Source organism: Streptomyces sp. NPDC127098, from assembly GCF_042722465.1.
In the GTDB taxonomy this organism is placed as follows: domain Bacteria; phylum Actinomycetota; class Actinomycetes; order Streptomycetales; family Streptomycetaceae; genus Streptomyces; species Streptomyces millisiae.
Map to the genome: position 1 here is coordinate 1 of NZ_JBHXFJ010000007.1, position 54,979 is coordinate 54,979.

Below are 54,979 nucleotides of genomic sequence, written 5' to 3' on the forward strand. Positions count from 1 at the left end.
ACCTGCTGCTGCTCGCCACGGCGGAACGCCCCGACTTCGTCCGCGCCGCCCCGGTCGAACTCGCCGAGCTCACCGCCGACGTCTTCGTCAAGGCCAGGGCGCTCGGCGACCGCCGCTGGGAGCTGCCCGAGGTCGCCGAGCACGAGGTGGCATTGGACGCCCAGCGCGTCACCCAGGCCATGGTGCAGCTCGCGCAGAACGCGGTCCAGCACACCGGCCCCGGCCAGACCGTCAAAATCGGCTCGCGGCTCGTGGCCGGCGACGTCGAGCTGTACGTGGCCGACACCGGGCCCGGCGTCGCGCCGCGGGACGCCGAGGTCATCTTCGAACGCTTCCGGCGCGGCACCACCCGGCGCGGCGGCGAGCGCGGCGGCGCCGGACTCGGCCTGTCCATCGTCCGGGCCATCGCCCGGGGCCACCACGGCCGGGTCGAGCACCGGCCAACGCCGGGCGGCGGCGCCACCTTCGTCCTCGTCCTGCCGGTCCAGCAGAGCCAGCACGCCCAGCGTCTTCAGGAGTCGGAGTGAACCGCATCCTCATCGCCGAGGACGAGGAACGCATCGCGTCCTTCGTCGAGAAGGGCCTGCGGGCCAACGGCTTCGTCACCACCGTCGCCTCCGACGGCGACACCGCGCTCGGCCAGGCCCGCGGCGGCGGATTCGACCTGGTCGTCCTCGACATCGGCCTGCCGGGCAGGGACGGCTTCACGGTGCTGCGCGAGCTGCGGGAGGCCAGGGTGACCCTCCCCGTGATCGTGCTGACCGCCCGCGACTCGGTGCGGGACACCGTGGCCGGGCTCGAAGGCGGGGCCGACGACTGGATGACCAAACCCTTCCGCTTCGAGGAACTGCTGGCCCGGGTGCGGCTGCGCCTGCGCACCGCGGCCCGCGCCCCGGAGGTGACGGTGCTGCGCTGCGGCGACCTCAGCCTTGACCTGCGCACCCGCCGGGCCCGCGCCGGGGAGTCCCTGGTCGACCTGTCGGCGCGGGAGTTCGTGCTCCTCGAACTCTTCCTCCGCCACCCCGGGCAGGTGCTGTCGAGGGAACAGATCCTCTCCCACGTCTGGGGGTACGACTTCGACCCCGGCTCCAACATCGTCGACGTGTACGTGCGGGCGCTCCGCAAGAAGCTGGGCGCCCACCGGGTGGAGACCATCCGCGGCATGGGATACCGGCTGCCGCAGCCGGACAGGACCTAGATGAAGTGTCTCTCATGAACGGTTCATCCACGGCTCACCGCCGGTTCGAACACTGGTCGGGTGACCCTCACCAACCGGCAGGCCGCCACCCTCTGCGTGGCGCTGAGCGTGTGCGGACTGCTGCTCGTCCCGACCAACTTCCCCGGCCTGAGCGGTGACGCCCGCCTCACGCTCGTGGTGTTCGCCCTGGCCACCTGTGCCTGGATCGGCACGCCCATCGACGACACCTACGTGGCGCTGGGCGCCGGCCTCGCCCTGACCATCACCGGCGTGGTCAGCGCCGACACCCTGTTCGCCACCCTCGGCGACCAGACCGTCTGGCTGCTGATCTGCGCCTTCGTGCTGGCCGCCGCGGTGGCCCGCAGCGGCCTTGCCGCCCGCGCCGCCGCGTTCCTCGTCACCGGGGCGCGCACCGTGCGGCAGCTGACGCACCTCACCACGGCGGCCCTCGTCGTCACGGCCTTCGCGATCCCCGCGACCTCCGGGCGGGCCGCCCTCGCGCTGCCCGTCTTCCTCGCCCTCGCCCGGGCGCTGGCCGGCCGCCCCCGGCTCGTCGTCGCCCTCGCGCTGCTCTTCCCCACCGTCATCCTGCTGTCCGCCGTCGCCACCCTGATCGGCGCCGGCGCCCACCTCATCACCGTCTCGGTGCTCTGGGAGAGCACCGGCGAACGCATCGGTTTCCACGAGTGGTTGCTGCTCGGGCTGCCGCTGGCCGTGGTCTCCTCCCACCTCGCCGCCGAGGTCGTCCTGTTGACCACCACCCGGCGCGCCGACCGTCGCGGCCCGGTCCACCTCGCCGTCGAGGACATCCAACGCCACACCGAGCAGCGGGTGACCGGACCGTTGAGCCAGGCCGAGACCCGCTGCGCGGGGCTGCTGGCCAGCGTCGTCCTGCTGTGGTGCAGCGAGCCCCTGCACGGGGTGCCGCCCGCGCTGGTCGCGCTCATCGGGGCCGTCGTCATCACCGCGCCCGCCCTCGGCACCATCAGGCTGAAGGACGCGCTGGCCACCGTGCCCTGGTCGCTGCTGCTGTTCATGGCGGCCACCATGGCGATGGGCGTCGCGCTGGCCGACTCCGGCGCCGCCGGCTGGCTGACGTCGGGACTGCCGGGCGACGCCACGGTCCCCGCCTGGCTCTTCCTGGCCGTCGTCGTCACGGTCAGCACCGCCGCCCACCTGGTGCTCCAGTCGCGCTCCGCGCGCTCCAGCGTCCTCGTGCCCCTGGTGGTCGCCTCCGCCGCCGCCTGCGGCGTGGACCCGGTCGCCGCCGCCCTGGCCTCCACGGCGGCGGCTGGCTTCTGCCACACGCTGCCCGCCTCCGCCAAGCCGGTGGCGCTCTTCGCCGACGTGCCGGACACCCCCACCTACACGCCCCGTGACCTGCTGCGCCTGTCCGCCGTCCTGGGACCGCTGACCGCCGCCCTGGTCCTGGCGTTCGCGCTCGCCGTGTGGCCGTTGCTCGGCGTCGCGCCCTGAGAGACAACCGAGGACAACGAGGAGACAACCGTGTACCGATTCGTCGTGGCGCCCAGCGGCATGAAGGAGTCGCTGTCCGCCGCCGAGGCCGCCGAGGCCATCGCCGAGGGCCTGTTGCGCGCCGTGCCCGACGCCGTCGTCGACCTGCTGCCGCTGGTCGACGGCGGCGAGGGCACGGCCCGGGCGCTGGCCGCCGCGGCCGGCGGCCGGCTCGTCCCGCGGCTCGCCACCGGACCGGTCGGCGATCCGGTGGACACCCACTTCGCGCTCCTGCCTGACGCCCCGGGCGCGCCGGGCACCGCGGTCGTGGAGATGGCCGCCGTGGCCGGCCTGGCGCTGGTCCCGGCCGGCCGCCGCGACCCGACCGCCACCACCACCCGTGGCGTGGGCGAACTGCTCCGCGCCGCCCTCGACACGGGGGCCCGACGCGTCCTGGTCGGCTGCGGCGACTCGGGCACCTCCGACGGCGGGGCCGGCGCCCTGCAGGCGCTCGGCGCCCGGCTGTTGGACGCCCGAGGCCGTGAACTGCCCCCGGGCGGCGGGGCCTTGCGCCGCCTGGCGCGGATCGACGCCACGGGCCTCGACCCCCGCCTGAAGGACACCGAGATCACCGTCGCGGTCAACCCGCACAACGTGCTGTGCGGACCGCGCGGCGTGGCCCGCGTCTTCGGCCCGCAGAAGGGCGCCACCCCGGCCCAGACCGAGGAACTCTCGGCGGCCCTCGACCACTGGGCGGAGATCCTTGAACGCGACCTCGGTCCGCTGGACGTGGACCTCCGCGGCGGCGCGGGCACCGGCGCGTCCGGCGGCCTCGGGGCGGGCCTGGCCGCGCTCGGCGCCCGACTGCAGCCACGGTTCCGGGTGTTCCTCGACCACCTGGACCTCGACGCCACGCTCGCCGGCGCCGACCTCGTCGTCACCGCGGAGGGCGCGCTCGACGCGCAGACGCCGTTCGGCAAGATCCCCGGCGAGGTGGCGCGCCGCGCCAGGGCGCACGGCGTGCCCGTGCTGGCGCTCGCCGGCACCATCGGGGAGGGCGCCAGGGAGCTCCACCTGACCGGCGTGGACGCCTACAGCGGCATCCTGCCCGCACCCGTCGGCCTGCCGGAGGCACTGGCCCGCGGCGGGGAGTTCCTCGCGGACGCCGCCGAACGCGCCCTGCGCATGGTCCTGATCGGCAGCCGGCTCGCGGCGCGCGCCTGATCAGGGGGTGAGCAGCCCGTCGAGGAACGCGTTGCCGAACACGCCGTGCGGGTCGAGGCGGCGCAGCGTCTCGACGCCCTCGGCCCACTGGCCTTCGCCGTAGGACGCCGGCACCACCGTGCCGATGACCTCCGGGTCCGCCCAGGCCGCGGTGTCGGTGTAGCCCCAGCCCTTCGACCACTCGACGCGGGTCAGCGCGTGGCCGCCGTCGAAGGTCGTCAGGCAGAACCGTTCCAGCTCCCGGTAGAACTCGGCCGCCCCGGGCGTGCTCGGCAGGGTCAGCACGTCGACCCAGACCGCGCAGTCGAACTCGGGGTGGTCCGGGTGCGGGCGGACCACCGAGAGCAGCGGGGGCCTGGCCCCGGGCGCCGCGACGTCCGCGGCCTGGTCGAGACCGCCGACCCGGATCTCCACCTGCCCGTTCACCGGGAACCGCCCCTCCCGCGCCCACGCCTCGAGGCGCTCCCGGTAGAAGCCGGCGAACTCCGAGATCACCCGCTGCACGTCCGCGCGCCGGGTGAGGATGGCGTAGCCGTTGGCGGTCTCCCGCAGCGTGGTCGGCCGCAGGTAGAACATCAGGTGGTGCGAGGCACCCCACAGATCGCCGGCGAGCGTCGCCGTGAGACCGGTCGCCGCGACGGTGTACTGCAACGCCCCCAGCGTCGGCGCGAGATACCAGGCGGCGTCGGCCACCAGCTGCCCGGCGAGCCGGGACACGGCGGTGGGCACCGAGTCGCTGAACGGGTAGTTGTACGGCCCGAGCACCGGGCGCGAGGTGGCCGGCTTCTCGGGGCTCAGGCTCCACACCTTGAGCCAGGGCCGGTCGGTGAAGGCGAACCAGATGGTCTCCACCCGCCCGCCGGCGGCCAGGAAGTCGGCGAACGTCCGCCCGCCGGCGGCCGCCGCGCTCCCGGGCGCGGCGAACAGCTCGTCGACCGGCACGTCGACCCGGCTGACGCAGCGCATCGCGCTCTCCTCGCCCGCCTGGAGCACGGCTTCCACGACGAAGCTCCGCCCCAGGTGCGCGGCGAGCGCGTCGCACTCCGGGTCCCTGCCTCGCTCGAAGGTGCGCAGCACGTACGCGCCGCTCGCCTCGTCCCACACCACGGCGGTCACCGCCAGCACCAGGTTGCTGAGGGTGCCGTAGGTGTGGCCGGGGCGCGCGGTCTCGCCGTCGGCGGGGACGCTGGTGCCGTGGGCGTCGATGGCGAGGGTGCCGCCGAGCGTCAGCTCACCCGGCGCGGGGGTGTTGGTCACGCCGAGCCCGTGCTCGGCGAGGAACCCCATCAGCGTCTCCAGCGTCACGCCGGTCTGGGCCCGGACCGCGCCGGGCGCCCCGGCGGGCGGTGGCACGAGCTCGGTCGCCGTCAGGTGCGCCGTCGTGTCGACCAGCAGCACCCGGGCGTCGGGGGCGGTGTCGGGGGTGATGGTCAGCGGCGACCAGGTGTGGGCCTTGCCGCGGGGCCGGAGTCGCCAGCCCTCGGCGTGGGCCCAGTTGGCGAGGTCGACGATCTCGGCCGCGGTGCGTGGCGCGCAGGTCCACAGGCCGGGGTGGGCGATCTCGCCCGCCCAGTTGAGGTAGGGGGAGCGGTGGGCCGTCAGGCCGCCCGGCAGGCTCGGCGCCGCGCCGTCCGCGGCGGCCGACCCGGTGGGTATCCGGGCCGCGAGTCCCATCGCCCCGGCGGCGGCAGCGGTGCGCAGCACGCCGCGCCGGGAAGGTAATCCTGGTTTGGTCGACATGACACAGAAAGGTAGGGGCCCGCGCCGCCCGCACGGAACCCCGCGACACCGCCCGGCCGGCGGGGCCGAGGCTCACGGTGTGGCCGGGAGGTGCGGGAACAGGGCGCGGAGACGCGCCGGATCGGGGGCGACGAACACGGCCTCGGCGGTCACCAGCGCGGTGTCCGGGGTGGCCTCGGTGGCGATCGAGCCGTCGACATGGAGCTTGCGGCCCTCGGTCCGCGCGATCCGGGCGGCGATCCGCAGCGGCGTGCCCACCGGGACGGGGCCCTGGTAACGCAGTCGGAGGGAGATGGTCATGGCGGGCGTACCGGCCGCCGCGCAGGCGTGGCCCATGAGCTCGTCCAGGAGCATGGCGCTCATGCCACCGTGCGCGTAGCCGGGCGGGCCCTCGTGGGCGATGCCGAGGACGCACCGGCCGACGAGGCCGGCGGCGGCCGGGACGACCTCCACGGGCGGGGCGAGCGGGCTGCCGGGGCCGGTGACCGGGCTGTACATCCGCGGCCCGCCGGGGAACTCGTCCACGGTCGGGATCTCCGCCCGCACCCGCTGGCCGCCGCCCGTCAACTCCGCGGTGAGGCGGCGGACGTGGTCCGCGACGTGCCGCAGCGTCTCGTCCGGCGCGGTGGTGCGCACGGCGGCGTCCACCAGGGCCCGGAGCTCGTGGCCGAGTTCGCCGACCGCCGCGCGCCGGCGCGCCAGCTCCTCGTCCTTCGGGCGCGGGGTGCCGCCGCTCGTCGCCGGCGGTTCTGCCAGGGGTGGGTTCATCGCTCTTCTCTGTGCGGTCGGGGTCGGGTTGGCGTGCGGGGAGTTCCTACCCGCGCCCGGCCGGCCTCCCCCCCCGGTCACCGGGCCCGGCGCGTGGGCCGTGGCCGCTCGGGGGCGGGGTCCGCCGGGGCGATGACCCGGGACTGGACGTGCTCGTAGGCCAGGATCGTCTGCACGTCGGCCACCTCCCGCCGCTCCGTCAGGCGGTCGATGACGAAGGCGTACACGCCGTTCACGTCCGGCACCGCGATGTGCAGGAGGAAGTCGTAGGCGCCGGAGGTGACGAACATGGCGATGACCTCCGGCAGCCGCTGCGCCCACTCCCGGAAGCCCTCGATGACGGGCCGGGCCGGGGGCCGGATCCGCACCGAGATCAGCGCCTGCACGGGGCGCCCGACCGCCGTCAGGTCGAGCGCCGCGTGGTAGCCGGTGATGAGGCCCCGCTCCCGCAGCAGCCGCACCCGCTCCAGCGACGTCGAGGGCGAGACCCCCGTCTTCGCCGCCAGGTCGCGGTTGGTCTGCCGTGCGTCGTTCTGCAGCTCCCGCAGCAGGGCGAGGTCCACCGCATCAAGTTCCATGTTTCCGTTCACCTGCCTGAGGAAGTTCGCTGTACGACTCGCTGGCTCGCACGAATATCTAACCTATGGGCCCTGTGGCGACGGAACCACGGACCCGCGGGGACGGTCGCCGTCGCACGCCAGTCCGCCCCTACGAACCGGGAGAGCCAGCCATGTCCGCACCCGAACTGACCAGCGAGGACATCCGCACCGACCGTTCCACCCGGCAGGCGAGGCTCAAGTGGGTCCTGGTGGTCGACGAGGCCCTCCCGCCGGGGCGGCAGGCCAACGCCGCGGCCTGCGTCGCCGCCTATGTCGGCCGGCGCATGCCCGCGCTCCTGGGAGCCGACGGCGAGGACGCCGACGGGCACCACCACACCGGGCTGCCCTGGGGCGGTTGCTCGGTCCTGGCCGCCGACTCCGCGACGCTGAGCGCCCTGCGCGACAAGGCGGTCGGGAAGGACGACGTGCTCGTCGTCGACATGCCCGTCTTCGCCCAGCAGGTGCGGGTCTACGACCAGTACCTGGAGCGGCTCTCCGGTACCAAGGCCGCTGATCTGACCTACTGCGCGGTCGGTCTGATCGGCCCGCGCAACCGCGTCGACAGGTTGGTCGGAAGGCTTCCGCTGCTTCCCTGACCCCGGATCGGTTTTCGCCGAGCCGGCCATGGGCACCTGCACACGACGGCGGGCACTGACGTCCCGGAACCCTCGACGCGGACTCTGGAACGATCTCCGATGATGCAGTAGGGTCGCGAAAATTCGCCACGGCGACCGGCCGCGAGCCGCAAGAACTCGGGGGTAACTGATGGACGCGGGCTCGATATTCCTGTGGGAGCTGCTGGGGACGTCGGTGCTGATACTGCTGGGCACCGGTGTCGTCGCGAACCACGTGTTACGGAGGACCAACGGCAACGGCGGCGGCCCGCTCTTCATCAACATCGGGTGGGGTTTCGCCGTCTTCGCGGGTGCGAGCGTCGCCGCGCCGAGCGGCGCCCACCTCAACCCGGCGCTCACGCTCAGCCTGGCCGTCGCGGACCGGACCGAGTGGGCGGACGTGCCCGTCTACCTGGTCGCCCAGCTGCTCGGCGGCGTCCTCGGCGCGCTGCTCTGCTGGGCCACCTACAAGCTCCAGTTCGACGACCACCCGGAGCCCGGCGGCACCCTGGGCATCTTCGCCACCGCCCCGCAGATCCCGGACCGGCTCTGGAACGTGGTCTCCGAGGCCGTCGGCACCTTCGTGCTGGTGGCGTTCGTGCTGTTCTCGCCCGTCTTCAGGGCCACCGAGGACGGCATCCCGGACTTCGGCAACTCCGCGCTGGGCTACGCCGGGGTGGCCTTCGTCGTGATCGTGATCGGCACCTCGCTGGGCGGTCCCACCGGGTACGCCATCAACCCGGCCCGTGACCTGGGTCCCCGGATCGCCTACGCGTTCCTGATGCCCATCAAGGGCAAGGGCGCCGCGCAGTGGGGTTACTCCTGGGTCCCCGTCGTCGGCCCGATCGCCGGCGGCTTGCTCGCCGCGCTGCTCTTCCTGGCCTATCCGGCCGCGTGATCCCGTCCTGGCCCGATGGCGAACGTGCTCGACATGCCGAATGCCCGGGCGTTCAGGCGGTGTTCGCGGTCCCGGCGGCGGAGGGGAGCGCGCTCGCCTGGGTCAGGCGGTAGCGGGAGGGTGGGATGCCGTAGTGGTCGACGAACGCCTGACGAAGGGTCTCCGCGGAGCCGAAACCGCAGCGGGTGGCGATGGCGGACATGGGCAGGGACGTGGCGGCCAGCAGCTGGGCCGCGGCCTCGGCGCGGGTCCGGCGTACGAAGCGGCCAGGGGTCTCGCCCAGCTCCTTCAGGAACAGCCGCGTCAGGTGTCGCTCGCTCACCCCCGCGCCCGCCGCGAGGGTGGCCGTGGCCAGGTCGGCCCCCAGGTGGCCGGTGACGTACTCGACGACCCGTCTGACCAGCCCGTCACCGAGCGGCGGGCTTTCGGTGAACATGCTCATCTGCGCCTGGTTGCCCGGCCGTTGCAGGTAGGTCACCAGGTAGCGGGCCACCGTCCTGGCGAGGGCGGCCCCGTGGTCCTCCTCGATGAAGGCGAGGGTCAGGTCGAGCGCGCTGGTGACGCCGGCGGCCGTGGCGACGTTCCCGTCCCGGACGAAGATCGGACGGGCGTCGACGGTCACCGCCGGATGGCGGGCCGCGAGCTCGGGCGCGTACTCCCAGTGGGTGGTGGCACGTCGGCCGTCGAGCAGTCCGGCGGCGGCGAGGATCTCCGCGCCCGTGCACACCGAGGCGACCCGGCGGCTCTCGCGCGCCAGGCGCCGCACATGGCCGACGACCACCCTGCTGGCGGCCGCCTCCTCATGGCCGATCCCCCCGGAGACGACCAGCGTGTCCAGCGGCCCGGTGACGCGTTCGATGGCCTGTTGGCCCTGCAACGTCAGCCCCGTCGCGCAGGTGACGGGCAGCCCCGAGGGCGTCGCCAGCGACACGTCGTACGGCGGGGCGGCGCCGTGATGGTTCGCCATGATCAGGCTCGACGTCACGCAGGCGATGTCGAGCAACTCCGCGGCGTGGTACCCGACCACGACCACCCGTCGTCCGGTCACGGCACGACCCTACGGCGGAAGGACGGGGAACCCAAGTATTCGGTCCTGTTCCCCTCGGAGCCGGGACGAAGTCCCTGGACCGACGGAACGGTTGGGACATGACCAGTACCCGTACCACCAGCTCCACGACAGACTCCGACACCCACTCCGACATCCACTCCGACCTCCGGCGACCGCGGCGGAGCCGGCGGCGGTTCGCGCTGCACTACGTCGAGATGGTCGTCGCCATGTTCGTTGGGATGTTCGTCGGGATGTTCGCGCTCGCCCCGCTGTGGGCGGCCGCCGGCCTCGACCTCTCCCACGACCAGGATCCCGAACTCGCCTCCCTGCGCATGGCGTTCGACATGTCGGTGGGTATGGCGCTGTGGATGCGCTTCCGCGGCCACGCCTGGGGGCCGACGCTGGAGATGTGCGGCGCCATGTTCGCCCCCCTCGTGCCCCTGTTCCCGCTGCTGTGGGCGGGCGCCGTCGACGGCATGACCGTGATGATGGTGGCGCACGTGGCGATGTTCCCGCTCATGCTGGCGGTGATGCTCAGGCGCCGCGACGAGTACGCCGGCTCCCACGCCCACCACCGGGCCCGGAAGAGCGCGGATGTTTCGGCGGGCCGTGATCGGTGAGACGAACCGGCGGCGGTCCGTCGGGTGCGGCCTCCGCGGCGGCGCGGTGCCGCCGGGAGCCACGGGGGTCGCACCCGCGCCGCTCCGGATGCCGGCGGGGCACCCGCCGGTTACCGTGACGAAAGTGGCGTGCCTGGACGAAGGGAGTGTCGACATGAACGACGGCGCGATGGACAGGGCCAAGGGCAGGGCGAAGGAGATGCTGGGCCGGATCGCCGGCGACGACCGCAAGCGGGCCGAGGGCAGGACCGATCGGACCAGGGGTGGCCTGCGGGGCGCGGCGGAGAGCGCGCGGGAGAAGGCCAAGGGCGTCCGGGACTCCCTGCGGAACCAGCGTGACCGGTAGCCGCCGAACGCCCGCCCGCACGTCGGCGGCCCACGAAGGCCGGGGGCCCCTCCCTTTCGGGAGGGGCCCCCGGCGTGTTCCGCACGGCGGGAACGGGAGCTCCGCGGCCGGAAGGCCGCCGCTCAGTACCGGCCGGCGGTGGCTGGCTGACTCCGGTGCCAGGACGAGCGCGCCACCGCCCCGCTGGCGGCGGCGAGCGCCGCCCCGATCAGAGCGGCCATCAGCTCGGTGTCGAAGAGGTCGACGACGGCACTGTGGACGAACAGAGCGCACAGCACGCCGGTCACGACGGCGAGCAGGGTCCAGATGAGTTGCATGGTCCTTCCTCCTCCGGTCGGTGTGCCCGGGTTGGTTGGTCCGCTTTCTCCCGTTCGGGTGCCCCGTTATCAAACGGTTATGTCCCCTGATTTCAGGCCACGTTGACGGGTTCCGGCTCGCGCACCATGAACACGTCCACCGGATCCTCGCCCTCGACGGTGAATCCGTGCCGCTCGTACAGCCGCCGGGCCGGGCTCCCCTGAAGCACGTTCAGCCGGACCGGGACGCCGTCGCGGTCGCACCGTTCGAGCAGCCCGCGCAGCACGGCCGTGCCGATGCCGGCGCCGTGCAGGTGCGGCGCCAGGTAGAAGTGCTCCAGCCAGCGGCAGTCCTCGGCCGGGCGCAGCGCCACGCAGCCGGCGAGGGCGCCGCCCACCTCGATCACCCAGGTGTGCTCCGGCACGAACGCGTCCCGCAGCCGCTGTCTGACCCGCTGCTCGTCGTACCGCCCGAGCCGCTCCAGATCCGGTCGCATCACCTCGGCCCGGATGTCGGCCAACGCCTCGACGTCCGCCGCCGAGGCCGCCCGCGTCTCCCAGTCCGCCATCAGCAGACCCCGTCGCTCGGCCTGGGGTTGGCGAGGCCGAACAGCGGGCGCAGCCGCAGTCCCGCCCAGGTGCCGAGGAGGGCGGTGGCACCCCAGATCCAGCCGTGCAGGCTGCCGGAGGAGATGCCGGCGAGGTAGGCGCCGATGTTGCAGCCGCCGGCCAGCCGGGCTCCGATGCCCATCAGGACGCCGCCGAGGACGGCGGCCACCGCGGTGCGCCACGGGATGCCACGGTGCAGGGCCCAGGTGCCGCCCAGGGAGGCGGCGACCGCGGCGCCGATCATGATGCCGATGTCGGTGAGGCTGTTCTTGTCGGCGAGGACCGGACCGGCCAGCATGTCGGCGTTGCCCGGCTGCTGCCAGAAGGACCAGCTCTCGGGACGCACGCCGACCAGGCTCAGTGCCTCGCTGCCCCACAGCGCGAACGCGCTGGTCACACCCCAGGCGCCGCCGGAGACCAGCAGGACCCCGGCGCCCAGCGCGGCCAGCACGACGGCGCCGGCTGCCAGCGGCCAGGAGCCGCGCAGCGCGCGGGCCGCCAGGCCGCCACGGCTGGTGGGGACGGCGCCGGTCGGCGGCGGGGTGCGGCGGCGCTGGACGACGCGGGAGACCACCACGATCACCGCGAGCGCCGCGATCGTCACCGCCCAGGAGCCGAACCAGCCGACGTGGTCGGAGAGCAGGAAGGGGTCGAGGGCGGGCAGGTCGCGCCAGAGGTCGAACTGCCACGCCGCGATCGTCGATCCTGCGATGAAGCCGCCCAGTGTGAGCACGATCGAGGACTGGCCCGAGCCGACCGCGAACAGCGTGCCGGACGCGCAGGCCCCGCCGAGCTGCATGCCGATGGCGAAGACGAAGGCGCCGAGCAGCAGGCCCACGCCGAGCGGTCCGGCGGACGGCGCGGGCTGCGAGCCGAACAGTCCGGTTCCGGTGCCGATGATCAGCGCGAACAGGGTCGCGGTGGTGCCGAGCAGCAGGGCGTGGGCGCGCAGCCCCGTGCCGTTGCCGACCGCGACGAGCTGCCGCCAGGCGGAGGTGAAGCCGAACCGGGAGTGGAAGAGCGCGAAGCCGAGCCCCAGGCCGAGCAGGAGCAGGACCCCGGGCCTGGCGCCGTGCGCGGCGAACACATAGGTGCTGAGGCCGGCGCCGAGCAGCGCCGAGACGGCGAGCGGTATCCGCCGCGCGGGCGGCGCCTCCGGCGCCTCGGGCGGCGGCGCGCTGGTGGGGGAGGGCGTGAGGAGCGGGGACAGCAGCGCGGCGGGCCGCCGTCGTGGTTCGACGTCGGCGGCCGGTCCTGGGGAGGGCGGGGAGGTGGTGGTCACGGAGGACTCCATGAGGCGTGCTCGGGTGGGGAAGGGTGGGGGAGAGGCCGCGGAAGCGGGGCCGGGGCTCGCTCAGCGGCGACAGAGACCCTCGTCGACGCACCACGCCGAGCTCGCGAAGAGCGCGAGACAGAGCAGACGGGCGGGCGCGAACATGCCCACCATCGTAAATGTCCCCATCCGCCGGCCCCGCCCGGGTGGCGATCAGCCGGCGTCCACGGACTCGAGGTGCCGGGTGTCGCCGAGGGCGACGACCTGGCGGTTGTGGAAGAAGTCGTCCTCGCGCAGCGTGGTGATGCTGCCGGCGGGCGCCCGGAAGCTGGCGTAGCCGACCGACTCGACCGGCATCCCGATCCAGGACGCCACGACGAAGTTCTGGGAGCCCCCGTGCGTCACGACGATCTGGTGCTCGCACGGGCACGCCAGGATCTCGTCCATGGCCGCGTAGACCCGCCGTGCGCACGCCCCCTTGGTCTCGGCGCCGGGCACGCCCTCGTCGTGTTCGAGGCGCTCCCCGACGGCCGGCGGCGGGACGAACCGCCGGTCAAGCCACTCCTGCGGCCTGCCCCCGGCCTCCCCGTACGACTTCTCCCGCAGCCGCCGGTCCAGGACCGGGGTCACCCCGAACACCGCGGCGATCTCCTCGGCTGTCCGCCGGGTCCGCAGCAGGTCCGAGGAGTACAGCTCCACCTCCGCCCCGGCCGGGACCCGCTCCCGCAGGGCCCGGGCGACGGCCGCCGCCGCGCGGACGCCGGCGGGCGTCAGCCGCGAGTCGTGCCAGCCGCCGACGACCCGCTCGACGTGGTGCGTCGCCTCGGGATGGGTGACGACGTACAGGGTGCGCATGGGGGCGTGCCTTCCGGATCGGCGGCGCGTGGCCGCGGGGTCAGGGCGACCGCCATTGTCCGGTCATCTGCTCGACGCTGCGCAGGGCGGTGGCGAAGATGGTCAGCACCGGGTTGACGCCGCCGTTGGTGACGTGCACCGAACCGTCCATGACGCGGAGGTTCTCGTGGCCCCAGACCCGGCCGAAGGAGTCGACCACCGAGGTGGCCGGAGCGTGCCCCATCCGGAGCGTGCCCGCCTGGTGCTGACCGCCCGAAGGACCGCGGTGCGGGAACCGGTACTCGAACACGTCCCTGGCGCCGGCGGCGCGCAGCCACTCGCCGCTCATGCGGCTGGTGAAGTCCCGGGCCCGCAGGTCCTCCTCGTGCACCCCGCCGCTGAGTCGGGCGACGGGCACGCCGTGCCGGTCGACCACGCCGTCGTCCACCCGGACCCGGGCGTCGGCGACCGTGACCTCCTGGATCGGCCCCATGAGCCGCAGGCTGCGGCGGACCAGCTCCCGCACGCCCCGCTTGCTCTCCAGGCCGGTCCTGGGGACGAAGCCGGCGCCGACCAGGTAGCGGAAGGCGTTGGAGGGGGTCGGGACGAACTCGTTCGCGATGATCCCGCCGCCGACCAGATCGCCGTTCCGATGCCGGAAGTCCGTCGTCGCGATCGACGGTCCAGGACCGACCAGGTCCTCCACGACGTCGTCGAAGATCCCGATCGCGCCGCCGTACAGGTGGCCCTGGAGGTGCCGTCCGACGAGATCGTTGTTGTTGCCGAGCCCGTTCGGCTCGCGGTCGCTGCGGCTGTTGAGCAGCAGCCGGGCGGACTCGACGGCGCCGGCGGAGACGACCACCTCCGCGGCGTCGACGTCCCGCCGCCACGCCACGCCGTCGACGGTCCCGACGACGGTGACACCGACCACCCGGCCGGCGCCGTCCGTTCTGATCCGGGCGACGCGGGTCTCCAGCAGGACCGTGGCCCGGCCGGTGGCGAAGGCCCGCGTCAGCATGGTGTTCTGGCTGCCGTTCTTCGCGTCCACGGGGCAGGCGAAGCCGACACACAGGCCGCACCCGGCGCAGGCCCGCCGGCCCAGGTACTCCCGCGAGTTGACGAGCAGCGGCACCCGCACGGTCGAGACGCCAAGCGCGGCGGCCGCCGCGGCAAGACGGTCGCGGGTGGGCCCCGCCGGCAGCGCCGCCATCGGCAGGCTGCGGGCCCGGTGACCCGCCCAACGGCCGTCGTCCTCGCCCCCGCTGACGCCGATCTCCCACTCCGCGCGCTCGTAGTAGGGCGCGAGGTCCTCGTAGCCGATGGGCCAGTCGCTCAGCGCGCTGCCGGCCGGGACGCCGTACGCGGTGGCCATCGTGAAGTCGAGCGGGGCGAAGCGCCACGCCTGGGCCCCGTAGACGCGGGTTCCGCCACCGCCGGTGAACGCGTTGTTGTGCCAGGCGCCCTCCGTCGGGCGAACGAGCAGGCGTCGGCGGCCGTCGTCCAGCACGCGCGGGCCGGCGTCGTCCGAGGGGCCGGAGCGGGGCGCCAACCCCCAGTCGGAGCGCGGGTTCCTGAGGTGGTCACGCGCGAGCTCGGCGATCCCCGGCCACTGCCCGGCCTCGACGACGAGCACGGTGCGGCCCGCCTCCGCCAGGCCGCAGGCGGCCACGCCGCCGCCGGCCCCCGAGCCGACGACGATCGCGTCGTAGCGGTCGGCGAGGTCCCTCGGGTGAACGGTCGCCGGGGCGGCCTCCGGCACGGGTACCGCGACCCCCCACCCACCGGCCGGTTCAGGACGCCAGTCGACCATCGCCCAGGACGCCGCACCCGCGTTGCCCCCGTTGCCCTCGTCCGCGTAGTAGCCACCGGCGACCAGTTCGGCGAACCAGTCCCAGTGCTCGCTGGCACGCCCCCGCCGCACGACGTCCGTCACGCGCCCCAGCCAGTCCGGCCGTTCGGCGAGGACCGACATGACGAAGGCCAGGCCCCCGGCCTGCGACGCCGAGGGGAAGTCGTCCGCGGGCACGACCTCGTCCATCAGCGCCGCGAGGAGGACCCGGTCCTCGGCGGATATCCACTGCTGCTCCGGCACACCGGCCCCTTTCGTCGAGTCGAGTCAACTATGACCCGGTGACGACGTCGGAACGAGGGCCGTACGGCGCCCGATCAGCCGGCGATCCGGGCCCGCAGGCGCTCCAGGATCTCGACGGTCTCCCGGTCCCCGGCGGCCCGGCAGCGGCCGATCGTCTCGGCCAGGCGGGCCAGCGCGGCGTCACGACGGTCCAGCTGGTCGGCCTCCAGGACCGCCGCGACGCGGCTCGCCTCGGCGCGGGCCCGCTCGCCGTCCTGGCCGCCCTCGGCGAAGGCGGCGACGGCTGACTCGGCGGCGGAGAGCGCCTCCTCGGGGCGACCGGCCCGGGCCAGGACCCGGGCCCGCAGGTCGCGGTTGACGCCCGTCTCGTACCAGCGGGCCTCCGGCGGCAGCGCGGGGACGAGCCCGTCGGCGGTCGCCAGATGGGCCAGCGCCTCGTCCGGCGCCGCCCGGTCGGCGAACGCGCGGGCCGCGCCCAGGACGGCCTCCGGGTGCGGCGCCGTCTCGTGCAGCGAGAGCATCCGCCGGTAGGCGGCGTCCGCGGCCTCCGTGCTGCCCGCTCTGAGCAGCGCGGTGGCCGCCTCGCCGGCCGCCATGGTGTGCAGGTGCCGGTCCTCCTCCCAGCTGGCGAGGGTGTCCGCCAGCCGCAGGAACTCCTCGGCGGCGGCCCGGTGTTCGCCGGCCGCGGTGAGGCGGTGGCCCAGGCTGAGCCGGAGCTGGGCGGCGAGCCGTGGGTCGAGCCGGTCCGGATCGGCGTCCAGCGCCGACTCCAGCACGGTGGCGGCCTCCGCGTGCTGGCCGGCCCGGGCCAGCGCCTCGCTGAGATCGAAGCGCGCGCCGGCGGCGCCGTCGTGGTCGCCGTCGCGCTCGAACCGGTCGGCCGCCTGGGAGAGATGGGTGATCGCGCCCGTCAGGTCGCCGGTCTGCGCCGAGAGCCCACCCAGCACGGTGTGCGCGACGGCGGTCGGGAAGTCGGGGTCGCCGTGGCGCGCGGCGCCGGCCAGGGCACGGTGCGCCAGGTCGACCGCCTCCTCGGGCCTGCCCTGTTGCCGCAGCACCTGGGCCAGGAGGAACTGCGGCATCGGGGTGCCCCAGGGCCGGTCGGCGGCCTCCAGCGCGTCCAGGCAGGCCCTGAGGTCGACCACGGCCGCCTCCCAACGGCCCTCGTGGGCGGCGACGTCGGCGGCGTAGCGGTGCGCGGAGGCCACCTGGTGCGGCACGGCCAGCCGGGTCGCCTCGGAAAGCAGCGTCGCGTTGGCCTCCGCGAAGCGCTCCCGCGCGCCGGCCGGCGGCTCACCCCGGCCCTCGATCAGCGGCCGGAAGGCGAGGAAGGTACGGGTGTTGAGCAGGTGCAGACGGGTACGGGCGGCCTCGGAACCGGGCTCCGGCGCCGGATGCTCCGCGGCGTCGGCGGCGATGAGGTCGGCGAGCTCGGCCCAGGTCGCGTCGTCGGCCGCGGGGGTCTCCCGGAGGGTGAGGGCACGGGCCTGGTGGGTGCGGGCCCGGCCGGCCAGGCCGGCCGCCGTGTACAGCTCGGCGGCGGTGGCCACGGCGGCCAGGGCCGCGGCTCGGTCGCCGTCGCGCAGCTCGCGGTGGGCGCGGTGCGCGGCGAGGTCCGCGCGCAGCCGGTCGTCCGGCTCGGGGGACGCGGGCCCGGCCTCCTCTACCAGGGCGGCCACCCGCTCCCAGACGGCGAGTTGGTCGGGGTGGCCCTGGTCCATGAGCCGCCTGCCCCGCGCCACCAGGGCGGCGAGGTCCTCGCCCGCGGCGGGCGCTTCGCCGGTCGCGGCCGGGGCGGCGGCCGCCGGGAGCGGGCGGGCGGCGCGCAGGCCGAGCGGTACCGGGGCGGCGTTCACGGGCTCCTGGGCGAGGCGGGCCCGACGTCGGTCGCCGACGTGACCGGTGCCGTTCCGCGCGTCGAAGGCCGCGGCCAGTTCGTCCGCCTCGGCGCCGACGTGGTCCGCCAGGCCGGCCGCCGTCCACTCGGTGCCGGCGGGGCCCGGCACGGCGAGGCCGCCGTGCCCGGCCTCGGTGAGCCGGCGCAGCAGCACCTCGACGCCGGTGAGGAAGTCGAGCCGGTCGAGCGGCGCGCCGGTGGCGGCGAACAGGGGGCGGCTGTCGGAGAGCACCTCGAGGCCACGCGGCTCGTTGCCGCTCAGCGCGCAGAACCGCAGGTGCTCCCCGATCTCCGCCAGCATCCCGGTGACGCCGCGCACCTTGCGGTAGGCCGTGAGGTGGTGGGACCTGGCGTCGTCGACGCGGCCCGCGCGGAGCAGCGGAAGCAGCGCGTGGGAGGCGCTGGTCTGCGGCTCCTCGGCGCAGGAGGACTCGCCGGCCAGGACCGGGTCAAGGGTGGCGAGGGCGAGTTCGTCGTCGCCCGCGTCGAGGTGGTGCAGGGCGAGCCGGCGGGTCTCGCAGGCCGCGCAGTCCGTGAGCCGCTCGCGGGGGCGGGTGACCCACAGCTCGTAGGCGCGGGTCAGCCCGATCCCGGTGTGCGCGGCGAGGCGGTGGCGAACGGCGGCCACGGGCTGCTGGCCGTGGCCGGCGGCCCGGTACCGGTCGGCCATCCGGTCGATCAGCTGCTCGATCGCCGTCAGCGGGACGTCCGGCACCTGGATCAGGGCGGCGATCACCCACTTGAACTGCCACAGGACGGCGAAGGTCCGCCGCTCGTCGAAGGCGTCGGGGCTGCCGTCCAGGAGTTCGAGCAGCTGGGCGAAGGCCACCGGCGCCTTGCGCTGTTCGCCGGCGAACTCATAGGCGGTCATGAGCTGGAGCAGCGCGTCGGCGAGCAGCGCGGGGTCGTCGAACGGCTCGGCGGCCGCCACGATGCTCTCCGCCGTGGTGGTGCGCGGCAGGCCGTAGGGGCGCCGCTCGTTCTCGGCCAGCGCGGCGCGCAGCGCCTCGGGGGTCTCCACGGTCACTCTCCAGTGCTCTCTCCGCCGGCCGACGCCGGCCGCGGTGGGGGGTTGCCCTCGTGGTGCATGGCGTGGTCGAGCAGGCCGAGGAACGCCCGGTTCAGCAGGGCGCTCTCCTGGGCGCGCAGCGGCCGACGGGTGGCCAGCAGCGCCTGCCCGTAGAGCGCTTCCGCGGTGGTGCGGGCCAGCCCCGGGTCGGTGATGGTGGCGGCCCGGCGGACCAGGGGGTTGAGATGGTTGAGGACCAGCTGGGCACGGGGGGTGTCGGCGCGCAGGGATCCGAGGATGTCACCCCACAGGCCGTCGGTGGCGCGGGCGGCGAGGTCCGCCCTGGTGCGTTCGTGCCGGGCGTCGCGGTCGTCGAGGAGCAGCGCGGGCGCGGTGACGGGCTGGAAGCTGCGCAGCACCACGTCGCAGCCGTGGGCGCCGACGGTGTCCCGGGCGAGGGAGAGGAACGCGGAGGCGGCGAGCTCGGCGGCCGGGTCGGCGAAGTCCAGGTGGGCGGTGACGGTCGTCGGGTCGAGGTCGGTGACCTGGCTGCCCGGTCGGATCTCGGGCAGCCGGTGCACCAGTTCGTGGTCGTAGGTGTAGCCGCCGTTGACGATGCCGAGCCCCACCGCGCCGGCGACCGGCGCCACCTGGCGGAACTCCTCCACGGTCCTGGTGACCGCGATCACCGGGTGCGCGCGGGTGAACTCCTCCAGGGTGACCTGCCCGTCGGTCGTCTCGAACGGCAGCCAGGGCAGCAGCAGCCGCAGGAGGGCGTCGTCGAAGCGGGCCAGTGCCTTGGCGGCGAGCTGGTGCACGGCCAGGAAGCGGTGCAGCAGTTCTGGGTCGGCCGCGGCCAGGCCGGCCAGCCAGTCGCGGATGCGGTCGCCGAGCGCGTCGCGGACGGCGGCGAGCGTCGCGTCCTCGTACAGCGACTCGCGGGAGGCGGTGGGGCGCAGTGTGGTGGTGTCGACGACGCAGCGGACGAAGAACGCCCACTCGGGAAGCAGCCCGTCGGCACGCTCGGACAGCAGCATCCCCTTGAGGTGGACGCGGTGTTCGGCGCGCTGGGCCGGGCTGACGGGGGTCGGCAGCACGTAGGCGACGCCGCGCAGGCCGGCCGCCGGGAGGTCGAGGTCGATGGTGTCCAGCGGGGTGAAACCGAACACGGTGCGGCAGTACCCGGCCAGCGCCTCGCGCCGCGCCGTCGGGGTGCGGTGCGCGCGCTCCCACGGAGGCGGTTCGTTGATCCGCGTGGTGGTGCCGTCCGACTCCACCACCGTGACGTCGTGGCGCAGCAGGCTTCCGTAGTGTCGGGCCAGGGCGAGCACCTGGTCGGCGCCGGTCCATTCGGCCGCGTCGGCGCGCGGCGTGAGCCGCACGGTGGTGCCCGGCTCGGGGACCGCCCCGGGCGGGAGGGCGCGCAGCGTGTAACTGCCGTCGCTGCGGCCCCGCCACTCCACGGCGGGGGCCCCGGGCTCGGCGGCCGACCGGCTGACGACGGTGATCTCGTCGGCGACGACGAAGCAGGCCAGCAGCCCGATGCCGAACTGGCCGATGAGGTCCTCACGGGCCGCGGCCAGCCCGGCCGTGTCGAGGCCGCCGCCCGCGGCGCGTTTGGAGCTGCGCCCGATGGTGGCGAGGAAGGTGTGCACGTCCGCCTCGGTGAGCCCGATCCCGGTGTCGGTGACGCTGAGGACCTCGCCGGTGCGGACGGTGATCCTGGCGGGCGCGCCGGGCGTCGCGGCCGCCCGGGCGGTGACCGCGTCCACCGCGTTCTGCAGCAACTCCCGCAGGTAGACCCGGGGGCTGGAGTAGAGGTGGTGTGAGAGCAGGTCCACCAGGCCCCGCAGGTCGACCTGGAAGGCGCGTGTCTCGGTCATGTCGGTTCCCTGGTCCGTCGTCGGGTGTCGCTCAGAACCACACGCCGCAGCGGTGGCGCCAGCGGCGGTAGGCCGGGACGGCGCCCACCGACAGATACCGCCACGGAGACTCCGTCACGCGCCCGCCGAGGGCCCGGAAGAGCTGTCGTGCGGCGCGCGTCTCGCCACCGAGCGCGAAGACCATCGCGAAGGCGTTGTACTCGAAGGCCCACTCCGGGCCTCTGCGGTGGTCGGGATGGCACACGGACCGGTCGGCGGCCTCGCGCAGGGCCCTGCGGACGGTGGGTTGCCCGAAGTAGTGGCTCGGGCGGCCGCCGCGGTCCAGCATCGACTCGATGTGGGCCACCGCGACCAGCACGCCGAGCGGGCTGCCGGGCCGGGCCCCGGTCATCGCGGTCCACGCGAAGTGGTGCATCTCCTCGTCGGAGCCGCCCCACTTCGCCGCCACCTGCTGCAGGTACTGCAGGTGCGCGCCGAGGTGTTCCGGCTGGCGCCGGACGACGGCCTCGAACCGCTCGTAGGCGGGGGTCGGGCCCACTTCGAGACCCCGTCCTGTGATGAGCAGCAGATGCCAGGGCTCGGCCCACGCGGGCTCCCGCTCGGCGACCTCGTACAGCTGCTCCTCGGCGATCCGCAGCCGTTCGTGGAAGAGTCGGAACTGCTCCGCCGACACGTACTTGGCGAGGGTGTCGGTCCTGGCCTCCCACGCCCAGTGGATGTGACAGGAGGCCGAGACCAGCAGGGCGAGCGCCGGCTCCGGCTCCTTCTCGATCACCTCGGCGAGCCACTCCCGGACGCCCTCGCCATCGCCCAGGCCGCGCAGCAGGGGCTCCCACTCGCCCTCGGGTACGGCGAGGAGCAGGTCCCGCACCGCGGGCCAGTCCTGCCGCCGCGCGGCCTCGGCCACCTCGCCACCGGGCTTCTCGACGCGCGGCCACACCCGGCGCGCGACAACCCCCACCACGACAACTCCCCGCCCCTCACCGGATGTTCGCAGAGCATGATTACTACCACACAATTCCTGCTCACCTCGCGTCAGGGCGGCGCGGGCGGCGGTGGCGAGCCGGCGGACGATCAGCGCACCGGCGGCCGGCCCTCCCGGGGACGGCCGGGGACGCCGGGGCGGCGCTGCCAGGGGCGGGGCCCGGACGGCGGCCGGTACTCGACGCCGAGCGCGTCGAGGCGGGCGTAGTGCGCGGCGTCCATCCGGCGCTCGAAGTCGGCGAAGTCCCGCTCGGCGGGCGGCGGCAGAGGCCGCCAGGCGACCTCGGCGAAGGCGGCGAGGCGCGGGAAGGCCAGGTAGTCGACGGCGCGGGCGCTGTCCGTCGTCTCGGTCCAGACGTTGGCCTGGACGCCGATGACGTGCGCGGCCTCCGCCTCGCTCAGGGAGTCGGGCACCGGCTCGAAGCGGTAGACGTCCTCCAGGGTGCGCACGTGCGCGATCGGCACCGGCTCGTCCGGTCCCTCGGCCTGCCGCCAGTCCAGGTAGGTGTGCTGCTCGGGGCACATCACGACGTCGTGACCGGCGCGGGCGGCGGTGACCCCGCCCGCGTAGCCCTGCCAGGACGCGACCACCGCGCCGGGCGCCAGGCCGCCGTCGAGGATCTCGTCCCAGCCGACGAGCCGGCGGCCCCGGTCGGCCAGCCAGCGGTCGAAGTGGCGCACGAACCAGCTCTGCAACTCGTCCTCGTCCGCGAGCCCCAGCTTCCCGAGGCGCCGTTGGGCCGCGGGACTGGCCCGCCACTGGTCCTTGGGGCACTCGTCGCCGCCGAGGTGGACGTACTCGGAGGGGAAGACCTCCAGGACCTCGGTGAGGACGTTCTCGTAGAACTCCAACGTCGCGTCGGAGACGTTGAGCACGTTGCGGCTGATGCCCCAGCGATCCCACGGAGCCAGCGCGGAGGTGTCGACGACGTCCGCGTTGCCCAGCTCGGGGTAGGCGGCGATGGCCGCCTGGGAGTGTCCCGGCACGTCGATCTCGGGGACCACGGTGACGTGCCGCGCGGCGGCGTGGGCGACGATCTCCCGCAGGTCGTCCTGCGTGTAGTAGCCGCCGTGCGGGCGCTCGTCCCACGAGGCCGCGTCCCCCAGGCCGATCCTGCTGCGGGCCCGCCAGGACCCCACCTCGGTGAGGCGCGGGTAACGCCTGATCTGGATCCGCCAGCCCTGGTCGTCCGTGAGGTGGAGATGGAGCACGTTCAGCTTGTGGGCGGCCAGGAGGTCGATGTACCGCAGCACGCCGTCCTTCGGCATGAAGTGCCGGGCGACGTCGAGCAGCATGCCGCGCCAGCGGAACCTGGGGGCGTCCACGACCCGCACCGGCGGCACCGTCCAGGGCCCGTCGTGCAGCGGGGCGCGCCGGAACGCGGCGGGACCGAGCAACTGCCGCAGGGTCCCCGCGCCCCAGAAGACCCCGGCCGGGCCGCCGCCCTCGATCAGCACCCCCGTGGCGTCCACGGTCAGTTCGTACGCCTCGGGGCCGCGCGCCGCGAGCCGTTCGTCGACCCGCAGAGTGACCGTCCCCTCCCCGCCCGCGCCGGCCGGCGGCAGGGGGAGACCGGTCGCCGCCCCGAGCACGGAGCTCAGCCAGCGGGCGGTCGTGCCGCTCGCCGCGTCCGCCGCCACCCGGGTCTCGGGACCGAGGACGAAGGGGGCCTCGCCCGCCGGAGCGGGCCTGAGCTCCCTGGGCGCCGGGACCAGATGCATTGACGGAAACCTTTCGCCGAGGGAGCTACGGCGAGGGTAGGGGTCCGGCCCGCGGCTCACAAGAGGTCTGGACCAGCTCGGGCGGTCGTGGGCGTGGCGGACCGGTCCGGGGGCCGACGGCGGCCCCCGGACCGGGTGGGGGGTGGGGGGAGGGTTCGGTGTTACCCGGCGTACGTCTCGAACTCGGCGACCCTCGGGGTCCCGGACGAGCTGGTGATCTCGAAGGTGATCTTGCGCAGCGAGGTCGCCGGGAAGGTGATGGCGCCCGCGCCGTTGCCGCTGGCCAGGACGGCGCCGGTGTCGGCGTTGACGAGCCGCCACGACCCGATGGCGCCGGTGGAGCCCGCGGCCTCCCGGATGGTGACGGAGGAGACGGTGGTGGCCGAGCCCCACTTGATCGAGATGGAGCCGGTCGAGCCGCTCGGCGACCAGTAGGTGCTCAGGTTGCCGTCCCGCACGTTGCCGTAGCTGGTGCCGCTGGCCTTGCTGCTGCCGTCCGAGTCGGCCGTGAGGCTGAGGTTGGTGCCGGTCGGGGGGTTGGTGGGCTCGGGGTCCGTCGGCTCCGGGTCCGTGGGCTCGGGGTCGGTCGGCTGCGGGTCGGTCGGCTGGGGGTTGGTCGGCGTGCAGCTGCCGTCCGACTCCCGCAGGCCCTTGTTGGCGCCGGCCGTCTGGCTGACGACGCTCGGCACGCAGCTGGCGGCGTCCAGGGTGTAGGAGTAGGGGATGCTGACGGTGGTGTTGGACGTCGGGTTGGGCCCTGCGGGGTTGTTCTCGCTGCCGCGCGCGGACCAGGTCACGTTGTCGAAGGTGTTGCCGTTGACCTGCCAGTAGCCGGCCTGGTCGGTGTAGAAGGTGCCGAGGACGTCCTTGGAGTCCTCGAAGTAGTTGTTGTCGACCCTGGCACGCGCGCCCGCCCGGGAGTTGATGCCGGACTCGTTGAGGCTGACGTAGTGGTTGTTGTAGATGTGGGCGACGCCACCGCGCAGCAACGGCGTGCGGGAGTCGATGTTCTCGTACAGGTTGTGGTGGTAGGTGACGAAGCCGTTCGAGGTGTCGCTCTCGCTGGAGCCGACCAGCCCACCGCGTCCTGAGTTGCGCAGGATGCTGTAGGACAGCGTCACGTACTGGGTGTTGTCCTTCATGTCGAAGAGGCCGTCGAAGCCCTCCGCCTCGCCGCCCGAGGCCTCCAGGGTGACGTGGTCGACCCAGACGTTGCGGACGTCGCTCTCCATGCCGATGGCGTCACCGCCGTTGGACGTGGGGGAGCCCGACTTCTTGACGTTCCGGACGGTCACGTTCTGGATGATGATGTTGCTCGCCTCGCGGATGTGGATGCCCAGCTGGTCGAAGACGGCCCCGTTGCCGACGCCGACGATCGTGACGTTGCTGATCTGCTTGAGCTCGATCACCCCCGCGGCGGTGTTGCAGCTGTCGCCCGACACCTTGGCGGTGTTGCCGTGGTTGATGGTGCCCTCGACCTGGATGATGATCGGCGTGCTGCTGCTGGCCCGGCCGCACAGGGCCTGGTGGATCGCGGTTCCGGTGGTGGCCCGGACGACCTGCCCGCCGGCACCGCCGGTGGTCCCGCCGTTCTGGGTCGCGTACCCGCTGGCGCCGCCCGCCGCCGCCGACGCCTCCGACGTCGACAGCGCCACCACGACGGTGGCGACGGCGAGGGCCATCAAGGCCAGCGCCGCATAGAGTCGCAGTGCGACTGATCGTCCCATGCTCGGTTCGCCCTTCGTCTTCGCGTACTGAACCTTGCTGTGTGCGCCGGCCGCGGGGTCGTGGTGACAGCGCTTCCATGCCTGCCTCGGTCCCGGCGGCCCATCTCGTGTCGACACCGTGGAGGAGAGGTCCCACGCCGGATCGGTGGCGGCTCACGTGTCAAGCGGTGGCAGGGCGTCCGACGGTCCTCGTTCGCCGGGCGCCCGGGAAAGCGCTTTCTGGTTGGGGAGAATAGGGTGGGGCCGTCGGGCTGACAAGGGATCAGACGACATGATCATGGCAATCTCGGGGGGCCCGCGCGGCCGGGGCGGCGTCAGCCGCGGTCGTCCGGCGGGTCCCCGGCGAGCAGGTGGAGCCGGAGCGCGAGTTGGAGCTCCAGTTCGCGCTCCGGGCTGTTCCAGTCCCGGCCCAGAAGCACCCGGACGCGGTCCAGCCGCTGGACGACGGTGTTGAGGTGGACGTGGAGCCGGTCCTTCGCGCGGGTGAGGCTGCGCCCGCAGCCGAAGTAGACCTGGAGGGTGCGGACCAGTTCGGTGCCACGCCTGGCGTCGTAGTCGAGCAGCGGCCCGAGGGTGGCGGTGACGTAGCCGTGGACGTCCCGACCGTCGCCCAGGAGCACGCCGAGGAAGCCGAGTTCCGCGGCGCAGGCCCCGTCGCCGGCCCGTCCGAGGACCGCGAGGGCCCGCAGGCAGCGGACGGCCTCGGCGTGGGCGGCGTACAGCCCGGCCGGCCCGGCCACGGGACCGGCGGCGCCGACCGTGACCGGCGCCCCGAGCAACTGGGTCAGCTGCGCCGCCGCGGCCCTGGCGGCCCCGCCCGGTCCGGTGTCCCGGTGCGGGACCAACAGCACGGTGGCGGTGGCGTGTTCGGCGCTGACGCTGTCGCTGCCGAACAGGTACTGCCGGGCGGCGGCGACCAGCCGCTCGCGGGCGGTGGCGGTGGTCTCGGCGACCAGCAGCAGGTGCGGTCGTTCCAGGTCGACGCCGAGCCGCCGGCCGCGCTCCACCAGGCCGGCGGGATCGCGGTCGGGCGCGGTCAGCAGGTCGGTGATCAGCTCGCCCCTGATCCGGTTCTCGGCCTCCGCGACGGATCTGCGCAGCAGCAGGAGCAGCGCCGTCACCATGCCCGCTCGCTCGAACAGGCGGCGCTCGGCGTCGGTCAGCCGGGGGCAGCCGTGCAGCACCAGGCTGCCGAGGAGCTCCTGGCCGGCGAGCGCGGCGCAGATCCAGCGGTCCCGCCGGTGCACGGCCCGCCCGCTGGCGTGCGAGTCGGCGACGGCCTCGGCGAGTTCGGCCGCGTCCGGCCGGTCGCCGAACGGGCCGCCGCCGCGGCGCACGGCCGTCAGCGCCCGGCCGTCGGCGTCGTGGATGGTGATCGCGCCGTCGAGCAGCCCGGCGACGGCGGTGGCGACCTCCGACAGCTCGCCACCGCGCAGCACCAGGTCGGTCAGCCGGTCGTGGGCCTCCTCGGCGCGCTGCATGGCGGCGGAGTGCGCGCGGATGACGGCGTTGGCCTCGGCGAGTTCGGCGAGCGCCGCCCTGGTGTCGGCCAGCGCCCGGGCGGTGTCGATGGCGATGGCGGCGTGGGCGGCGAGCGAGCACAGCAGCGCCACCTCCTCGGGCGCGAAGGTGCGCGGCGTCCGGTCCGCGGCCATCAGCACCCCGATGACCTTGCCGTCCCGGCCGTCGCCGGTGCCCAGCAGCAGCGGCACCCCGAGGATCGCGACCAGGCCCTCGTCCGAGACGCCCGCGTCGATGGCGCGGGTGTGCAGGAAGCGTTCGTCGCTGCGGTACTCGGGCGTCGCGTAGGGGGTGGCGGTCTGGGCGACCAGGCCGCCCAGGCCCTCGCCGAGGCCGAGCCTGAGGTTCTGGAAGAGCGGCGAGACGGAGCCGTCGGTCACCCGCATGTAGGTGTCGCCGGCCTCCTCGTCGTGCAGGGTGAGGTAGGCGGTGTCCGTGCCGAGGAGGCTTCTGGCCCGGCGGACGATCGAGTTGAGGACGGCGTCGAGGTCGCGCAGCGCGGCGAGGTCGCTCGCGGTGTCGAACAGCGCGGTGAGTTCGGCCTCCCGCCGCCGGTGCTGCCGCAGGGCGCGCCGGATGCGCAGGGCGGCGGCGGTGGCGCGTTCGATCTCCGCCAGCTCGTGCGCCGGGACGCCACCGAGGCGGGCCTCGGTGGCGACGGCGCCGAAGTGCTCGGCCGGGGCGTCCTCGGTCAGCAGGTCGAGCAGCCTGCGCAGGTGCTGGGCGGTCGACGTCGTCTGACCAGTCATGGGTCAGCCATCATGGCAGGTGCCGGGCCTCGGGTCAGGAGGTCGTGCGGGCCTTCGTCGCCACGGTGGCCGCCGGATCGACCGGATCGTCCGTCCCGGGTTCCGCCCCCACCTCGGCCAGGTCACGCCCGCGGGTCTCGCGGGCGGCGAGCAGCGCGAGCACCGTGAGGACGGCGGCGGCCGACACGTACAGCGAGATGGCCCCCGAGCCCCCGGTGGACTGCAGCAGCGCCGTCGCGATCAGCGGTGCCGGCGCGCCGGCGGCCACCGAGGCGAACTGGGCGCCGATCGAGGCGCCCGAGTACCGCATCCGGGTCGCGAACAGCTCGGAGAAGAAGGCGGCCTGCGGGGCGTACATGGCGCTGTGGAACACCAGGCCCACCGTGACCGCGAGCAGCAGCGCCGGGAACGACCTGGTGTCGAGCAGCGTGAAGAACACCCAGGCCCACAGGCCGGTGCCGACCGCCCCCAGCAGGTAGACCGGCCGGCGGCCCACCCGGTCCGACAGCGCCCCGAAGAGCGGGATCAGGCAGAACTGGACGGCGGAGCCGATCAGCACGGCGTTGAGGGCGGTCTGTTGGCTCAGGTCGAGGTGGTCGACGCAGTAGACGAGGACGAAGGTGGTGATGACGTAGTAGGAGATGTTCTCCGCCATCCGGGCCCCCATGGCCACCAGGATGTCCCGCCACGACTGCCGGACGACGGCCACCAGCGGCGGCTGCTCGCCCCGCCCGGCGGCGCGCTCCGCCGCCCTGCGCCGTTCGGCGCTGGCCAGCGCGGCCTGGAAGACGGGCGACTCGTCGACCGAGATCCTGATCCACAGGCCGACCACCACCAGCACGGCCGACAGCAGGAACGGCACCCGCCAGCCCCAGGACTCGAAGGCGGCGTCGCTGAGGAGGGTGGTCGTCAGCGACAGGACGCCGACGGCGATCAGGTTGCCGGCGGGCGCGCCGCCCTGCGGCCAGGAGGCCCAGAAGCCACGGCGCCTGGCGTCCCCGTGTTCCGACACCAGCAGCACCGCCCCGCCCCACTCGCCGCCGAGCGCGAAGCCCTGGACCAGGCGCAGCGCGGTCAGCAGGATCGGCGCGGCGACACCGATGGTGGCGTAGCCGGGCACGCAGCCGATCAGCGTGGTGGCGCAGCCCATCATCAGCAGGCTGATCACCAGCAGCTTCTTGCGGCCCACGCGGTCGCCGTAGTGGCCGAAGACGAGGGCGCCCAGCGGGCGGGCGGCGAAGCCGACGGCGTAGGTGAGGAACGACAGGAGGGTGCCGGTGAGCGGGTCGGACTCGGGGAAGAACACGTCGCCGAAGACCAGCGCGGCGGCGGAACCGTAGAGGAAGTAGTCGTACCACTCGATGGTGGTGCCGATCAGGCTCGCGGCGACGACGCGGCGGAGCTTGTCGGGAGCGGGCTTGGCGGTTGTCGGGGCGGCCATGGACACCACTTCCGTAGCTGGGGACTCGGGATTGGGGACTGGGGAGTTGTCGGGGTGGGTGCCGGCGGGCGCCGGCCTGGTCAGTGGGCGGTCCAGCCGCCGTCGAGCGGCAGCGAGGCGCCGGTGAGGTAGCCGGTGTGCGGGCCGCACAGCCACAGCACGGCCCGGGCGACCTCCTCCGGCTCGATCAGGCGCTTGATCGCGGGGCGCTCCAGCATCACGCGGCGGACCACGTCCTCGGCCGGCATGCCGTGGGCGCGCGCCTGGTCGGCGATCTGTTCCTCGGCCAACGGGGTGCGCACGAAGGCCGGGTTGACGCAGTTGCTGGTGACGCCGTGCGGGGCGCCCTCAAGCGCGGTGACCTTGCTCAGCCCCTCCAGGGCGTGCTTGGCGGTGACGTAGGCCGCCTTGTAGGGGCTGGCGCGCAGCCCGTGCACGGAGGAGATGTTGACGACCCGGCCCCAGCCGTGCGCGTACATGTGGGGGAGGGTGCGCCGGAGGATCCGGAACGGCGCCTCCACCATCACCCGCAGCAGGAGGGCGAACGTGTCGGGCGGGAACTCGTGGAGCGGCGCGACGTGTTGGAGCCCCGCGTTGTTGACCACGACGTCCGCGTCGGCGGGGAGCGCGTCCACCGCGTCGGGGTCCGCCAGGTCGACCACGCAGGCGGTGCCGCCGATCTCCTCGGCCGTCGCCCGGGTGGCCGCCGCCGCCCGGTCGACCACGAGGACGTGGGCCCCGGCGGCGGCCAGGGCGAGCGCGCAGGACCGGCCGATCCCGCTGGCGGCCCCCGTCACCAGCGCGGTGCGCCCGGTGAGGAAGGGGACGTCGGGACCGGTGCCGGCGCCTCCGGCGGTCGACGCGTCGGTGTCGCTGCTGGGGTTGCTGTCCATGGCGGCACAGTAGGAACGGCGGCGGCCGCCCCCCATGGTGGCGGACACCACTCTTCGACCGGCCGCAGTGGCTGCCGCCGCTATAGGCCGTCGCCGCGGCCGCGCGGCGCACTCCGCCGCCGACGCGGCGAGCGGCGGCGTCATTGGTATGGACATGCCTATTGGTCGGCAGTAGCGTCGAAGTTGGTCTGGACCACAGCACGGCATCCCCCACGGAGCGCTCACCCCCCACAACTCTCCGGGAGCGAAGCATGCGCAGCAGGATCGGCACGGCGGCCATCGGGGCCGCCCTCGCCGCGGTCTCGGTCGTCGCCACCGCCGGCACGGCCGAGGCCCACGGATACCCCACCACCCCGACCAGCCGTCAGTCGTTCTGCGCCCAGGGCGCGGTGAGCGGCTGCGGCTCGATCGTCTGGGAGCCGCAGAGCGTGGAGGGCCCCAAGGGCTTCCCACAGCTCGGCCCGGCCGACGGCACCATCTGCTCGGGCGGCAACCAACGGTTCGCCGAACTCGACGACCCGCGCGGCGGCGCCTGGCCCGCCACCCGACTGGCGGCCGGCCAACAACACACCTTCAGCTGGCGGTTCACCGCCGCCCACCGCACCACCGACTTCCAGTACTTCATCACCGACGACGACTACGACCCCACCCGCCCGCTCACCCGCGCCGACCTCGAACCCCGGCCGTTCCTCACGGTCCCGATGAACGGCGCCCAACCCGGCGCGACGGAGAACCACCAGGCGACCCTGCCGGCCGGCAAGTCCGGCCGACACCTGATCGTGGCGGTCTGGAACGTCCACGACACGGCCAACGCGTTCTACGCCTGCTCCGACGTGGAGTTCTGACCGGACGCCACACCCGGCCCGGCGGCGGGCGCCGCGACACGACGTCGAACCACCCGCCGCCGGGCCAACACGTGTCCGCGCGACCGGCCGGCGAAGACCCGAGGTTTGGGCACGCTCCGCACAAGGAACCCGTCGTGCGCCATGGCTGAGAAAGCAGAGGAAGAGCAGACCAGCAGCGCGGGCACGGCAGTCGACGTGCTCCGCGCGGCGGGCGCGGAGTTCGCCGGCCTGACCGGGTTGCGCGCCGAGGCGGTGACCCGCCTGGAACGCACCCGGGACGGCTGGGTGCTCGAGGCGGAGGTGACCGAACTCGCCCGCGTTCCCGACTCGATGAGCCTCATGGCCAGCTACGAGGTCACGGTCGACGAGCGGGGCGGGATCACCGGCTACCGCCGCGTCCGCCGCTACGAACGCGGGCGGCCCGACCCACGGTGAGGACGGACCGCCCCCGGAGAGCCGGCAGGAGGAAGAACCCATGACGACAGTCGCACCGGCGGCACCCTCGACGGCCGCGGGCCCGCGGAACAGCGGGCTGTACGACGTCCTGGAACTGATCCTCGACCGCGGGCTGGTGATCGACGCGTTCGTGCGCGTCTCACTGGTCGGCATCGAGATACTCAAGATCGACGTGCGCGTCGTGGTCGCCAGCGTGGACACCTATCTGCGCTTCGCCGAGGCGTGCAACCGGCTCGACCTCGAGTCGGGCGCCAGCAAGGAACCGGGCGTCCCGGAACTCGTCGGCTCGGTGACCGAGTCCGGCGCCCGAGGCAAGTCCAAGGGGGCGATCGCGGGCGCCGCGGAGTCCATAGCCGACGCCTTCCGCTCCGGCTCCGACTCCGCCGCGTCCGGCGACACCGAGAAGGAACCACGGAAGGGCCGCCGCACCACGACCGGCACGCGCCGCGAGAAGGAGGCCGCGGAATGACCACCTACGTCTACGCCGTCACCCCGGCCGGACCGGCCGAACTCCCGGAGGGCACCACGGGCGTCGGCGACCCGCCCCGCGCGGTACGGCTGGTGCGGGAGGGCGGGTTGGCCGCGGTGGTCAGCGAGTGCCCCGCGGGGACGCGACCGCGACGGCGCGACCTGTTCGCCCACCAGCGGGTGCTGACCACGGTGTCCGCGGCCGGGCCCGTGCTCCCGCTGCGCTTCGGCAGCGTCTGCCCCGACGACGAAGCGGTGCGCGACACCCTGGCGGAACACGCCGACTTCTTCCTCGAACAGATGGAGACCGTCGTCGGGCGGGCCGAGTACAACGTGAAGGCCGCCCACCGCGAGGAGGTGGTGCTGCGCTCCCTGCTCGCCGAGGACCCCCGTATTCGCGAGCTGAACGAGGCGACCAGAACGCGTCGCGGCGCCCACCGGGACCGCCTCCTGCTGGGCCAGCTGCTGGCCGAGGGCGTGCACCGGCGCCGGGAGCTGGACGCCACGGCGGTGACGGAGGCCCTCGCCCCGCACGCCACGCGCGTGCACCGGGGAGCGGAGGCCGCCGACCGGTTCCTGAACCTGTCGCTGCTGGTCGGCCACGACGAGGCCGCCGCCTTTCTCGCGGCCGTAGAGGCCCAGCGCGAGGGCAACCCCCAGCTCGAACTCAGGGTCACGGGGCCGCTGCCGCCGTACAGCTTCGTCCGCACGCCGCCCGCCCAACACGCGGAGGCGGCGGGATGACCGGACTGCTGCGCGAACTCCTGCTCCTGCCGATCGCCCCGGCACGCGGCGCCGGCTGGGTGGTCGAGCAGGTCGTGCGGGAAGCCGAACGGCGCTACTACGACCCGGCGGTGATCCAACACGAGCTCGCGGAGCTCGAGGAGCGCCTCGTCGGCGGAGAGATCGACCTGATCGAGTTCGAGCGCCGCGAGGAGGAACTCCTCGACCGACTCGAACACGCGCCGCCGACCGGGGGCCGGCCATGAGCACCCCGGCGACCGGACCCTACGGCGCCCTGGAGACCCGGGGCGGAGCCAACCTCGCCGACATCCTCGAACGGGTGCTGGACAAGGGCGTGGTGATCGCCGGGGACATCCGGATCAACCTCCTCGACATCGAACTGCTGACGATCAGAATCCGGCTGCTGGTGGCGTCCGTGGAACGGGCCAGGGAGATGGGCATCGACTGGTGGGAACACGACCCCGCCCTCTCCTCCGGCGCCAGGTCACGTGAACTCGCCGACGAGAACGAGCGGTTGCGGCAACGCGTCGCGGCGCTCGAGGAGCGGGAGCGGACACCGTGAGAGACGACACGCACAACGACACGGAGCGGGACGAACTCTGGTACGTGTACGCGGTCACCCGGGCGAGGGGCGCGGACTCCGTGCGCGAGGAACTGCGCGGGCTCGACGACGCTCCGGTCCACGCGCTGCGGGACGGCGCCCTCGCGGCCGTGGCCAGCCCGGTGCGCGCCGCGGACTTCGCCGAGGAACCCCTACGGGCCCACCTCGAGGACCTGGGCTGGCTCGAACGGACGGCCAGGGGCCACCAACGAGTCGTGGACGGGCTGCTGTCCACGGGCTGCGTGCTGCCGATGCGACTGGCCACGGTCTGCCGCGACCCGGCCGGGGTGCGTCGACTCCTGACCGGCAACCGGGCCGGCCTCGAAGCGGCCATCGAGCGCCTCGACGGATGCGCGGAGTGGGGCGTCAAGATGTACGCCGAACCCTCCTGCGCCACCCCTTCGGACGGTGCGGCCACGAACCCGCCCGCCTCGGGCCGCGACTACCTCCGCCGCCGGCGGGAGGGCGCCCGAGCCGCCGAGGAGGCCGCCAGGAACGCCGCGGAGTCGGCCCGCGAGGTGCACGAGACGCTCACCGCGGCCGCCGAACGGGCAAGGCTGCACCCGCCGCAGGACCCGCGCCTCTCCGGCGAGCCCGGCCAGAACGTGCTCAACTCCGCCTACCTGGTCCCGCGCGAGCGGGAGCGGGAGTTCTCCGCCCTCGCCGGCCGGTTGGCCGGCCGCCTCACCGCGCACCGCCTCACCCTGTCGGGCCCCTGGGCACCGTACTCGTTCGGCGCGGCGGCGGCCGGCGCCACCGCCGACGCGGAAGGGAGCCCATCCGGTGACTGAGCCGGCGGCACGTCAGGTCGCGCTGGTGGACCTCCTGGACCGACTGCTGGCGGGCGGCGTGGTGCTCACCGGGCACCTCACGCTGGCGATCGCCGACGTCGACCTGGTGCGCGTCGACCTCAACGCCCTGATCAGCTCGACGAAGCCGGCCGGGCGGCCGCTGTGAGCCCCGGCCGCGTCGAACTGGACCACGACACGGTGGAACGCGATCTGATGCGGCTGGTCCTCACGGTCGTCGAACTGCTGCGCCAGCTCATGGAACGCCAGGCCCTGCGCCGCGTGGACGAGGGAGACCTCACCGAGGACCAGGAGGAACGGATCGGCCTGACACTGATGCTGCTCGAACGGCGGATGGCCGAACTCCGCACCCGCTTCGGGCTGACCGTCGAGGACCTCAACCTGGACCTGGGCCCGCTCGGCACCCTGTTGCCCCCGGAGGCCACCCCGCCCCCGCCCGACCGATGAGTCCGGCTCCCGCGTCGAGTCCTACCGGACGACGAACCGACTCGACACAGAGGGAGCCCACCCAGCGATGTCCAACCCGCCCGTCGTCATCAGCCTGCCCATCGCCGACCGCCGAACCTCCCACCGCTTCTACCGCGATGGCCTGGGCCTCGCCCCCGTCGGCGAGCCGGCCGATGACGGGGTCCCGGAACCGCTCAGGTTCGCCCTCAACCCCGGCGCGCACCTGATACTGATCCCCACGGGCGGCTTCGGCTGGGTGATCGGCGGCCGCGAGGTCGCGGAGCGTGGGCACAGCGAGTGCGTCCTCACCGTGCACGCCGGCTCCGCGGCAGCCGTGGACGACCTGGTCGAGCGCGCCCGCCGCGCGGGCGCCGGCATCGTCACCGACCCGGGCCACCAACCATGGGGCTACGCCGGCACCTTCGCCGACCCCGACGGCCACGTCTGGATGGTGACCGCAGGCGAGCACCCGTTCGACTGAGACCGTTCGCCGCGCGGCCGGCCGCGCGGCGAACGGTTGTCGGCACGGCGGGTGGTCGGTTCCGACAGCCGTCGGCTTATCACCGCCCCGGGCCCGTGACACGGTGCGAACACCCGTAGCGGTGAGGGCGTGTGCCCTCGCCGCCGGACGTGACGTGCCGTACCCGGAGGAGGGAACATGTTCGGCCTCACTCACAGGCGCCACAGGTCCGCGACGTTGTTGACATCCCTGATGCCCGTCCGCGCCCAACGCCGGAAGGGGCGGCCCGGCCGGCCCGCGCTGCTCACCGTCGTCGCCGCGGCCGTGGCGGCCTCCGTGCTCTCCGCGCCGCCGTCCTCCGCCGAGGGCGTCGGCCAGCGGGCCGCCTGCGCCAACGGCTACGTCGGCCTCACCTTCGACGACGGACCGAGCACGACCACGACGCCGGCGCTGCTCAACGCCCTGCGCGCCGGCGGCGCCAGGGCCACCTTCTTCATCTGGGGCCAGCGGGCGCAGCAGAACCCGAGCCTGCTGCAGTCGACGGTCGCGGCCGGCATGTGGATCGGGAACCACACCTGGACCCATCCGCATCTCACCCAACTCGGGCAGGCCGCCGTCCAGGACGAGATCTCCCGGACCCAGACCCTCCTGCGACAGGCCACCGGACAGACCCCGACGCTGTTCCGGCCGCCGTACGGCGAGACCAACACCCAGGTGCGGGACATCGCGCGGCAGCAGGGCATCACGGCGGAGGTGCTGTGGAACGTGGACTCCAGGGACTGGGCGGGCGCGAGCACCGCCCAGATCGTCCAGGCCGCGTCCACCCTGCGGAACGGCGACATCATCCTCATGCACGACGGCTACCAGACCACCGTCAACGCCGTCCCCCAGATCCTCTCCGGCCTGTCGAGCCGCGGCCTCTGCCCGGGCCGGATCATCGGCGGCACCGACCTCCGGCCAGTCGTCACCGCTCCCTAGGCAGAACACCTGGCCGGCGCCCCTCTCCGCCCCGCGGCGGGGACCGGCGTCGACCTGGTGCTGGTCGCGGGCGGTGCCGACCGGATGTGGCCGTCCCCGCGCTTCGCCCACGGCGGCACCGCGCACGCCGACGCGGCGCTGGGGGCGGCCGTCTGGCCGCACGTGCTGGCGGCCGTCCGCGGCGACCGGACGCCCTCGTCGGCCTCCTGACGCCCCGTCCTCATGTGGTGGCGCGCGGGATGCGGACGGTGAGCAGGGCGACGTCGTCGTCGTTGTCGGTCGGGCGGCTGCGCTCCAGCAGTTGGTCGGCGAAGGAGTCCAACGGGCGGCGGGCCAGCGACGCGGCGTGCCGACGCAGGCGCTCGAGACCGGCGTCCAGGGGCTGTCTGCGGGTCTCGATCAGGCCGTCGGTGTAGAACACCAGCGTCGAGCCGGGCGGCAGGTCGACGTGCGCGTCGACGCGGGGCCGGGCGGAGGCCGTACCAAGGAGGATCCCGTTGCCCTCCTCGAGGTAGCGGGTCACGCCCTCGTGGTCGACGAGCAGCGGGGGCGGGTGGCCGGCGCTGGCCCAACGCAGCGTCCAGCGGCCGGCGGCTTCGGCGGTCAGGCGGGCCAGGATCAGGGTCGCCATGCGGACATCGGTGATGTGTCCCATGGCCTCGTCCAGGGTCTCCACGATGCGGTGCGGGGGCTGGTCCTGGGACCACGCGAAGGCGCGCAGCATGTTGCGCAGCTGGGCCATGCCGGCTGCCGCCTCCAGGTCGTGGCCGACGACGTCGCCGATGACCAGCGCCGTGTCGCCACAGGGGAGGGTGAAGGCGTCGTACCAGTCGCCGCCCACGTGCGAGGCGTCAGGGGCGGACAGGTAGCGCGTCGCCATCTCCACCCCCGCCAGGTCGGGGAGTTGGGGCAGCAGATAGCGCTGCATGGTCTCGGCCACCTGGCGCTGGCGCTGGTAGTGGCGCGCGTTCTCCAGCGCGATGCCGATGCGTCGGGCTATGTCCTCCAGCAGGCCGAGGTCGCCGGTGGTGAACGCCTCGTCGCGACTGGTGCGGCCCAGCGTGAGGGCGCCGAGCACTTCGCGGGGCCCGCGAACCGGGGCGATGGCCGCGGTCTGGATGCCCGTCGCCTTGAACAGCCTGCGCTGCTCCACCGCGATGCCGCTGTCGGGCGGACCCTCGTAGGTCTCAGGACCGGTGACCGTGGACGCCGCGCCTCGCAGGGCCTTGGACAGGGGCATGGTGGAGGTCTCGGGCACCGGCGGCATGGGTCCCTGCAACTCCTCGTGCTCTTCCAGGGCGCCGGCCCCGGCCCGGACGACCAGGGAGCGGGTGACCTCGTTGGCCTCGGTGATCAGGTCGATGACGGCCCAGTCCGCGAACCGGGGGAGTATCAGCTCCACCACCCGGCGCAGGGACTCGCGCACGTCGAGGTTGTTGATCAGCTGGGCGGTGGTGTCGGCCAGCAGGGCCAGCCGTTCCCGCTCCGACAGGGCACGGGCCGAGTGGGCGGCCGGCCGCGCGGTGTCCTCCTCCGGATGCGCGGTGGGATGGAAGGCGATCAGCGCGCTCATGCCCTGGTCGTTGGGCTCGTAGGGGAGGGAGAACCACCGCACGGCCAACAGGGTGCCGTCGCCCCGCGGGAACCAGGCCCGGTCGGTCTGCGCGCGCTGTGACAGCAGTTCCCTGGTCCGTGCGCAGGTGTCCCGGGTGAGCGGACGCCCCCGGGAGTCACGGTGCAGCAGATCGTGGGCGTCCTGGCCGACGGTCTCGTCGGCGGAACGCGCCAGCAGTTCCAGCGCCCGGGCATTGGCCCAGACGATGCGCCCGGCGTCGTCGACGGCGTACACGCCGACACTCACCTGCTCCAGCGCCTCGCCCGGCCCCGGTCGGCCACATGCCGCCACCGGTGCGTTCGAACTGCTCGCCATGGCGGCTCTCGTCTTCACATCGCTCCCGTCGAAGCCCGGGCGCCGGTGCCCGGGAGGAACCGTCGGCGGCCACTCCTCCCTGCCTCCCGCCTGGACGGGCAGGCAGGCGGTGGTCGACGCTGCCGGGAACCATACCCGGTGAGATCAGCTCCATGGCGGAGAGCGATCTCGCCCCCCCCGGCGCCCCGTGCGCCCGGCCGAGCCCGGACACGTCGGAGCGGTCGGACGCCGCCGCTCCGGCGACGCGCACCCGACCGCCCGGGGTGTCGCGCTCCCCTACAGACGACGTACCCGGGACGCCACCAGATGGCCGATGAACAGGTAGACGACGGCCGCGAGACCATAGCCGCACACGACCCGCGCCCACTCCTCGTCGAAGGTGAACAGGTCGTGGGACCAGCCGGCCAACCACCGTGACAGGTCTCTGACCAGGCCGACCAGATCGTTGCCCGGGTTGGCATCCAGCAGGTACATCAGGATCCACAGGCCGATGACGAGCGCGGCGACGTCCGCGACGACGGCGATGGCCTTCGCCACGGGACCGGAACGTACCTTATAAGCGGACATGTCATTTCGTCTTGCCCCTGGCGGCCGGTTGAAACGCCGCCCATGTGACCGGGCCACACAGGTCGGCTCCCCGGCATGGCGGCGGCCCTCGTATCCGGTTGCCCACGCCGGTCCTACGGTGCGCCCAGGCGAACCCAGGAGACGAGCGGCGCCGGGCCGGACGGCGGCGGTGCCGGAAGGGATCCACCATGCCGAGAACCGCGTTCTTCCCCCGCCGGGCGGCCACCCTGCTGACCGCCCTCGTGTTGAGCCTGATGTCCGTCCTGGCCGCGGGCGGCCCGGTCAGGGCCGCCGTGCCGCTGGAGCGCGTCACGTCCTTCGGATCCAACCCCGGCAACCTGGTGATGTACCGCTACGTGCCGGCCGGCCTGGCCGCCGGCAGCCCGGTCGTGGTGCTGCTGCACGGCTGCGGGCAGCGCGCGCAGGAGTACGCCGACAACGCGGGCTGGCGGAAGTTCGCCGACGCGGACGGGTTCGCGCTGGTCGTGGCCGAGCAACAGTCGGCCAACAACCTCAGCCGCTGCTTCAACTGGTTCGAGCCGGGCGACGTGGCCCGCGGCGGCGGGGAGGCGCTGTCGATCCGGCAGATGGTCGACCACACCCTCGGCTCGCTGGCCGCGGACCCGGACCGGGTGTATGTCACCGGGCTCTCGGCCGGCGGCGCCATGACCGCCTCGCTGCTGGCCGCCTACCCCGACGTGTTCGCGGGCGGCGCGGTGATCGCGGGCGTCCCGCACGGCTGCGCGAGCGGGATGTTGGGCGCGTTCTCGTGCATGTACCCCGGCCGCGCCGAGACGGCGCAGTCCTGGGGCGACCGGGTGCGCGCGGCATACCCGGGCTACACGGGACGGCGTCCCGCGGTGTCGCTGTGGCACGGCGGCGCCGACCACACGGTGGCCACCGCCAACCTGGCAGAGTCCGTCAAGCAGTGGACGAACGTCCTCGGCGGCGACCAACAGCCGGACGCCATCTCGCAGTTGCCCGCCGGCACCATCCGCTCGGCGTACCACACAGGGGCGGGCGCCCCGCCCGTGATCGGCTATCTGACGCCGGGCAACGGTCACGGCACGCCGGTCGCGCCGGGCGACGGGGCCCAGCAGTGCGGCAACGCGGCGGCCTACTTCCTCGCCAGCCTCTGCTCCAGCTACCACATCGCCGCGGACTGGGGCCTGACGGATTGACGGTGCCGCTGACCGGCGCGGCCGGTCGGCGGGGGGCGACTACCGTGCCTCCGGGGCGAGTTGGGCCGGCTCGTCCAGGCGGAGCGGGGCAAGCGAGACCTCCCACAGCCGCCGGGCGCGGGCCGGGTCGGCAGCACAGGGGTGGGGGGCCACAGCACGGGACGACCGAAGGCCATCATCCGGCGCGGCCCGTAGAACTAGCCGGAGACCGCCGCGGGGTCGGTGGCGGCGCGCAGCTGGGGCCCCACCGGGCAACCCGGCCAGGCCCGCACCGCGCTCGAGCCGCCACCCGGCCGCTGCAGTTCCTCGGCGAGCCCGCGCCGAGCAGCGCGCGGGCCTCTGATGCCGGTGCTCAGGACTGTCAGTGCGCGAGCGTTCGCGACGGGCGTCGGGGTGCTCACTCTCGTCACGTGCGCCGGTGATCGGGAGGCTCGAACGCCTGAGGCTGAGACGTCCGAGCCCGCGACCGCAGGACACGGTGCCGGCGACGGAGCGATGCGCCGGGACCATGTCCGAGGACGCGGTGCTGGCGGTGCGGCGGATGGCAGACAGTGACGCGTTAACGATGCCGCTGCTGCCACGTCGGCTGACTCGACGACCGCACCGCCCGGCAGCCGCCCCCGACGCGGCCAGGCACCGACGCGCCAACGGAACCGGACCCTGTCCGGCACCGTCTCCGATGGCATCCGAGCGCCACCGCACCCGGGGTGGTCGACGCCACTGAACGATAGGTCAACGTCATGTCCACAACCGTCGCCAGGTCCCGTTCCCTCCGGCACGGGGCGATACGAGGAGCCGTTCTGCTCACGGTCGTGCTGGCGTCGACCGCCGGCGCGTGCGGGAATCGTGACTGCGACGCGGCGGCGGTCCCGGACGACGGCGACATCCAGGTGGCCGCGGCCCCGGAGCGCACCTCGGGCGGCTCCGGCGGCGGTGGCCGTGGCTCGGGCTCCCGCGGCCGCACGGGCGGCTCGTACGGGAGTTCCTCCGGGGGCTCGTCGGACGACTGCGACTGAAATCGCCCCATCCCGGCCCGGCCGCTGCCCGCGCCGGCCGGAGGCGGCCGGTGGCGCGGCCGCATGCGTGGCGCGCGATCGGTACCTGAGTTCGGGAGCACCCTGGCCCTCTTCGCGGGCTGGGTGCCTCTCGTCAGACCGCGTACGTGCCGCTCGGCGGTTGTTGCCGAAGGTCAGCGGTGGTGCGGCGACGGTAGTAGGCGTGCGCGAGGATGAGGAGCAGTGGGCCCCAGAGGTTCATCAAGCCGCTGACCGTCATGGCGAGGATGTTCCAACCGGGTTCGTATGGCCAGGCATCCGGGCCGATGGCGAGTGCGTTGTACAGCCAGACACCGAGAACGACGGTGAGGAGGAGGCCGCCTGCCGTGGCCGGGACGAGCGCCACGGCGGGCGGGATGCGCTTGCCGGCGAGCCGGGGGACCCATGCAGGGACCCGCTCACCCCAGGGGCGCACCAGGCCGAAGCTGAGGAGCGCCGCGAGTTCGGAGAGAACGCTGAGCGTGATGACGTAGGCGATGTGGCCCACGGTTGGCGAGAGCGGCTCGCCGCCCATGCCGTGGCCGATGACTGGTAGGCGCCACAGACACACGGGGAGCGCCACGAGCGGGATGGCCTGGGCCACGCGGTGGGCCCAGGCAGGCACGGGCGGTTCGGTCTCTATCACGTTCACCGCTTCAGCATGACCAGACCGTCACAGGTGGGCGTCACGCCAGGAGATGATCCGTCTCCGTCGCGAGGATGACGGTGGCATCTCTCTCGGAGTACCCACTCCTGAACGCCAGCGCGCCAGCACGGCAGCCCGGCTTCCCCGGCGCGGGCCACTTTGGCTATCTGGCGCCGGAGCCCTTCCGACACAAGGTGCTTGGGCGCCGTCACGTGCACGTAGCCGCACCCCGCGCGGACGGCCGTGCGGTCGGCTCGGGTGAGCCGGACGGAAACGGAGTCGTCGAGGACGCCGGGGGCCGTCGCCGGAGAACGGTTCGCCCGGCGAGGACTGAACCGCCGTCCCCCGGGGCACCCGACGGCGGTCCAGTTCCGTCAGGAAAGGCTGAACGATGGAGATCTCCGGAATCATCAGCGCGATCGTCGTCGGCGTCGTGATCGGATTCCTCGGCCGGCTCGTCCTCCCGGGCCGGCAGGGCATCGGGATTCTCTGGACGCTGCTGGTCGGCATCGTGGCGGCCCTCATCGGAACGGCCGTCGCCCAGGTGCTCGGCGTGGGTGACACGGAGGGCCTCGACTGGATAGAACTGCTGATCCAGATCGCTCTGGCCGCCGTCGGCGTCAGCGCCGTGCAACGGGTCAAGACGAAGGTCTGACCCCGCCCGACCGCGGTCTGCCGCCGCCGCGCCCGCCCCAGGGCGGGTGCGGCGGCCTGTCATTGTCCGAACTCGGCGGCTTCTTCCGTTCGCGACGCGAGCGGATCCGCCCCGAGGAGGTCGGGCTCGCGCCCGGCCCGCGGCGCCGCGTCCCGGTCTGCGTCGCGACGAACGCGACCACCTGTACCGGTTGGCGAACCGCAATATCCCGCACCAGGGCGGGACGGCGTCACACGTCCACCCCGCGATGCTCGACCTGCTGACACGAATCGACGGGCCCCGGCGATGGTGGGCACCGACCTGCACGCCGTTCTGGTCCAGGACCCGCTCGCCGTCGCGATGCTCGGCGACCTGTCCGCGCACCAGGGCCGCGCGGCGAGCTTCGTCTACCGATGGTTCACCGACCCGGCCTCGCGGCAGATCTACCCGCGGGAGGACCTCGCCCCGCAGTCACGCTCGTTCGTCGCCGACCTGCGCGCGACAGTCGGGCGACGCGGCCCAGGCGACGCCGAGAAGCTCGCGCTGCTGACCGTCGTGGGCACACAGGGCTCAGGCGGAGACGCGGGCGATGGTGCCCGCGGTGAGCGTGGCCAGCATCTCCTGCAGGGCAGTCACGAAGTCCAGCTTGAACGCGGTGAGTGAGGGGTCGGCTTCGTAGGCGGCGAGCATCGCCGGGGAGGGCCGGGCGTGTGTCCACACGGCACCGACGGCCATGATCACGGCCGCGGTCAACTGCGGTGCGCTGTTGCCCAGCTCAGGAAGGTGCTGGTGGGCCAACGCCGCGATGTCGGCGACGTTGGCCACGGCCGCGCGCTTATAGCGGGCGGCCACCTGCGGGGAGACGTTGTGTTCCAGCACCCCCGCCTGCGCGCTCAGCAGGTCACACAGGACCCGGCGTTGGGCGAGGGAGCCCGCGATGACGGCGGCGAACTGCTCTGCACGCCGGCTCACCGGAGCGTCCTGGTCGATGCCGGCGTGCGCAAGGGCAGGCAAGTCGGCCACCCACTGCCGCCAGGCACGGTCGAGCAGTTCCAGCAGGATCGCCTCACGCGATTCGAAATAGCGCAGCACATTGGACTTCGCCAGCCCGACGCGGCGGCTCAGCTCGTTCAGGCTGATCTCACCGATGGGCATCTCCTCGAGCATGCCGGCGGTGGTGTCGAGGATGGCCTGGCGCCGCGTCTCGCGCTGCTCCTCACTGCGCGCGCGCTGGAAGTTCGTCATGCCCCCAGGTTACAGACTGCCGGTCTTTTGACATCAGACCGGTGGTCTTCTATGTTGGGGTCGCAGTCAAACAGACCACCGGTCTGAAAAAGGGGGCAGGTCTTGGGCTGCGCGCCGGGACCGACGCCTGTGCGGCTCTCCGGGCCGCCGGCGCCTTCAGCGACCTGCGCCCGGACATCATCCGGGTCGTCGCGGAGGTCGACACCGTCGTACCCCTCTTCACCAACAGCGGTACCACCTCGGTGACTTCATGGGCGCTGGCCCCACCGGCGAGCCTGCCCAGAGGCTCGGCACCGGCGTGTACCGCATCAGGAACGGCGAGATCCCCGAAGCCACCTTCGCCGAGGCCATCCTCGGCAGGCTCTTCCAGCTCGGTGTCACGACCCTGCCGAGCGCCGCATGACCCGAGCACAGAACCAACGCATCCGAGGAGCGTGACAACGTGAACCACTGGACTCCCGACGACCTCCCCGATCAGACCGGCCGCACCGCGCTGATCACCGGCGGGAGCGGCGGGATCGGACTCGAGACCGCCCGCGCGCTCGCCCGGCACGGGGCCCGTGTCATCCTGGCCGGCCGCAGCCGGACCAAGCTGGACCAGGCCGCGGAGGCTGTGCGTGCCGCGACCCCCGGGGCCCGGACGGACACCCTGGTGCTCGACCTCTCCGACCTCTCCTCCGTCCGCGACGCGGCCACCCGAATCGCCGAGACCGAGACGGTTGACCTGCTCTTCAACAACGCCGGCGTGATGAACCTGCCCGAGCGGCGCACCACCCACGACGGCCTCGAGATGACGGTCGGCACCAATCACCTCGGCCACTTCGCCTTCGACGCCCAGGTCTGGCCCGCCGTGCGCCGCTCGTCCGCACCGCGCGTGGTCACCGTCAGCGCCAGCGCGGCGCGGTGGCCGATGGGCAGGCTGGACGACCTGATGAGCGAGAAGAGCTACCGCCCCATGGGCGCCTACGCCAAGTCCAAGCGCGCCAACATCGTCTACACCCTCGAACTCGCGCGCCGCACAGCGAGCAGCTCCGTGGAGGCGCTCGTCGTCCACCCGGGGTCGGCGATGACCGGTCTGCAGCAGCGCGGCAACGGCGCTCTGAGCCGCGTGGTCACCTCGATCGCCGCACGCCTGCTCATGGGCTCGGCCGAGGGTGCGGCCTGGCCCTCCCTGTACGCGGCGACCAGCCCGTACGTCCAGTCGGGCCAGTTCATCGGCCCCGCCGGACGGGACCAGACCTCCGGCACCCCCAGGCCCGCCAAGCTCCCCCCAGGCGCCGACGACCCCGCGACGGGCAGGCGGCTGTGGGTGGCGAGCGAACAGCTCACAGGTGTCCCCTTCGACCTCGAAGCCGGGGCCGCCATCTGGGGTCCGCCTTCACGGGTCGCTAGGCAGCGGATCATGGTGGCGTGGCACGCCGTCATGAACCATGAACCGAGCAGATTCGGTTCGCCCCCGCCTGGGCGGGGGCGAACAGCGGGCCAGCCTGCGGCGGCCAGGCGGAGGGGTGCTACCAGGTGCACGCCGAGACCTACCTTCGAACGGCGCGCCAGTACACCGAGCTTCCCGTCAAGCAGGCCGTCGTGGCACTCTCCGCCCTCAGCCTTCTCTACCCGCCTCGCGCTCGAACTGGCCCCCTCGGGCCGAGTCCCTGGGCGATGCCTGGCTGTTCGGAACCGAAGGCCGCGTTCGAGGCTGGCGGGCAGGCAACGCCACCTTGTCGACACCCTCCGGCCCATCGACGCAGCCCCTTACCGCATCGATTCGTACGTGCAACCCGGCGACACGAACCGCGTCCATCACAGCGACGTGGGAACCACAGTTCGATCTCGCTCCGCGAGAGACAGGTCGCCGTGGAAACGCCCATGTAACGCTCGGCGCACACCCTCGATACGCGGCTGTCGTCCAATTTCTATCGATCGACCGAAAGAAAGCCCTCCCCGCTGGAGGAACCATGGGCTCGCTCGCTTCCAGTCCGGACCCCGCCACCACTTCGCTGACCGCCACCACGCACGCCGCGCGCGTGCACGCCCGAGCCCAGGAGGGTGCCCACGTCACCGACATGCCGACGGTTCCGGCCGCCGACTGGCCCGAACCGCCGCCGGGCGTCTCAGCCACCCGCCTGACCTGGGCCGAGACCATCGGCGGAGGCAACTACAGCCACCAGGTCCTCGCCCGAGGCACCGCGCTGGAGCTGACCGATGTCGACGGAGACGCCTGCGCACACGTACTGCTGTACTACGCCGACCGTCCCTTCGAACGGCTCAACGCCGCCGACACGGTCAAGATCCAGTGGAACGCCTACCTCGGCGCGGAGCGGCTGTTGTTGTCCGACCAAGGTCGCGTGCTGGCCTCGGTGACCGCGGACAGCTCGGGCCGGCACGACGCGCTGTGCGGCACCTCCGCCCTGGCCCGAAACGCGGCGCGCTACGGCGACGGATCGGCGCATGGCCCCACCCCCGCGGGCCGGGAGCTGCTCAAGCTTGCCGCCGCCAAGCACGGTCTCGGTCCACGGGACCTCCCACCGAGCCTCAGCTTCTTCAAGGGGGTCCGGGTCGGGCCCGACGGCGGACTCGAGTGGCTCGGCTCAGCCGGCCGTGGGACGAGGGTGACGCTGCGCGCCGAGTCGCCGCTGATCGTACTGATCGCGAACGTCCCGCACCCCCTCGACCCACGCCCCGCCTACACCTGTACCCCGCTACGCGTGCTGGCCTGGAGCGACCGCCCCACCGCTCCCGGCGCCCCGTTGTGGGACGCCACCCCCGAAGGACGCCGGGCGTTCCTCAACACCGTCGACCACCTCACCGCCAGGGGGATGGCATGACCTCCGCGATCGTCAGCGACACCACCGTCCCCGCCCGGGCGCCTTGGTCGGGCGTCATCCGGGCCGGGCAGACCCTCACCGTCACCGACCTGAGGGGAAACCAGGCCGTTGACTTCCTCGTGTACGACGCTCATGACACGTCGGTGCGCTACAGCGCGCCCGACACCATCCACGCCCAGGGCAATATCTTCCTCACCACCGGAAGCGTCCTGCTCTCCGGCGAGCACACCCCGCTGATGACGGTCGTCGCCGACACCTGCGGCCGGCACGACACCATCGGCGGCGCGTGTAGCCGGGAATCCAACACCCTCCGGTACGGCCATCACACCTGGGGACAGCACGCCTGCGTGGAGAACTTCCTCCTCGAAGGCGCACGCCATGGACTGGCCAAACGCGACCTGGTCAGCAATGTCAACTGGTTCATGAACGTGCCCGTCGAGGCCGACGGAACGCTCGGCATCGTGGACGGCATCTCGGCGCCCGGGCTCACGGTGGCGCTGCGGGCCGAGACCGACGTGCTGGTGCTGGTTTCCAACTGCCCCCAGATCAACAATCCGTGCAACGGCTTCAACCCCACCCCGGTACGGATGCTGGTTACGGGGGACGTGGCCGGTGAGGAGTCCCGGTGAGCGCGGTGGCACGGGTCCGCGAGGCGTATCGCCGGATCGCGGTCGCGGGGCGGCCCGAGCTGTGGATCGACCTGCGGCCGCTGGAGGCGGCGCTCACCGACGCCGAACGTGTCGATGCCCGCCGCGCCGCCGGGGAAGCGCTGCCGCTGTCCGGCACCGTGTCGGCGGTGAAGGGCAACATCGACGTCGCCGGGCTGCCGACGACCGCCGGCTGTCCCTCCTACGCTCACCTTCCCGACGAAGACGCCCCCGCCGTCGCACGATTGAAGGCTGCCGGCACCGTGGTGCTGGGAACGACCAATCTCGACCAGTTCGCCACCGGCCTGGTGGGCACCCGCAGCCCCTACGGCGCGGTGGCCGCCGCGTTCGACCCGGATCGGGTGGCGGGCGGTTCGAGCTCCGGGTCGGCGGTGGCCGTGGCGCTGGGTCTCGTGGATCTGGCGCTCGGCACCGACACCGCCGGATCCGGGCGGGTACCGGCTGCGTTCAACGGCGTCTTCGGGCTCAAGCCGACCCGCGGCCTGGTGCCCACGCGCGGAGTGGTGCCCGCATGCCGCAGCCTCGACTGCGTCACCGTCTTCGCCCGCACACTGGCACGGGCCGAGGCCGCGCTGGCGGTGCTGGCCGGGCCCGACCCGGCGGATCCGCTCTCCCGCACCGCCCCACCGGCCACGCCGCGGTCAGGGCCGCCGCGGCTCGGCGTGCCTGCCGCGGCCGCGCTGGGCGAGCTGGCCCCAGGCTGGGCCGACGCCTACGAGCGGACGGTCATGCGGCTGCGCGCCGCCGGCGTCACGGTCGTGCCCGTCGACCTCCAGGCGTTTCTGCGCGCGGGGGCACTGCTCTACGACGGGGCGTTCGTGGCCGAGCGTTACGCGGCCGTCGGAGACTTCATCGACGCGCACCGGGGTTCGCCTGATCTGGACCCGACCGTGGCGGCCATCATCACCGCCAGTCGTGAGCTGCCGGCCCACGCGCTGTTCACCGACCTCGCCGAGCTGGACGAGCTACGCGCCGTCGCCGCACGGGAGTTCGAGCGGGTGGACGCCGTGCTCCTGCCCACGGCCCCCGACCACCCCTCGTTGGCCGAGGTGGCGGCCGACCCGGTGGGTGTCAACGTCCGGTTGGGCAGGTTCACCAACTGTGCGAACCTGCTCGACCTCTGCGCGGTCGCCGCCCCCGCCGAGACAGTGGCCGGGCGTCCGTTCGGCGTCATGCTCCTCGGCCCGGCCTTCGCCGACGCCTCGCTGCGTACGCTCGCACGTCTGCTGACGGCGTGACAGGACCCAACCGAGCGCTCATGATGGGAGCCGAGGTGCCCGAGCCGACCTGGTGGACGCCCGACCCGACCGTCCACCCGCCGCGCCGCGCCGTGCCATCGGGCGACCCGGTCGTCGGTGTGGTCGTCGTCGGCGCCCATCGACGGGGGCAGCCGCTGAATCCCGAACTCCTGGCCCTCGGCGCCCGATTCGTTCGGGCGGTTCACACGTCCGACGCCTACCGCCTGCTGGCGCTCGCGACGACGCCGCCGAAGCCGGGCCTGGTCCGCTACGGGCCCGGGCTCGGCGCCCGCGTGGAAGGCGAACTGTGGGCGCTGAGCCCGGCGGGCCTCGGCCGGTTCCTCGCCGCGCTCCCGCCACCCATGATGCTCGGCCCCGTGGAACTCGACGACGGCAGCTGGGTCGTGGGATTCGGGTGCGACCGCGAGGCGGCAGGCGGCGCACCCGACATCACGGCGTACGGGTCGTGGCCGGCGTACCTGGCCGCGATCTCCCGGGGCTGACCGAGGCGCGGCCGGTTCCTCCGGCCGCGCCTCGGACCCTCCTCCTCAGGCGGACTGCGCCGCCAGGTGCGTGCGATCGGCACGGGCGACCTCGGGGTTGGCGGCCGCGGTCGCCAACCAGCCGAGCGCCTCGGCGTGGTGCACGAGCGCGTCACGCTGCAGGTAGTGGATTGCCCGCAGGGCGGCGTCGTGAGCCTCCTGGGAGGAGCCGCCGACGCAGTCGGTGACCACCCGGACCCGGTAGTCGTGCTGGTGGGCGTCGACGGCGGTGTAGTGCACGCAGACGTCGGTCAGGCCGCCGATGAGGATCACCGTCTCGGCCTTGTACGCCTTGAGCACGATTTCCAGTTCGGTGCCGAAGAACGCCGAGTAGCGGCGCTTGCGGATGAGGAACTCGTCCGGGCGCGGCTCGAGTCCGGGCGCGAGTTCGGTCTCCGGCCACCCCTCGACGCAGTGCGGCCCCTCTGAGCCGTCCAGCTCGCGGCCGATGTCGACGAGATTCGGCTTGTGCACCTCCTGGATCCACACGACGGGAATGCCTCGCTCACGGGCTCGGTCGACGAGTTCGCGCTGCAGGGGCGCGCGCTCACCACGGCCGGACATGTGGGGGATCTCGGTGCGGGATTCGGCGAGTTCGACACCGCCGCCCTGGATGTCCACGACGATCAACACAGCGTTGCCGACGACGTTCATGACGTTGTCCTCTTTCCACGGAGCGGGTTGGGGTGTGTTCGGTCGAGTAGCGGGCTAGACCAGGGCGATCCTGCGGTCCGCGACGACCTGCAGGATGTCGACGACCGCGTTGACGAGGACGTAGACCAGCCCCATGAGGAGGGCGACGCCGGTGATGCCCGGGAGGTCGCTGGCCGCGACCGACTTGTCGAGGTAGGACCCCACACCGGGCCAGGCGAAGATCTTCTCGACGACGACGAGACCGGCCAGGAGCGCGCCGGCCTGGATGCCGATCATCGACAGCGTCGGCCCGAGGGAGTTGCGAACCGCGTGGCGCAGCAACACGGCGCGCTCCGACAGACCGGCGGCGCGGGCCGTGCGGGCGTGGTCCGCCTCCAGGTTGACCGAGAGGCCGTCGACGAGCACGCGGCCGATCGCCATCGCGGGTGCGACGGCCGCGCACAGCACCGGCAGCACGAGATGGGCGAGGGCGTCGGAGAAGACGTCGAGCCGGAGCGCGAGCAGGCTGTCGAGGAGAAGGAATCCGGTGGGTCCTGTCGGGGCGTCGCGGAAGCCGCTGCGTCCGCCTGAGGGCAGCCAGCCGAGATCGCCGTAGAACACCAGCAGCGCGATCATGCCGAGCAGGAAGGTGGGGGCCGCGGCGCCGGAGAACAGCACCGTGCGCAGGACGGCCGCCCCGCGCCAGCGGATCGCGGAGACATACGCGAAGCCCGTGCCGAGCAGCACCGCCACGAACAGTACGCAGACGCCGAGTTCGAGGCTCGCGGGCAGGGCGGCGCCGACGTCCTGGGCCACGGGCGTACGGGTACGCAGCGAGTTCTGAAGGTCGCCGTGGAGTAGCCCGGACAGGTAGTGCAGGTAGCGGCTCGCGAACGGCTCGTCCAGGCCCAGCCGCTGCCGGGCGGCCTCCACGGCCTCCTGGGAGGCGTTGGCTCCCACGTACGCCTTGGCCGGGTCGACGCCCGACGCCTCCTGTAGCCCGAAGAGCACCACGGTCAGGGCGAGCAGCACCCCGGCCATCGCCGCGGCGCGACGCATGATGAACAGGATCATGTCAGACCTTTCCGGGATGAGTGCGCCGGTGTGGCATGGCTGTCACCGCCGCCGCAGCATGTCGCGGACGGCGTCACCGGCGTAGTTGGCGACGAGCGCCAGCGCGGTGACCGCGACGCCGGGCACGATGGGCACCCACCAGGACTCCAGCAGGTACTGCATGCCCTGGGCGGCCATCGCCCCCAGTTCGGGCGCGGGCGCGGGGGAGCTCAGGCCGATGAAGGACAGCGAGGCGAGGGCGACCACGAGCCCGCCGACGTCCAGACTGGCGGCGACCACGATCGTGGAGCGCACGCCGGGCAGCAGGTGCCGGGTGACCCGGCGTCCCCAGGGGACGCCCGCCAGACGAGCGGCTTCGAGGTGCGGCCGGGCCGCCCAGGCGCGTATCTCGCCGCGTACCAGCCGTGCGTACATGGGCCACCAGACGATGGCGATGCCGATGAGCGCGCTGGTGTAGCCCGCGCCGAGCGACGCGGCGACGGCCATGGCGATGACGAGCCCCGGCAGGGCGAGGAACAGGTCGGTCACGCGCATGAGGAGGTTGTCCACCCAACCCGGCAGCGCGCCGGCCAGCACCCCGACCAGGGTTCCGATCACCACGCCCGAGGCGATGACGATCGCCGCGGCCAGCAGGCTGGACCGCATGCCGAAGAGGACGCGTGAGAGCAGGTCGTAGCCGAGCGCGTCGGTGCCCAGCGGGTGACCCGCGCTGCCCGGCGGCAGGAACGCCTCGCCGGAGCGCAGGACGGGGCTGTGCGGCGCGAGGACGGGGGCGAGGAGGGCCGCCGCGACGAGCAGGGCCAGTGCGGCGATGGCGATCCGGTCGGCGGCCGTGCTGCGTTCGCGGACGGTGGTGACCGCCGCCCAGCGGCGTTGGGCGGCCGCGCGGCCGGTTCCCGGACCGAGCGTTGTCATCGGGAGTCTCCTGCGGGGACGGTGGTGTCGTGGGGCAGCCGGCGGTGCCGCGGGCCGGGGATCGCGGCCAGGAGTGTGCGCGTGTACTCCTCGGCGGGCGCGGAGCACACCTGCTCGGTGGGCCCGAACTCGACGATCCGGCCGGCACGCATGACGGCGACGCGGTCGGCGACGATGCGTGCGGCGGCGAGGTCGTGGGTGACGAAAAGAATGGACATGCCCAGTTCGCGCCGTAGCCGCCCGAGCAGGTCGAGCACGGTGGCGGCGAGCGAGACGTCGAGGGCCGAGGTCGGTTCGTCGCACAGCAGCACCCGGGGCGGCACGATCACGGCGCGGGCGATCGCGACCCGCTGGCGCTGGCCGCCCGAGAGCTGGTCTCCCCGGGCGTGCGCCGCGTCGGGATCGAGTCCCACGGTCCGCAGGGCGTCCTCCACGGCGACTCGGCGCGCGGCGCGGGTGGTGCCGGACAGGTGCGCCGTGAGGCGTTCGCCGAGCATGTCCCCGACGGTCAGCCAGGGGGTGAGGGAGGACCCCGCGTCCTGGAAGACCATCTGGGGCGTGCTGCCCGCGACGTCGACCCGGCCGGCCGTGGCGGTCTCCAGGCCCGCGACGATCCTCAGTAGCGTCGACTTGCCGCAGCCGCTCTCGCCGACCAGGGCGACGGCCTCACCCTGCGCGACGTCGAGGTCCACGCCGCGCAGGGCGGGTGTCTCGTCGCGGGCCCAGAGCCGGCCGGAGCGGAAGGTGCGGGTCACACCGCGCAGGCGTACGGCGTAGGTGTCGCTGATATCCGGCGCGGGCCAGCGCTCCGGCAGGTTCTGGTCGGCGGGGGCCGCGTGCCCGGCGTCGAGCACGCCGTCCGCGCCGATGGCGCGGCCGTGGGCGCCGTGGGCGCGTCCCGCACGGTCGGCCGCGGCCGCGGCCTCCGCCGGTGCCTCGCTGGTCGGCCGGTTGTCGGCATCGAGGTGTTCCAGCTGCGGGAGGCCGCGCGTCAGCGGGCGGTCCCGCGGTGTGTCCAGGTCGATTCGGGAGCGCAGCAGGCGCCGGGTGTAGGGATGTTCCGGACGGTCGAAGATGTCCCCCACAGCGCCCTGTTCGACCAGGCGCCCCTCGTGCATGACGACCATGCGGTCGCTGATCTGGGCGGCCACCCCCAGATCGTGCGTGACGAAGAGTACGCCGCAGCCGACCTCGTCGCGCAGCGAGAGCAGCAGGTCGAGCACCTGGGCCTGGACGGTGACGTCGAGGGCGGTGGTCGGTTCGTCGGCGACGATCAGCGAGGGGCGGCGGGCGACGGCGAGCGCGATCATGACGCGCTGCCGCAGCCCGCCCGAGAGCTGGTGCGGAAACGCCCTGAGCCGCGACGCGGGGTCGGGGACACCCACGTCCCCGAGCAGCCGGAGGCGCGTGGCGCGGTCGGGGGTGACCTCGGCCAACTGGGAACCGACGGTCATGGTCGGGTCGAGGGAGGTCATCGGGTCCTGGAAGACCGCGCCGATGTGCTTGTGGCGGACCGCGCGGCGTGGTTCGTCGCGAGCGGTGACCATGTCCGTGCCGCCGACCAGAACGGTCCCGGTCACCCGCGGCCGGGACCGCCGCGGGAGCAGACCCATCGTGGCCAGGCCGAGCACGCTCTTACCGGAGCCGGATTCCCCCACCATCCCGACGATCTCGCCGGGCCGTACGGCGAGGCTGACACCCCGCACGGCGTGGACGACGCGTCGGTCTCGGGTGAGTCGGACGTGCAGGTCACGCACGTCGAGGACGGACTGTGACGGTGGGCCGGGGGTGGTGGCGGACGTGCCCCCCGGGCGCGGGACGGCGGGTTCGCGTAGTGCCATGACGGGTCTGCTCCTCGTCCTGTCCTCGTCGTGTTACGCGCGGTCCAGGGCCGCGAAGTGCAGCACGTTGTACTCGAGCAGGTTCTGGGCCTCCCGCGTTCCGGTGATGTCGGGGGTGGTCAGGAGCGTCGTGTTGAGCGATCCGATCGAGAACCAGTGGCGGGAGTCGATGACCGACTGGGCGATGGGGCCGTAGGCGGATATGTCCGTCGTGCCCAGGGCGTCGTCGAGAGCCGCGTCGAGCCCGTCGACCTCGGCGCCGAAGAGGTCGAGACCGCCGCCCGGGGTGTAGATGATGCGGGCCCACGAGTCGGGGTGGCCGGCGTCGGGGAAGACCGAGAAGACCGCCAGGTCCGGTGCGGCGGCGAGGTCGTCGGTCAGGGTGTAGATGGTGCCGGCCGCGTAGGCCACGGCCTCGGCCGGCAGTCCCGCGCTGCTCAGCCGGGCGCCGAGCTCCTCGGCCACGGCCCTGCCATCGGCGCTGCTGCCGGCATAACCGATCCGGATGGTCTTCCCGTCGGCGATTCCGGACCCCGTGATCCGTTCCAGCGCGCCCTCGTCGTAGGCGATCCCCTGGTCGTCGAGTCCGGCGTCCAGCATGCCCTGGGGGAACAGCTGGGTCGTCGGCTCCTCCAGGCTGCCCATGGCGGCCGACACGATGCCTTCGGTGTCGATCCCGGAGTACAGCGACGCGCGCTCCTCCGGGGTGGTGAAGATCTCGGACTCCGGGTTCGCGTAGATCATCTGTGTCGTGAAGTTGGGGAACGTGCTGGTCTCGACATCCTCGCTGTCGGCGTACGACTCGAAGGCGGACTTGTTGAGATTGCCGAGGATGGCGTCGATCTCCCCGCGTTCGAGTTCGAGCTGGGAGGCGGACGCGTTCTCCGAGATCTTGAGCTGGACCGTGGTGAGGCTTGGCGTGTCGCCCCAGTAGTCGTCGTATGCGGTGAGCTCGTAGCGCACGCCGGTCTCGGCCGCGGTCAGTTCGTAGGGGCCGGTGCCGCCGTCGTGCGTGGTGAGGTACGTCTGCGCGAAGTCGTCGCCGGCCCGTTCGTCCAGCACCGTGGGGCTGATGATCTTGAGGCCGAACGGCGAGGCGAGGTAGTCCAGGAAAGCGGAGTTCGGCGCGGCGAGGGTGAGGACCGCGGTGTGGTCATCCGGTGTGGCGACCTCCACGACGTCCGCGGTCATGTACGCGGGGCCGCCGTCCACCTGGGCTCGCCGCTCGACCGAGGTCGCGACGGCGGCGGAGGTCAGCGGGGTGCCGTCGTGGAACGTGACGCCCTCGCGGAGGGTGAACGTGTAGGTGAGGCCGTCCTCCGACACCGTCCAGTCGGTCGCCAGCGACGGCACGATCTCCGCCTCGTCCGCGCCGTCCTGGTACTTCACCAGGCCCTCGTAGGCGTTCTGGATGATGTTGAGACCGGGGCCGTCGTAGTTGACGTCGGGGTCGGGGGGCGTGGTGTAGGCCTGGACGATCGCCGCGGTGAAGACGTCACCGCCGCCACCCGACGCACCAGGCCGGTCGGCGGCGCAGCCGGTGAGAGCCAGTGCGGCGGTCGCGACGGCCGCCAGGCCGAGTCGAAAGCTGGATCGCATCGGGGGACCTCTCGATGAGGAGGGGAGGTGGGGAGAGGGCGGGGTTTCCTGTCGGTGACCGAAACCTAGGGCCGGAGGCGCGGGGAAGAGGTTTCGGCCGAGTTGTCACTCGTTGCCGAGCTGTAAATTCTGTCGGCGACAGAAATCCTCGGGGTGTCGGTTGGTACGGTGATCACGACGACGCGACACCACCGACTGTCCCGGCACGCTCGCGCATCGTCGCCATGGATTCCGGGAGGGAACATGCCACAGGCCGAGCACGACCCGGGCCCCGCGCTCCTGATGCGGGACGCCACCGTCATCGACGGCACCGGGGCTCCGGCGCGAGCTCGCACCGACGTCCTGGTGGCGGGTGGGCGCATCGAGGCGATCGCGCCCACCGGCACGCTCGACCTGCCCGCACACCCCGCCCCCGAGCGGCTGCGGATCCTCGACGCCGCGGGGATGACCGTGCTGCCCGGATTCTTCGACTGCCATGTCCACGTGAGCGCCCGCCCCGACGGCGCGCCCTTCGACACGGTGTTGGCTCCGGAGAGCCTGCTCACGTTGCGCTCCGTGCCGGCCCTGTCCGCCACGCTCGACGCGGGCGTCACCACCGCGCGTGACCTCGCCGGGGCGGACTCGGGGTTCCGGGAAGCCGTGGAGGCCGGTTACGTACGCGGTCCGCGCCTCCAGGTGGCCCTGCGGATCCTCAGCATCACGGGCGGGCACGGCGATTGGCGCGCCATCGACGGCACCCCTCTGGACACCGGCCCCGGCGCCGGTGTGGTGGCCGACTCACCCGCCGAGTTCGTCAAGGCGACCCGCGAGGTGATACGCCAGGGCGCCGACTGGATCAAGGTCGCAGCCACCGGAGGGATGGGCAGCCCTCGCAGCGCCCCTGAGACCGGTGGCCTGACCGAGGCCGAGCTGCGGGCCGTCGTCGACGAGGCCGCACGGCACGGCGTGGTGGGCGTCGCCGCCCACGCCCAGGGCACCGCCGGAATCGCCGCCGCCGTACGCGCCGGGGTGCGCAGCATCGAGCACGGCTACCTGGTGGACGACGCCACGCTCGACGCGATGGGCGAACGTGGTACCTACCTCGTGCCCACGCTCGCCACCCTCACCCGGCCGGTGCGTCACGACGGCGCCCCCTGGGTGGTGGAGAAGCGCCGCCGAC

General features: G+C 73.5%; 54 protein-coding genes and 2 pseudogenes (1 of these 56 cut by a window edge). 30 read left to right on the forward strand and 26 right to left on the reverse strand.

Annotated elements, in window-relative coordinates:
• The 4 genes from ACFWI8_RS06910 to ACFWI8_RS06925 all read left to right on the forward strand — a co-directional run.
• On the forward strand, positions 1-527 hold a 527-nt coding region (locus ACFWI8_RS06910; protein WP_387086732.1), incomplete at its 5' end, for a sensor histidine kinase.
• Positions 524-1,198, forward strand: coding sequence for a response regulator transcription factor (locus ACFWI8_RS06915; protein WP_387086734.1), 675 nt, complete (start codon positions 524-526; stop codon positions 1,196-1,198). The genes ACFWI8_RS06910 and ACFWI8_RS06915, both read left to right, overlap by 4 nt.
• A gap of 60 nt (positions 1,199-1,258) precedes the next feature.
• On the forward strand, positions 1,259-2,674 hold the full coding sequence (locus ACFWI8_RS06920; protein WP_387086736.1) for an SLC13 family permease: 1,416 nt from the start codon (positions 1,259-1,261) through the stop codon (positions 2,672-2,674).
• Positions 2,675-2,704: 30 nt separating this feature from the next.
• Complete coding sequence (locus ACFWI8_RS06925) at positions 2,705-3,877, forward strand: glycerate kinase (RefSeq protein ID WP_387086738.1); 1,173 nt, start codon at positions 2,705-2,707, stop codon at positions 3,875-3,877.
• Here the strand turns inward: ACFWI8_RS06925 and ACFWI8_RS06930 are convergent, their stop codons facing one another.
• The 3 genes from ACFWI8_RS06930 to ACFWI8_RS06940 all read right to left on the reverse strand — a co-directional run bounded on the left by ACFWI8_RS06930 (position 3,878) and on the right by ACFWI8_RS06940 (position 6,963).
• Positions 3,878-5,617: a cholesterol oxidase substrate-binding domain-containing protein gene (locus ACFWI8_RS06930; RefSeq protein WP_387086740.1), complete on the reverse strand. Its 1,740-nt coding sequence runs from the start codon at positions 5,615-5,617 to the stop codon at positions 3,878-3,880.
• Between the two features lie 72 nt (positions 5,618-5,689).
• Positions 5,690-6,385 carry a PaaI family thioesterase gene (locus ACFWI8_RS06935; RefSeq protein ID WP_387086742.1) on the reverse strand — a complete coding sequence of 232 codons (696 nt, stop codon included), beginning with the start codon at positions 6,383-6,385 and terminating at the stop codon, positions 5,690-5,692.
• 77 nt (positions 6,386-6,462) lie between these two features.
• A complete protein-coding gene (locus tag ACFWI8_RS06940) occupies positions 6,463-6,963 on the reverse strand; it encodes an Lrp/AsnC family transcriptional regulator (RefSeq protein ID WP_387086744.1) in 501 nt (166 codons plus the stop codon).
• 152 nt (positions 6,964-7,115) lie between these two features.
• Between ACFWI8_RS06940 and ACFWI8_RS06945 the strand changes: the two genes are divergently transcribed.
• Together ACFWI8_RS06945 and ACFWI8_RS06950 are read left to right on the forward strand one after the other, a co-directional pair.
• Positions 7,116-7,580 carry a DUF2000 domain-containing protein gene (locus ACFWI8_RS06945; RefSeq protein ID WP_387086746.1) on the forward strand — a complete coding sequence of 155 codons (465 nt, stop codon included), beginning with the start codon at positions 7,116-7,118 and terminating at the stop codon, positions 7,578-7,580.
• Positions 7,581-7,749: 169 nt separating this feature from the next.
• Entirely contained in the window at positions 7,750-8,496 is a 747-nt protein-coding gene (locus ACFWI8_RS06950; protein WP_387086748.1) for an MIP/aquaporin family protein, read from the forward strand.
• A gap of 52 nt (positions 8,497-8,548) precedes the next feature.
• Here ACFWI8_RS06950 and ACFWI8_RS06955 read toward each other — a convergent pair whose 3' ends face one another.
• Positions 8,549-9,544: a GlxA family transcriptional regulator gene (locus tag ACFWI8_RS06955; RefSeq protein ID WP_387086750.1), complete on the reverse strand. Its 996-nt coding sequence runs from the start codon at positions 9,542-9,544 to the stop codon at positions 8,549-8,551.
• A gap of 98 nt (positions 9,545-9,642) precedes the next feature.
• Here ACFWI8_RS06955 and ACFWI8_RS06960 point away from each other — a divergent pair, with 98 nt between their 5' ends.
• Both ACFWI8_RS06960 and ACFWI8_RS06965 read left to right on the forward strand, forming a co-directional pair.
• Positions 9,643-10,164: a hypothetical protein gene (locus ACFWI8_RS06960; RefSeq protein ID WP_387086752.1), complete on the forward strand. Its 522-nt coding sequence runs from the start codon at positions 9,643-9,645 to the stop codon at positions 10,162-10,164.
• A 154-nt stretch (positions 10,165-10,318) separates the two neighbouring features.
• Positions 10,319-10,510 (forward strand): CsbD family protein, encoded by a 192-nt coding sequence (locus ACFWI8_RS06965; protein ID WP_387086754.1) that lies wholly within the window; start codon positions 10,319-10,321, stop codon positions 10,508-10,510.
• Between the two features lie 122 nt (positions 10,511-10,632).
• Here the strand turns inward: ACFWI8_RS06965 and ACFWI8_RS06970 are convergent, their stop codons facing one another.
• From ACFWI8_RS06970 to ACFWI8_RS07030, 13 genes are all read right to left on the reverse strand, one after another.
• Positions 10,633-10,827 (reverse strand): hypothetical protein, encoded by a 195-nt coding sequence (locus ACFWI8_RS06970; protein ID WP_387086756.1) that lies wholly within the window; start codon positions 10,825-10,827, stop codon positions 10,633-10,635.
• 92 nt (positions 10,828-10,919) lie between these two features.
• Complete coding sequence (locus ACFWI8_RS06975; protein ID WP_387086758.1) at positions 10,920-11,375, reverse strand: GNAT family N-acetyltransferase; 456 nt, start codon at positions 11,373-11,375, stop codon at positions 10,920-10,922.
• Positions 11,375-12,697, reverse strand: a complete 1,323-nt coding sequence (locus ACFWI8_RS06980; protein WP_387086760.1) for a YeeE/YedE family protein — start codon at positions 12,695-12,697, stop codon at positions 11,375-11,377. Before ACFWI8_RS06980 ends, ACFWI8_RS06975 begins: the two co-directional genes overlap by 1 nt.
• Positions 12,698-12,901: 204 nt before the next feature.
• Positions 12,902-13,543, reverse strand: coding sequence for a histidine phosphatase family protein (locus ACFWI8_RS06985; protein WP_387086762.1), 642 nt, complete (start codon positions 13,541-13,543; stop codon positions 12,902-12,904).
• 40 nt (positions 13,544-13,583) lie between these two features.
• Positions 13,584-15,614 carry a GMC oxidoreductase gene (locus ACFWI8_RS06990; RefSeq protein WP_387086764.1) on the reverse strand — a complete coding sequence of 677 codons (2,031 nt, stop codon included), beginning with the start codon at positions 15,612-15,614 and terminating at the stop codon, positions 13,584-13,586.
• A 74-nt stretch (positions 15,615-15,688) separates the two neighbouring features.
• Positions 15,689-18,538, reverse strand: a complete 2,850-nt coding sequence (locus ACFWI8_RS06995; RefSeq protein WP_387086766.1) for a tetratricopeptide repeat protein — start codon at positions 18,536-18,538, stop codon at positions 15,689-15,691.
• Positions 18,535-20,403 carry an HSP90 family protein gene (locus ACFWI8_RS07000; RefSeq protein ID WP_387086768.1) on the reverse strand — a complete coding sequence of 623 codons (1,869 nt, stop codon included), beginning with the start codon at positions 20,401-20,403 and terminating at the stop codon, positions 18,535-18,537. Before ACFWI8_RS07000 ends, ACFWI8_RS06995 begins: the two co-directional genes overlap by 4 nt.
• A gap of 31 nt (positions 20,404-20,434) precedes the next feature.
• Positions 20,435-21,367 carry a hypothetical protein gene (locus tag ACFWI8_RS07005; RefSeq protein ID WP_387086770.1) on the reverse strand — a complete coding sequence of 311 codons (933 nt, stop codon included), beginning with the start codon at positions 21,365-21,367 and terminating at the stop codon, positions 20,435-20,437.
• A 110-nt stretch (positions 21,368-21,477) separates the two neighbouring features.
• Entirely contained in the window at positions 21,478-23,109 is a 1,632-nt protein-coding gene (locus ACFWI8_RS07010) for a beta-N-acetylhexosaminidase (protein WP_387086772.1), read from the reverse strand.
• Positions 23,110-23,270: 161 nt separating this feature from the next.
• Positions 23,271-24,836 (reverse strand): pectate lyase, encoded by a 1,566-nt coding sequence (locus ACFWI8_RS07015; protein ID WP_387086773.1) that lies wholly within the window; start codon positions 24,834-24,836, stop codon positions 23,271-23,273.
• Between the two features lie 314 nt (positions 24,837-25,150).
• On the reverse strand, positions 25,151-27,106 hold the full coding sequence (locus ACFWI8_RS07020; protein ID WP_387086775.1) for a helix-turn-helix domain-containing protein: 1,956 nt from the start codon (positions 27,104-27,106) through the stop codon (positions 25,151-25,153).
• A 34-nt stretch (positions 27,107-27,140) separates the two neighbouring features.
• A complete protein-coding gene (locus tag ACFWI8_RS07025; RefSeq protein ID WP_387086777.1) occupies positions 27,141-28,547 on the reverse strand; it encodes an MFS transporter in 1,407 nt (468 codons plus the stop codon).
• A gap of 80 nt (positions 28,548-28,627) precedes the next feature.
• Positions 28,628-29,440 (reverse strand): 3-hydroxybutyrate dehydrogenase, encoded by an 813-nt coding sequence (locus tag ACFWI8_RS07030; protein WP_387086779.1) that lies wholly within the window; start codon positions 29,438-29,440, stop codon positions 28,628-28,630.
• A gap of 251 nt (positions 29,441-29,691) precedes the next feature.
• Here ACFWI8_RS07030 and ACFWI8_RS07035 point away from each other — a divergent pair, with 251 nt between their 5' ends.
• The 12 genes from ACFWI8_RS07035 to ACFWI8_RS07090 all read left to right on the forward strand — a co-directional run bounded on the left by ACFWI8_RS07035 (position 29,692) and on the right by ACFWI8_RS07090 (position 35,458).
• The gene (locus tag ACFWI8_RS07035; protein WP_387086781.1) at positions 29,692-30,285 is read left to right on the forward strand and encodes a lytic polysaccharide monooxygenase; all 594 of its coding nucleotides are present in this window, start codon (positions 29,692-29,694) and stop codon (positions 30,283-30,285) included.
• A 141-nt stretch (positions 30,286-30,426) separates the two neighbouring features.
• Positions 30,427-30,720: a gas vesicle protein GvpO gene (gvpO, locus tag ACFWI8_RS07040; protein WP_387086783.1), complete on the forward strand. Its 294-nt coding sequence runs from the start codon at positions 30,427-30,429 to the stop codon at positions 30,718-30,720.
• A 40-nt stretch (positions 30,721-30,760) separates the two neighbouring features.
• A complete protein-coding gene (locus ACFWI8_RS07045; RefSeq protein WP_387086785.1) occupies positions 30,761-31,210 on the forward strand; it encodes a gas vesicle structural protein GvpA in 450 nt (149 codons plus the stop codon).
• On the forward strand, positions 31,207-31,953 hold the full coding sequence (locus ACFWI8_RS07050) for a GvpL/GvpF family gas vesicle protein (protein ID WP_387086787.1): 747 nt from the start codon (positions 31,207-31,209) through the stop codon (positions 31,951-31,953). Before ACFWI8_RS07045 ends, ACFWI8_RS07050 begins: the two co-directional genes overlap by 4 nt.
• Complete coding sequence (locus ACFWI8_RS07055) at positions 31,950-32,198, forward strand: gas vesicle protein GvpG (protein ID WP_387086789.1); 249 nt, start codon at positions 31,950-31,952, stop codon at positions 32,196-32,198. Before ACFWI8_RS07050 ends, ACFWI8_RS07055 begins: the two co-directional genes overlap by 4 nt.
• Positions 32,195-32,515, forward strand: coding sequence for a gas vesicle protein (locus tag ACFWI8_RS07060; RefSeq protein WP_387086791.1), 321 nt, complete (start codon positions 32,195-32,197; stop codon positions 32,513-32,515). The genes ACFWI8_RS07055 and ACFWI8_RS07060 overlap by 4 nt, the downstream gene beginning before the upstream one ends.
• Positions 32,512-33,345 (forward strand): GvpL/GvpF family gas vesicle protein, encoded by an 834-nt coding sequence (locus tag ACFWI8_RS07065; RefSeq protein ID WP_387086793.1) that lies wholly within the window; start codon positions 32,512-32,514, stop codon positions 33,343-33,345. Before ACFWI8_RS07060 ends, ACFWI8_RS07065 begins: the two co-directional genes overlap by 4 nt.
• On the forward strand, positions 33,338-33,511 hold the full coding sequence (locus ACFWI8_RS07070) for a gas vesicle protein (protein ID WP_387086795.1): 174 nt from the start codon (positions 33,338-33,340) through the stop codon (positions 33,509-33,511). The genes ACFWI8_RS07065 and ACFWI8_RS07070 overlap by 8 nt, the downstream gene beginning before the upstream one ends.
• Positions 33,508-33,810 carry a gas vesicle protein K gene (locus ACFWI8_RS07075; RefSeq protein WP_387086797.1) on the forward strand — a complete coding sequence of 101 codons (303 nt, stop codon included), beginning with the start codon at positions 33,508-33,510 and terminating at the stop codon, positions 33,808-33,810. Before ACFWI8_RS07070 ends, ACFWI8_RS07075 begins: the two co-directional genes overlap by 4 nt.
• A gap of 67 nt (positions 33,811-33,877) precedes the next feature.
• Complete coding sequence (locus ACFWI8_RS07080; RefSeq protein ID WP_387086799.1) at positions 33,878-34,291, forward strand: VOC family protein; 414 nt, start codon at positions 33,878-33,880, stop codon at positions 34,289-34,291.
• Positions 34,292-34,507: 216 nt separating this feature from the next.
• A complete protein-coding gene (locus tag ACFWI8_RS07085; protein WP_387086800.1) occupies positions 34,508-35,248 on the forward strand; it encodes a polysaccharide deacetylase family protein in 741 nt (246 codons plus the stop codon).
• Between the two features lie 57 nt (positions 35,249-35,305).
• Entirely contained in the window at positions 35,306-35,458 is a 153-nt protein-coding gene (locus tag ACFWI8_RS07090) for a hypothetical protein (protein ID WP_387086802.1), read from the forward strand.
• Positions 35,459-35,468: 10 nt separating this feature from the next.
• Here ACFWI8_RS07090 and ACFWI8_RS07095 read toward each other — a convergent pair whose 3' ends face one another.
• Both ACFWI8_RS07095 and ACFWI8_RS07100 read right to left on the reverse strand, forming a co-directional pair.
• Positions 35,469-37,178, reverse strand: coding sequence for a SpoIIE family protein phosphatase (locus ACFWI8_RS07095; protein ID WP_387086804.1), 1,710 nt, complete (start codon positions 37,176-37,178; stop codon positions 35,469-35,471).
• A gap of 276 nt (positions 37,179-37,454) precedes the next feature.
• Entirely contained in the window at positions 37,455-37,745 is a 291-nt protein-coding gene (locus ACFWI8_RS07100) for a hypothetical protein (RefSeq protein WP_387086806.1), read from the reverse strand.
• Positions 37,746-37,933: 188 nt separating this feature from the next.
• Here ACFWI8_RS07100 and ACFWI8_RS07105 point away from each other — a divergent pair, with 188 nt between their 5' ends.
• Both ACFWI8_RS07105 and ACFWI8_RS07110 read left to right on the forward strand, forming a co-directional pair.
• Positions 37,934-38,926 carry a PHB depolymerase family esterase gene (locus tag ACFWI8_RS07105; RefSeq protein WP_387086808.1) on the forward strand — a complete coding sequence of 331 codons (993 nt, stop codon included), beginning with the start codon at positions 37,934-37,936 and terminating at the stop codon, positions 38,924-38,926.
• A gap of 740 nt (positions 38,927-39,666) precedes the next feature.
• Positions 39,667-39,942 carry a hypothetical protein gene (locus tag ACFWI8_RS07110; RefSeq protein ID WP_387086810.1) on the forward strand — a complete coding sequence of 92 codons (276 nt, stop codon included), beginning with the start codon at positions 39,667-39,669 and terminating at the stop codon, positions 39,940-39,942.
• A 133-nt stretch (positions 39,943-40,075) separates the two neighbouring features.
• On the opposite strand, the gene ACFWI8_RS07115 is transcribed toward ACFWI8_RS07110, so the two are convergent.
• Positions 40,076-40,612, reverse strand: a complete 537-nt coding sequence (locus ACFWI8_RS07115; protein WP_387086812.1) for a hypothetical protein — start codon at positions 40,610-40,612, stop codon at positions 40,076-40,078.
• Positions 40,613-40,997: 385 nt separating this feature from the next.
• Between ACFWI8_RS07115 and ACFWI8_RS07120 the strand changes: the two genes are divergently transcribed.
• Positions 40,998-41,261: a GlsB/YeaQ/YmgE family stress response membrane protein gene (locus ACFWI8_RS07120; protein ID WP_387086814.1), complete on the forward strand. Its 264-nt coding sequence runs from the start codon at positions 40,998-41,000 to the stop codon at positions 41,259-41,261.
• A 285-nt stretch (positions 41,262-41,546) separates the two neighbouring features.
• The gene (locus ACFWI8_RS07125; protein ID WP_387086816.1) at positions 41,547-41,903 is read left to right on the forward strand and encodes a hypothetical protein; all 357 of its coding nucleotides are present in this window, start codon (positions 41,547-41,549) and stop codon (positions 41,901-41,903) included.
• On the opposite strand, the gene ACFWI8_RS07130 is transcribed toward ACFWI8_RS07125, so the two are convergent.
• Positions 41,811-42,485 (reverse strand): TetR family transcriptional regulator, encoded by a 675-nt coding sequence (locus ACFWI8_RS07130; RefSeq protein ID WP_387086818.1) that lies wholly within the window; start codon positions 42,483-42,485, stop codon positions 41,811-41,813. The genes ACFWI8_RS07125 and ACFWI8_RS07130 overlap by 93 nt on opposite strands.
• Positions 42,486-42,735: 250 nt before the next feature.
• On the opposite strand from ACFWI8_RS07130, the gene ACFWI8_RS07135 reads away from it, so the two are divergent.
• The 5 genes and pseudogenes from ACFWI8_RS07135 (at position 42,736) to atzF (ending at position 47,719) form a co-directional block, all read left to right on the forward strand.
• Positions 42,736-42,888, forward strand: coding sequence for a hypothetical protein (locus ACFWI8_RS07135; protein WP_387086819.1), 153 nt, complete (start codon positions 42,736-42,738; stop codon positions 42,886-42,888).
• A gap of 39 nt (positions 42,889-42,927) precedes the next feature.
• Positions 42,928-43,818: pseudogene (locus tag ACFWI8_RS07140) on the forward strand (oxidoreductase); the annotation flags it as partial.
• Positions 43,819-44,440: 622 nt separating this feature from the next.
• Entirely contained in the window at positions 44,441-45,310 is an 870-nt protein-coding gene (locus ACFWI8_RS07145; RefSeq protein ID WP_387086821.1) for an urea amidolyase associated protein UAAP1, read from the forward strand.
• Positions 45,307-45,939 (forward strand): urea amidolyase associated protein UAAP2, encoded by a 633-nt coding sequence (locus tag ACFWI8_RS07150; protein ID WP_387087034.1) that lies wholly within the window; start codon positions 45,307-45,309, stop codon positions 45,937-45,939. Before ACFWI8_RS07145 ends, ACFWI8_RS07150 begins: the two co-directional genes overlap by 4 nt.
• Positions 45,936-47,719, forward strand: a pseudogene (atzF, locus tag ACFWI8_RS07155) (allophanate hydrolase). The gene ACFWI8_RS07150 and the pseudogene atzF overlap by 4 nt, the downstream one beginning before the upstream one ends.
• A gap of 45 nt (positions 47,720-47,764) precedes the next feature.
• Here the strand turns inward: atzF and ACFWI8_RS07160 are convergent.
• Genes ACFWI8_RS07160 through ACFWI8_RS07180 form a run of 5 tightly spaced genes read right to left on the reverse strand, consistent with a single transcriptional unit; the run spans position 47,765 to position 53,820 of the window.
• Positions 47,765-48,412, reverse strand: coding sequence for a cysteine hydrolase family protein (locus ACFWI8_RS07160; protein ID WP_387086823.1), 648 nt, complete (start codon positions 48,410-48,412; stop codon positions 47,765-47,767).
• 54 nt (positions 48,413-48,466) lie between these two features.
• Positions 48,467-49,465 carry an ABC transporter permease gene (locus ACFWI8_RS07165; RefSeq protein WP_387086825.1) on the reverse strand — a complete coding sequence of 333 codons (999 nt, stop codon included), beginning with the start codon at positions 49,463-49,465 and terminating at the stop codon, positions 48,467-48,469.
• A gap of 42 nt (positions 49,466-49,507) precedes the next feature.
• A complete protein-coding gene (locus ACFWI8_RS07170; protein WP_387086827.1) occupies positions 49,508-50,380 on the reverse strand; it encodes an ABC transporter permease in 873 nt (290 codons plus the stop codon).
• Positions 50,377-52,221 (reverse strand): ATP-binding cassette domain-containing protein, encoded by a 1,845-nt coding sequence (locus tag ACFWI8_RS07175; RefSeq protein WP_387086829.1) that lies wholly within the window; start codon positions 52,219-52,221, stop codon positions 50,377-50,379. Before ACFWI8_RS07175 ends, ACFWI8_RS07170 begins: the two co-directional genes overlap by 4 nt.
• 33 nt (positions 52,222-52,254) lie before the next feature.
• The gene (locus ACFWI8_RS07180; RefSeq protein ID WP_387086831.1) at positions 52,255-53,820 is read right to left on the reverse strand and encodes an ABC transporter substrate-binding protein; all 1,566 of its coding nucleotides are present in this window, start codon (positions 53,818-53,820) and stop codon (positions 52,255-52,257) included.
• A gap of 243 nt (positions 53,821-54,063) precedes the next feature.
• On the opposite strand from ACFWI8_RS07180, the gene ACFWI8_RS07185 reads away from it, so the two are divergent.
• A protein-coding gene (locus ACFWI8_RS07185; protein ID WP_387086833.1) for an amidohydrolase family protein crosses the window boundary here: on the forward strand, positions 54,064-54,979 show its 5' portion. 383 nt of this gene lie beyond the right edge of the window; 916 of the gene's 1,299 nt are visible here — the first part of the coding sequence; the start codon lies at positions 54,064-54,066; its stop codon lies beyond the right edge, outside the window.

What these genes read in the sequence shown, in the direction of transcription:
- ACFWI8_RS06930 (WP_387086740.1), bottom strand. Translation starts at nt 5,617, where the DNA reads ATGTCGACCAAACCAGGATTACCTTCCCGGCGCGGCGTGCTGCGCACC.
- ACFWI8_RS06935 (WP_387086742.1), bottom strand. Translation starts at nt 6,385, where the DNA reads ATGAACCCACCCCTGGCAGAACCGCCGGCGACGAGCGGCGGCACCCCG.
- ACFWI8_RS06940 (WP_387086744.1), bottom strand. Translation starts at nt 6,963, where the DNA reads ATGGAACTTGATGCGGTGGACCTCGCCCTGCTGCGGGAGCTGCAGAAC.
- ACFWI8_RS06945 (WP_387086746.1), top strand. Translation starts at nt 7,116, where the DNA reads ATGTCCGCACCCGAACTGACCAGCGAGGACATCCGCACCGACCGTTCC.
- ACFWI8_RS06950 (WP_387086748.1), top strand. Translation starts at nt 7,750, where the DNA reads ATGGACGCGGGCTCGATATTCCTGTGGGAGCTGCTGGGGACGTCGGTG.
- ACFWI8_RS06960 (WP_387086752.1), top strand. Translation starts at nt 9,643, where the DNA reads ATGACCAGTACCCGTACCACCAGCTCCACGACAGACTCCGACACCCAC.
- ACFWI8_RS06965 (WP_387086754.1), top strand. Translation starts at nt 10,319, where the DNA reads ATGAACGACGGCGCGATGGACAGGGCCAAGGGCAGGGCGAAGGAGATG.
- ACFWI8_RS06970 (WP_387086756.1), bottom strand. Translation starts at nt 10,827, where the DNA reads ATGCAACTCATCTGGACCCTGCTCGCCGTCGTGACCGGCGTGCTGTGC.
- ACFWI8_RS06975 (WP_387086758.1), bottom strand. Translation starts at nt 11,375, where the DNA reads ATGGCGGACTGGGAGACGCGGGCGGCCTCGGCGGCGGACGTCGAGGCG.
- ACFWI8_RS06985 (WP_387086762.1), bottom strand. Translation starts at nt 13,543, where the DNA reads ATGCGCACCCTGTACGTCGTCACCCATCCCGAGGCGACGCACCACGTC.
- ACFWI8_RS07000 (WP_387086768.1), bottom strand. Translation starts at nt 20,403, where the DNA reads ATGACCGAGACACGCGCCTTCCAGGTCGACCTGCGGGGCCTGGTGGAC.
- ACFWI8_RS07010 (WP_387086772.1), bottom strand. Translation starts at nt 23,109, where the DNA reads ATGCATCTGGTCCCGGCGCCCAGGGAGCTCAGGCCCGCTCCGGCGGGC.
- ACFWI8_RS07015 (WP_387086773.1), bottom strand. Translation starts at nt 24,836, where the DNA reads ATGGGACGATCAGTCGCACTGCGACTCTATGCGGCGCTGGCCTTGATG.
- ACFWI8_RS07020 (WP_387086775.1), bottom strand. Translation starts at nt 27,106, where the DNA reads ATGACTGGTCAGACGACGTCGACCGCCCAGCACCTGCGCAGGCTGCTC.
- ACFWI8_RS07025 (WP_387086777.1), bottom strand. Translation starts at nt 28,547, where the DNA reads ATGGCCGCCCCGACAACCGCCAAGCCCGCTCCCGACAAGCTCCGCCGC.
- ACFWI8_RS07030 (WP_387086779.1), bottom strand. Translation starts at nt 29,440, where the DNA reads ATGGACAGCAACCCCAGCAGCGACACCGACGCGTCGACCGCCGGAGGC.
- ACFWI8_RS07035 (WP_387086781.1), top strand. Translation starts at nt 29,692, where the DNA reads ATGCGCAGCAGGATCGGCACGGCGGCCATCGGGGCCGCCCTCGCCGCG.
- gvpO (WP_387086783.1), top strand. Translation starts at nt 30,427, where the DNA reads ATGGCTGAGAAAGCAGAGGAAGAGCAGACCAGCAGCGCGGGCACGGCA.
- ACFWI8_RS07045 (WP_387086785.1), top strand. Translation starts at nt 30,761, where the DNA reads ATGACGACAGTCGCACCGGCGGCACCCTCGACGGCCGCGGGCCCGCGG.
- ACFWI8_RS07050 (WP_387086787.1), top strand. Translation starts at nt 31,207, where the DNA reads ATGACCACCTACGTCTACGCCGTCACCCCGGCCGGACCGGCCGAACTC.
- ACFWI8_RS07055 (WP_387086789.1), top strand. Translation starts at nt 31,950, where the DNA reads ATGACCGGACTGCTGCGCGAACTCCTGCTCCTGCCGATCGCCCCGGCA.
- ACFWI8_RS07060 (WP_387086791.1), top strand. Translation starts at nt 32,195, where the DNA reads ATGAGCACCCCGGCGACCGGACCCTACGGCGCCCTGGAGACCCGGGGC.
- ACFWI8_RS07080 (WP_387086799.1), top strand. Translation starts at nt 33,878, where the DNA reads ATGTCCAACCCGCCCGTCGTCATCAGCCTGCCCATCGCCGACCGCCGA.
- ACFWI8_RS07095 (WP_387086804.1), bottom strand. Translation starts at nt 37,178, where the DNA reads ATGGCGAGCAGTTCGAACGCACCGGTGGCGGCATGTGGCCGACCGGGG.
- ACFWI8_RS07100 (WP_387086806.1), bottom strand. Translation starts at nt 37,745, where the DNA reads ATGTCCGCTTATAAGGTACGTTCCGGTCCCGTGGCGAAGGCCATCGCC.
- ACFWI8_RS07105 (WP_387086808.1), top strand. Translation starts at nt 37,934, where the DNA reads ATGCCGAGAACCGCGTTCTTCCCCCGCCGGGCGGCCACCCTGCTGACC.
- ACFWI8_RS07110 (WP_387086810.1), top strand. Translation starts at nt 39,667, where the DNA reads ATGTCCACAACCGTCGCCAGGTCCCGTTCCCTCCGGCACGGGGCGATA.
- ACFWI8_RS07120 (WP_387086814.1), top strand. Translation starts at nt 40,998, where the DNA reads ATGGAGATCTCCGGAATCATCAGCGCGATCGTCGTCGGCGTCGTGATC.
- ACFWI8_RS07125 (WP_387086816.1), top strand. Translation starts at nt 41,547, where the DNA reads ATGGTGGGCACCGACCTGCACGCCGTTCTGGTCCAGGACCCGCTCGCC.
- ACFWI8_RS07130 (WP_387086818.1), bottom strand. Translation starts at nt 42,485, where the DNA reads ATGACGAACTTCCAGCGCGCGCGCAGTGAGGAGCAGCGCGAGACGCGG.
- ACFWI8_RS07135 (WP_387086819.1), top strand. Translation starts at nt 42,736, where the DNA reads ATGGGCGCTGGCCCCACCGGCGAGCCTGCCCAGAGGCTCGGCACCGGC.
- ACFWI8_RS07145 (WP_387086821.1), top strand. Translation starts at nt 44,441, where the DNA reads ATGGGCTCGCTCGCTTCCAGTCCGGACCCCGCCACCACTTCGCTGACC.
- ACFWI8_RS07150 (WP_387087034.1), top strand. Translation starts at nt 45,307, where the DNA reads ATGACCTCCGCGATCGTCAGCGACACCACCGTCCCCGCCCGGGCGCCT.
- ACFWI8_RS07160 (WP_387086823.1), bottom strand. Translation starts at nt 48,412, where the DNA reads ATGAACGTCGTCGGCAACGCTGTGTTGATCGTCGTGGACATCCAGGGC.
- ACFWI8_RS07165 (WP_387086825.1), bottom strand. Translation starts at nt 49,465, where the DNA reads ATGATCCTGTTCATCATGCGTCGCGCCGCGGCGATGGCCGGGGTGCTG.
- ACFWI8_RS07170 (WP_387086827.1), bottom strand. Translation starts at nt 50,380, where the DNA reads ATGACAACGCTCGGTCCGGGAACCGGCCGCGCGGCCGCCCAACGCCGC.
- ACFWI8_RS07175 (WP_387086829.1), bottom strand. Translation starts at nt 52,221, where the DNA reads ATGGCACTACGCGAACCCGCCGTCCCGCGCCCGGGGGGCACGTCCGCC.
- ACFWI8_RS07180 (WP_387086831.1), bottom strand. Translation starts at nt 53,820, where the DNA reads ATGCGATCCAGCTTTCGACTCGGCCTGGCGGCCGTCGCGACCGCCGCA.